Source organism: Micromonospora sp. WMMD1219 (assembly GCF_049315215.1).
Taxonomy (GTDB): domain Bacteria; phylum Actinomycetota; class Actinomycetes; order Mycobacteriales; family Micromonosporaceae; genus Micromonospora; species Micromonospora tulbaghiae.
In genome coordinates this window covers 4,726,531-4,782,082 of the sequence record NZ_CP186057.1, presented here as the reverse complement: position 1 = coordinate 4,782,082, position 55,552 = coordinate 4,726,531, and the positions used below count along the sequence as shown (strand labels likewise).

Sequence of the window (55,552 nt, the reverse complement as noted above, 5' to 3'; positions counted from 1 at the left end):
GCCCGGCCTGCTGGCCCGGTTCCGGCTGGAGATCGAGGCGTTCGACGAGGCCGCCCGGGACCGGCTGACCGAGGCGCTCGACCTGGCCGCCGACCTGCACCGCGACGACCGGCGGGTACGCGAGCCCTACCTCAACCACCTGCTACGTGTGGCGATCCGCCTGATGCACCACTACCAGGTGCGGGACGTGGACGTGATCGTCGCGGGTCTGCTGCACGACGCGGTCGAGGACCACCCCGCCGAGCTGGCCGGGCTCGATCCCGGCGCAGGGGCGGAGGCGACCCCGGCGGCGCTCGCCACGCTGTCCGACCGGTTCGGCGCGCGGGTCGCCCGGCTCGTCGCGGCGGTCACCAACCCGGCGTACGACCCGGGCCGGAACCGCGACGAGCAGTACCGGGAGCACGTGGCGACGAGCCTCGAACGGGAGCCGTGGGCGCGGGTGATCAAGGTGTCCGACTTCACCGACAACGGTGTGGGCGTGATCCACACGGTCGGGCCGAAGGTGACCCGCGCCGCCACCAAGTACCGCCCGATGGTGCCGATCTTCCGCGACCTGGTGGCCCGCCCGGACACACCGCTGTCCCCACCGGTCAAGCAGCACATCCTCGCCCAGCTGGACCTGGCCGAGGAACGCTTCAGCGCCATCCTCGACCACCCCGCCTAACGCCCCTCCCTCCCTCCCCTCCCTACCTCGCCCCCGCCCCGCCTCGCCCCGCCTCGCCCCGTCGATCATGAAGTTGACCGCCCGGAGAGCGCTCCCCAATGCCGCCAACTTCATGATCACCCCCTCCCCGGCCCTTGGCGGCCCTCCCCCTGGCGGTGATCAAGGAGTTTGTGTCGCTGCGGCGGCCTGATCCGAACGCAAACTCCTTGATCACTCGCCCGTTTTAGGAGGCCTGGCAGGGCAACGGAGGGGGTGCACCGCCTGTGCGGGCCTGGTCGACGGCACGCCTGAGCGCGGCGCGGGTGGCGGGGTCAGCCGGCGGAGGGTGGGGTGCCGACCCCTCGGCCGAGCACCGCGGCTACCCGGTCACGCAGGGCTCGCAGTCGGTCTGGGGCGTCGCGCAGCACCACCCGCAGCGTCTCGTGACCACCGGCGGCGACCGCGCCGAGCACGTCGAGCAGCGTGCCGAGATGGGCGGGCGGCTCGTCGGCGAGCAGGTCCGCCGCGTCGGCCACGACCACCGTCAGCGGGCCGGCGTCGAGGCGGTCGGCGAGCGCGTCGGCGAGGGCGTCCCAGTTGCGGCCGTACCAGCCGGGCAGCGCCAACGCCCCGGCCAGCGCCTCGTGCAGCCCGGCCCGGGTACGCGCCCGCGTGCCGGACATCAGCACGCCACCCGGCAGCGCCCCGCCGCCCGGCAGCACCCCGCCGGCCGGCAACGTCCCGCCACTCGGCAGCACCCCGCCGCCCGGCAGCGCCCCGCCGCCCGACTGTGGGCCGCCGTCCGAGCCCGGTACGGTCGCGCCGCCGTCCGGCTCGGGCGGCGCGCCGTCGTACACGAGCCAGGCCGGTGCCTGCGAAGACGCCGCGCCCATGGATCCGTCCTTTCCCGACGGTGCCGGCCGGGCGGGGAATGCCCGGTCGGCGTCGAGGCTGCTCAGAGCCGGTAGAAGTTGGCGTAGTGATCGGGTGAGAACCAGGTCGCGCCGGTGCTCTTGTTGACCACGATCCGGTACGCGTCCCGGGAGGCGTTGCAGGCGCGCGGGTAGACGTCGTACTCGTAGTAGGTCGCGCCGGAGGGCAACTGGCCCTCGTAGTTGTAGAACCGGCCGCCGGCGAAGTTGCACTGGCCGCCGCTCCACGAGTACCAGCCGCGGCTCGTCGGGAAGCTCTTGGCGGACCAGCCGGAACGGGCGGTGCGCGCGTCGGCGCAGCGGGACTGCGTGCAGGAGCCGTAGACGGCGGCCGCGGCGGGCTCGGCGAGCCGGGTGGAGACCGTGGACGGGGCGACGAGCGCGGCGGCGGCCACGGCGGTGACCAGGGCGGACGCGGCGAGGGCGCGGCGTACGCGGGTGACGGCGGCGCGGAACGGGGTCAAGGGATCCTCCTTGAGCGAGCCGGCAGGACATCGACCAGCATCATTTCCTGGTCACCGCTCAGTCTGTCGAGGATCCTGCCCGCCGTACAGCCCCGATCCGGCGACGGCGCCCCGAACCCCGCGTGAACACACGATGGCGGGTGCGGACGGGCGACCCGAGCCGCCTGTCCGCACCCGCCGTGTGGATCAGTGCGTGAACGCCTGGAACTCGGCGATCCGCACGTTCTGCGCCTGCGGGCTGGCGGTGGCGCAGTCGGTCGCCGCCCGCGGGTCGTCGTCCTGCTCACCGGCGTAGTCCGGCGCGCCGGTGCACTGGTTGGTCAGCACCTCGACGCGCAGGTGCGTGGCCTTGGTGCGCGGGATGTCGAACGACCGCATGATCAGCTCGGGCGCCCGGGGACGCGGCGCCACAGCCGGGAACGCGTCCGGCCGGCTGGTGTAGACCGGCCGGAAGTCCGCCGCGTCGGCGCAGGTCACCGGCCCCGTCGCGGTGCACGCCAGGATCCGGAACTGCCGCACCGCGGAGTACCGGCTCTGGGTGCCGGCATCGGCGTCACCGGTGACCGGCGGGCGCAGCATGGCGCTCACCTGCACCCGGCGTACCTGCTGGACGTCACCGGCCAGGTCGACTGTGACCTGCCGGCCGGCGACCGGCGCACCGAGCGAGGCCCAGTTGGTGGCCTCGTCGTCGTCGGCGATCTGCGGCAGGTTGATCCCGTCGCCGCTGACCGCCGCGCCCGCGGTGGCCGAGGCCAGGTTGGGCCGCAACGTCACCGGCAGCGTCCGGTTCTGGCCCGCCTTGACCTTCACCGGGCCGATGCGGGTGTGGCCGTAGCCGGGCGTCCGCACCACGAACTCGTACGTGCCGGGCACCAGGTCCACCCGGTCGGTCAGCGGGGTCGCCGCGTCGGTGTCCGCGACCGGCACGGCCCGCGCCTGGTAGCGCCCGACGAACAGCTGCGCGCCGGCGACCGGCCCGCGCTCACCGATCGGCAGGAGCCGCAGCGAGCCCTCCCGCGCGTACGGGGAGGTGAAGCCCGGGGTGGGGTCGGGGTCGGTGTGGCCGACGCTGGCCGCGGTCTCGCCGAGGCCGCGCCCGGCGAACGCGTTCCAGAGCAGCTCCTGGTTGGCCCCGCCGAAGCGGATCCGGTCGGCGGCGAGCATCGCGTCCCGGGCGTCGACCATGCTGACCTGGCTGACCGACATGAGCAGGAACGAGTCGAAGACCAGCTGGATCCAGCGCCGGTTACCCGGGCAGGCGGTCACGTCGCGGGCGCCGGTGGCGCACGCCTTCTGCACGGCCGGGGTGCCGCTGCCCCAGCGGCGCATCATGGCCGCGCGGATGTCGGCGTTGGTGGCGCTCCACAGCTCACCGGAGGCGTGCACCTGGAGGCCGACGAAGTCGTAGTCGACCGAGCTGTAGTTCAGCGGGCTGTCGCTCATGTTGTAGTTGCGGATGCCCGCGTTCGGGTCCCCGGTGGTGTACTCGCCGATGGTGAAGCCGCGCCGGCCGGGTGCGGCGTACCCGTGCTCGAACAGGTACTCCATGGCGAGCTGGTCCGACCAGCTCTCGCTCATGCCCTGCGGCGAGCTGACCCCGGCGCTCGGGCCGGCGATCATGCGGTTGGTGACCGCGTGGCCGTACTCGTGGGCGATCACCGACATGTCGAAGTCGCCGTCCACGCAGGGCGCGTAGAACGAGCCCGCCATCGGCTGCCACAGGTACATGTTGGTGGTCGGCGCGACGCCGTCCGGCGGGGTGATCTGGTTGGCGTTGTTACGCGCCGCGAACGCGGGCGGACCGCCGCTGATGCCGCCGGCCTGCGCGTTGCCCTGCTCGGGGTCGTTACCGAGGCCACCACGGCCGAGGTTGTCCTGCTGCATGTTCCAGGTCTCCTCGGTGAACCCGAGGTGGTAGGTCCAGTCGTGCATCCGGTTGTGCATGGCGAACAGGTTCGCCCGCGCCGCGTCGATGTCGTTCGCCTGCGGCGAGGTGAACACCTCCGGGTTGCAGCGCTGCTCCTGCCACTGGTTCGTCCACGGGTAGTCGTACCTGCGGTCCGGGCGGGGCGTCGCGGTCTCGGTGCCGACGCTGAACGGGTCGTTGCTGTTCCAGTTCTGCACCGCGATCGCGTTGTTGCCCTTGGTCGTGGTGGTGGACTGGCCGGTGGCCGGGTCCACGTCCCACGCCGGGTGCCCGGGCACGCCCACCACCTCGGCGCAGCCGCGCGCCGGCACGGCGCACCACCGCTTGCGGGTGTCGGCCGAGGACCCGTCGACACGCGGCGAGTTCGGGAAGACCTCCCACGAGGGGTGGTCGGCGTCGTGGTCGATCAGGTCCTCGCGAACGAGCACCGCGCCGTCGCGGGCGTCCACGTAGGTGGAGTAGGCGGCCGGGTCCGCGCCTGTGGTGTCCGCGCCGAGGACCACCTCCCACGCCGCGCGCGGCCCACGGTCCGCGGTCGGCACCGCGACCAATGAGGTACGCACGACCTGCGCGTCGGCACGGCCGGCGTCGGCGATCGCGGCCTTGCGGGCCTGCTCGGCGCTGATCGTGGCGGGGGCCGGCGTACCGACGTCACGGGCCAGCGAGGAGCTGACGTGCCACACCGCTCCGTCGCGTACGCCGACCGAGAGCATGCCGTCGACGGCGGCCGGCAGGTCGCCGAAGCGCTGCCGGAACAGCACCGTCGCGCCCTGCCCCATCGGCGCCACGGTCAGCAGTTCCAGCGCGGCCGCGCCCTCGGCGGTCAGGCCCAGCACGTCCCGGTTGGCTGCCACGTACGCGCGCGCGGCGGCGGCCGGGTCGGCGGGCAGGCCGGTGGCGAGCGGCTTGCCGGTCGAGGTGAGCGTGGCAGGCGTACCGAAATCGGTCCAGCGCACCCGCGCGCCGAGCGCGGCGGCCCGGTCCCGCTGCCGCTCGCTGGCGAGAACGCGGCCCTTGCGGTTGTCAGTGGCCTTGGTGTCGTGCCGGTCGCCCGGCAGGTGGTCGGGTGGCGCCTGGGTACGGGTCTGTTCCCGGGGTGCCGCCTGGCCGCCGCCAGCGGCGGTCAGGACCAGACCGGCTGCCAGCAGCAGCGCGGTGGTCCCCGTCAACGCACGGGATGGTGTGCGCACGGTCCCTCCTGTCATCGTCGAACGGCGATGTCCGTTCCGCCATCCGACCAGGACGATCAACCGTCCGACACCATCCGAACATCCATAAATGTTGCTGCGTCGATTTCTCGGCGGCGCTGTCCCACCAGACGAGACACGAAGAGATCTTGGTACGAAACGGCCCCCATGAGGGCCCTTTCGTACCAAGATCTCCACAACGTCAGCAGCGGAGGCGACTCAGCAGTCAGGCTGCTTTGAACACTGACTCCAGGTGCCACTCCAGGAACTCGGCTCTGGGCCGGTCTCCACGTCGCTCCGGGATCGCGATGAGGGACCCGGCCTTCGCGTAGAACTGGTCGCCGTTGCCGAACTCGCTTCGCAGGCGCGGACTCACCATCAGGCGATACCTCGGGTCCACACCCAGGTAGCCCTGATCGAAAAGGATGTGGACATCGGACCTGAGCAGCATGCCGTTGTCGATCCGATGCTCGCCACCCGCAGGCAGTGGCCGGATGTGCGCCGCCTGGAGCACCGGTTGCAACTTGTTGCCCGTGATTGCGCAGCGGCGGCCGTACGCACCGAGCACCACCGCCTTGAACGACTTCTGGCCGAGACGCTGGGGCACGAGCCGTGGATCTCCGTAGACCGGACCGGGGCGATGCCATGGCTCACGAAGGTCCACTTCGACCTCTCCACCCAGAAGGCGGTGAAGGGCAAGACTGAAATAGTCCGCAGCGACTGGATCTGCGAGATCGTACGTCTTGCCCTGTACGACGTTGGGTGCGAAGCCAGGGGGCGGATCGACCGTAGAGCCGTCGGGGAAGAAGACACTGTCACGAACGAAGATGCATCCGATCACCGGATCCTCTCCCGGCCCGATTGGCTGCTTCCGGTACCGCCCGACGCTACGCCTCATCTCGTCGAGGCTCGCGACGCCGTTGCCCTCACCGAAGAGGTTCCACGCCTCCGAGATCTTCAGCTGTGTGAAGCCGCTGAAGAAGCCACCGCCGACGACGCGGTTGAACGGATAGTGGGCTTTGAAGAGAAACGGCTCGCCAGGTGTGAGCGCACGAAATGCACCACCCGAGGGACGCCAGAAGTTCACCTCGTTCAGATCAGGGCGCGCCGCCAGGAACCGGTACCACTTCTCGTCCGTGACTCCGACGAAGGCCTTCACACCGCCAGCCTGCACCAGAACGGATCTTGTCGCTACCCCGACCGGCGTCACGAACCCGACCAGTCAGGATTCGCGTGTCCACGTCGTCAAGTCCCGTCACGAGGACGCAAACCGGGTCCCGGTCAGTCCTCCACCACGCCAGACGCGACAGGTCGCGATTTTCAGGTCGCGTTCTCTCTCCTGATCAAACGTCGCCGCCCTTCTTCTCCGTGAGTTCGTCGTCGTCCCCTCGCCGGCGCAACGACCACCCGCCGACCCGGCCGGAGAGCTTGCCGGTCGCCCATTTGGCCCGGTCGAAGGTGTCGGTGCCGAGGCGCACGGCGGCACCGACGCCCTCTGCCCCTGTCTCGAGTGCCTTGTCCCGCACCTCGATGGCCGCGTCCGTCCATCGTCTCGCCTCCGACGACTGCCGATCACCCTCGATCCCGAGCCGCCCGTGGAAGCCGACAATGGCCGCCGACACGTGGTTGCTCGACTTCACCACCGCCGGTGAGTCCATCGGGTTCAGCAGCACCTTGGCGTTCGCCCTGCCCGCGGCCGCTTCCATGCGAGCCAGCAGACGCTCGGTGCACCGGGAGATGAGTTCGAGCCGCTTCTGCCGGGCGTTCCTCAGCCCGACGCGATGCCCGTCCAACTCGTCCGGCGACGCATCCAGCACCCGGTCGAGTTCGAGCACGGCAATCGCGTCCTGCAGCTGGAAGCAGCGAGCCAAGACGACGAGCCACTCCTGTGCCTTGGATTCCGCTTCCCTGGCCGCCTTGGCGAGATCACCGATAGCGGCCTTACGCTCCAACTTCTCCGCGAGCGCGTCGAGTTGACGCAACGCGTACGCCTGGGTTTCTGCGATCGTCGCCGGTGCGCCCTGCACCTTCGACCACGTGACCTCGTCGACCCGACCTCGCTGCTCGCGGATGGTCATGGACTCCTCGATGACGAAGCCCACGCCGATCATCCGCGCCAGCACCGCGTCCTTCTGGGCGCGGAGCACATCGTCGACCTTCTCGTCGATCGTGGCGAGATAGTCGGTGATCTCCTTCATGCTCTGCTGCATCGCAAGCTGCGCCATGAGTCCCGCAGCACCGGCCAGCAGCGCCGGGTTGGCGGTGATCACCCCAGGCCCCTTCGAGATCTGGAGCCATTTCTGGATCGAGCCTGGATCTCCCACCATCGCGTGGCTGACACCCGGCGTCTTGCTCGGCATCAGACCGTACTTGTGGACGGCCTGCGCTGACTCCTTCGTCAGCTGCACCCATCGACCCGAGTGGGCGGCGATCTCGGAACCAGCCTGTGCCGCTGTCGCCCCGACCTTGAGGACAGATCCGAGCCGAGGCAGCCCGAGGTCTCTGGACGGGAGGCCCTCGGAGACGAGGAAGCGCTCGACAGCCGTCGGTTCTCCGATGACCGCCAGCCCGTCACCGTCGCTGACCAGCTGAATCTCGTTACCCATTCTCGGCTCCTGACAGGTGGGGAGGGTGGAGAGCGATGCTGTGCACCCTGTTCACAGCTTGAGGTGCAGACGGTCAGTGGTCTCGGTGAGGAGTTGGGTGCTCGTCGGCGATCAGGTCGGCGATCACCTGGCCGAGATCCTGGCCGGGGGCGTGGATGCCCGCGACGGCCAGCACGTCGGCGTCGCGGCGCAGCTCGTCGGCGAGCTGGGCGGTGGTCAGCGCACGCGGCTGTTCGGGGCCGTCGACGTGGTGACACGACAGTTCCCGTGCCTCGCACCGGTCGAGCAGCCAGTCCCGCAGCGCCTTGCGCTGCATCGCGTCCCAGCCCTCGGTGGCCCACCGCCGCTTGTACTCCGGCCGCTCGATCAGCCCGACGGTGCGGTTGCCCTCGATGAGCGCGATCCGCCGTTCCACGATCGCCCGGTACTCAGGCCTCCAGTACGCCGGCAGCTCGGTGATCGGCTTCGACCGGTGCCGCTCGAACCACTGCGTCTCCAGGCCCTCGTCACGCATCTTGCGCGCGAGCACGATCTCGAACGCCCGCTCCCCCGGCGCTTGCATCGGAGGCCGGACGCTCTCCGGCGCGGTCAGGTCGTCGTCCAGCAGCCCGTAGAGCGAGTAGACCTGCCAGTCCAGCTCCTCCTGCAGTCCGATCATCACGCCACGAACGCAGTGCCACTCGTAGCCGGCGGCATCCAGCCGCTTGCGGGTCGGCACCCCGGAGGCGGCAACCGCCGCCGGGGTCACCCTGTCGAGCCGCCGCGCCAGATCGTCGATCTCCCGGCTCAATTCCACCGGGTACGCCGCTGAACGGTCGAAGGCCGTCTCTTCCGGATCGGGCAGGCAGTGGTGACGCGTCGCCACGAACGCAGCGGCCAGCGACCAGGAATGCGCACACTCGTCCTTCGGCAGCGGATGGTGGAGGCGCATCTCATCGACCGGATCGGCCCGCTCCCGCAGGTCCTTCTCCCGCTTCTCGGCCTGCTTCTGCAGGTCGGACAGGAGCAGTTTCCGGTCGATCACGCGACGACTCTAGCGGTCCCGTCGCCGGGACCGCGGCAGCCGTAAGTACCGATCTCCGCGACAGACCGCTACCGATGGCTTCCGCCAACGGGTTCCGGACGTCGGCTCACACGGTCGCATCGAGGAAGGTGGCCACGACCCGACGGAAGCCGTGTGGATTCTCGACCCACGGCAGGTGACCGGATCCGGGTAGGCTGACCCGCTCGCAGTTCGGCAGCGCCTTTTCCAGCGAGTCGACGCCCCAGCGGGGGCGGATGTCCTCGGGGCCGTCGATGATCAGCACGGGGACGTCGAGTGACCGGCACCGCGTGGCGATCGGGGAGGCGCGGAGTTCCTGCTTGACCTCGGCGTTGACGGCCCGGTTGCAGTCGTGGTTGATGCCCAGCCACGGCGTGGCCATGGCCTCGGCGTGCGTCATGGCGGCGTCAGGGTCGGCGAAGTCGGCCGACCATTGCAGGACCGCCCGTTCGCGTTCCTCCGCAGGCGTGAGGGTGCGCGCACCCAGTGCCTTCCACCGGTTCAGATGGGGCCCGAGCCGCCGCTTGAGATTCCGCTCGTAGTGTGGATGCCAGCCGCGTCCGGGGTCGATCCCCGTGCCGGACACGTAGATCAGGTGACTGACCCGCTCCGGGTGCTCGATCGCGTACCGCAGCGCCAGGTGCGCGCCCCACGAGTGGCCCAGCACTGCCGTTCGCGGTCCGGCCAGGTGTTCGCGTACCGCGTCGAGGTCGGCGACGAAGCGGTCGATCGTGTACGGACCGCCCCGCTGGGAACGCCCGCAGCCGCGCTGGTCCCACCGAACGACACGGGCGTGCCCGTCGAGCAGCCGGGCGACCGGGCCGAGGTAGTCCCAGATGCCCGGGCCGCCGTGGCAGAGCACCAGCGGCGCGCCGGCGCCGACCCGGTCGGCCCACAGGCGACAACCGTCTTCGGTACGCACGTCCGCAGTCATCGACGACAGTATGGCGAGTCGCAGAGCGGCGGGTCGGGGGTCGAGCCCTGGGCGACCCGCTGCGGCACTTCTGGACCGACGCCGGTTACGGCTCGCGCATCCAGGTCTTCGGGTCCGTCACGAAGACGCCCTTGCCCTGCTGTCGCCGGATCACCCGCAACGCTTCGAGACGCGCATACGCCATCTGGACGGTCCCATGACTCACGCGGTAGCGCTCGCGCAGCTCAGCGATTGAGGGCAGCTTTTCCCCCGGCTTCAGCTTCTTCCCTCTGACATCGGCGATCACATCGTCGGCGATGCGCCAGTAATCCGGCACTTCTCGCATGGCACTCCTCGCGTGGCGACCCCGATTCGATCACAACGCGACGCGCCCAACAAGTAACGTTGACTCATCTGACATGTCTATATAAGTTGGCTCCGAGCCGGTCCTCGCGTGGCAACGAGTTCGGCTCATCCCCCGGTCGGGGCGGGTGCGCGTACCCGTCCCGACCCTCCGGACTGCCCCGCCTCCGTACCGCCGATCCGGGCTGCGGGGGCGCAGCGGGCGGGCCGTCCGCGGCCGGCGTGCGGACGGCCCGCCCTCCAGACCCACCGCACCTGTCCCCCGCTCCTGGAAGGACCGACATGACGCCGCATCGATCCGGCCGGCCTTACCTGACCGCCCTACCTGCCCGGCTGACCCCGCACGAGGTGCGCACCCACGCCTTCGACCCGCATCGGCGAGGTGTCGACCCCGCTCAGGTGCGCGAGTTCCAGGCCCGGGTCGCCGACGAGCTTTCCGAGCTGCACCGGCGGGTACGCCCGGTCGCGCAGGAGAACGACAGGCTGAAGCGCGCCCTGCGTGACTGGCAGGCCATGCACGCCCGCGAGTGCCGCCCGCCGAACGACGGCCACTGGTAGAGCCGTGCGTTCCCCGCAACCCGGTGACCTGCTGCGAGTCGACGGCCGCGCGTCGGTGCAGTTCGGCGGCGACCGGGCGCTGACGTTCCGGGTCGTGTCGGTCGGCGCCGAGGTGACGCACATGGGCTGGATCTGGCTGACCGGCTACGTGCTCAACCGCCGGGGCACCGCGACCGCGAAGCGGGACATCTTCGTGCAGGTCGCGGGGCTGCGCCGGGCCGTCGAGCCGCCACCGTCCGGTCAGTCCTGGGTGCCGGCGAACAGCGTCCAGGCGTCGATCTCGGTCGGCGCCAGCGGCCGCGCCGGCAGGTAGGACGCGAGGTCGCGGAAGTCCGCCACGGCGTTGTGGACGCACACCGCGAGCGAGAAGTGCAGCAGTTCCCGCACCGCCTGCGCGTCGGGCGCCGTGACGTCGTCGAGCAGCGGGCTGCGGACGTCGAGCGCGAACACCACGTGGCAGGCGCTCTGGTCGGACTTGACCACGCAGTAGTAGCGCCCGGCCTCGGCCAGCCGGTTACGGATGTTCGCCCAGGCCATCGCCCCGGAGATGTCGGGCACGTCGGCGCCGGCCACGCAGGCCATCCGGAAGACCCAGCGGGCCGGGTCCTCCGGTGACACCGCGCCGTAGACCAGCACCAGGCCGCCGCGGTGGAACACGGCGAAGCCCTGCACGTCCGGGGTCAGATGCAGGAAGTCCGGGATCCAGACCCGGTCGTACTGCCGCTCGGCGAGGGACCGCAGGAACTGCACGGTACGGCCGGCGGCGTGGTGAGCGTCAACACCCATGCGTTCTGGTCCTCCCCGAAGGATCACGGAAGCTCACGCTATGAAGCGGTACGGACACGGATCAAGGCGTGCCGATCGACTCTGGATGGTCGGTCCCGTGAACGGGACCGAACCCGCTTCGAGTCCCACGGATAGGACTACGGGGCGGCTCGTCCGATCGGTCAACACCCGACGCGCGGCTGCGCGCGTACACCGGTCGGGGTTGTTAGCGTGGATCGCGGACCGCACGGCGGTCCGGCCACCCCTCACCCGACGGCCCGCGCGTCCCGGTGACGCCGCGGGACGCGGTGCTGCGATCCGGCATGGAGGGGGTGCGATGACCGCGGTGCCGGAGGACCCGGGGCCGGGTGATCGGCGGCCCGCGCCCGGCGCGCCGGTCGACGGCTGGCGGCGGCGCTTGAGTGTACGGACACGGGCGCTCGGCGAGGCGGCGCGCGTGCGGACCCGGCGCTTCTGGGACGGTGCACAGCCGACGCTGCGGCAGCTCTGGTGGACCGAGGAACCGGTGACGCCGGTGACCACAGTCGACCGGCGCGTACCGGAGCCGCTCGCGGTGCCCGCGCAGGGCCAGGTGTACGTGTTCCTGGTCCGCGCCACCTACACCTGGTCGTCGGAGACCGCCCGGCCGGAGCTGTTCGGCTGGTACGTGGACTACTTCCAGCAGCAGGCCGCGCAGCGCCTGCACCGCCTGGCGGTCCGCTGCGCGGCGGAGGTGCCGCCGCACCGCCCGCGCGACCTGCACGCCGCGTTGACCGCCGCGCTGGCCGAGGACGACCCGTCGCCCTGGACGTACGCGCGCGGCGAGGTGACGTTCGCCTGCGAGCCGGACGTCACGGTGCACCTGGACGAGCGGGTGCGCAAGCTGCTCCAGCCGTACTGGGAGCAGCGCATCGCGCTGGAGTGCGAACGCGACCTGGCCCGGCGTCGCGCCGAGTACGCGCAGGAACGCGACCGGCGCGACCACCCGCCGGAGCAGCCGAGGACGGCGGGCGAGGCGGGGCGGGCACGGCGCGGATCACGGCCGGACGGACCGGTGGAGTCGTTCACCCCGTTGGAGCCGCTGCTCCCTCCGCCCGCACCGCGCCCGGCCCCGGGGCAGCGGCCCCGGCCCGGCGAACCGGAGCCGCCCCAGGTCTGAGCCCGACGGCGTCAGCCCGGGACGGCGGCCGTCTCGGGGCGGGCCTGCCGGGCGGCCAGGTAGGCGGCGATGCCGGTGCTGTCCTCGGTGGCCAGGAACGCGCCGCGCGCGTTGACGAGCGCCTCGTCGGCATGGGTCAGGCAGCCCCACACCGTGTCGCCCCACGAGTCGGCGAGCTTGACCTCGGCCGGCTCGGCGCAGGGCTCGCCTCGTGGTCCGCCGATCTGGCAGTGGCCGGGGGCGCCGTCGCGCCGGGCGGCGACCTGGGCGGCCCGGCGGACCGGGGCGGGTCGCCCGTCCGGATCGACCTGCGGAGCAGGCACACCCGGTGAGCGGGCGAACAGGATCGTGTTGCCGTCGGGGTCGACTGTGCGGCACTCGCCGCCGGGAGCGTTCTCGACCCGGTGACCCGCCGCGACGAGGCGTTCGGCGGTCGCGGCGTCGTCGTCGACGTGGAGGTGGAGCGTGGCCGGGGCCGGGGCGGCCTGGACGACGAGCAGCAGGGTCAGGTCGCCGCAGCGCAGGCGCGACCGGCCGTCCTCGCCGGGCTGCCCGGTGTAGCCGAACAGCGCGTAGAACCGGCCGGCCGCGTCGGCGTCACCGACGTTCAGGACCGGGACCTGAGCCTGCACTCCGCTGCGCACCGCGCCACTCTACCCATTGGCGCTCCGTAAATCACGTCTTGCAGATCGGGTTTTCATCCCGGCCGGCGGGTGTCCCGGGGTCAGCAGCCGTTGGTGCTGGTCTGGTTGCGCTTCAGCCCGTCGGACCAGGTGACGCCCTGGACGACCGCCACCACCACGCTGCCGTCGTGGATCTGCTCGTAGTGCAGGTGCGGGCTGAGGTCGTACTTCGTCGACGTCGCGCCGACCCGGCCGATGACATCGCCGCGCTTCACGGTGTCGCCAGTGGCCACCGCGCGCGAGTTCAGGTGGGCGTACCGGGTGCGCCAGCCGTCGCCGTGCCCGATGACGATGGTGTTCCCGTAGCCGGAGGTGGTGGAGTAGTACGACTCCAGGACGGTCCCGGCGGCGCTGGCGACGGTCCGGCGGTTGAGGTCGTCGGGGCTGCCGTTGGCGTCGTAGTGGTTCCAGTCGATGGCGTGGGCGGGGCTGTGCCCGTTCCAGTTGTTGCCCTGCCAGGTCTGGCCGCACAGGAACGGCATCCGGAAGCCCGGCCGGGCGGCATGCGCGGGCTGCACGCCGAGCATCGCCCCGGCGACGACAGCGGTCGTGAGCAGCGCCGGCACGCGCCACCGGGCGGCGGTGGTCGTCAGCGACATCGTTCCCCTCCTCGCATCGAGTGATCCGGGTCGATGCTATGGGCCGCGCGGACGTCGGGTAAATAGCTACACGGATGAATGCCCGGCCAAAACTTTCCTACGGTCAGCCGACCAGGGCGGCGTACCGGCCGCGCCGGTCCAGCAACGCGTCGTGGGTGCCGGACTCGACGATCCGGCCGTGGTCGAGCACCGCGATGCGGTCGGCGTCGCGGACGGTGGAGAGCCGGTGCGCGATGGTCACCACGGTGCGGCCCCGGGCCAGCTCGTCCAGCGCCCGCTGGACCGCGCGCTCGGTCTCGGTGTCCAGCGCGCTCGTCGCCTCGTCCAGCACCAGGATCCGCGGGTCGCGCAGCAGGGTCCGGGCGATCGCCAGGCGCTGCTGCTCGCCGCCGGAGAACCGGTGGCCGCGCGAGCCGACCATGGTGTCGTACCCGTCGGGCAGCGCGGCGACGAGGTCGTGGATGCGGGCGGCGCGGGCGGCGGCCTCGATGTCGGCGTCGGTGGCGTCCGGGCGCGCGTACCGGAGGTTGTCCCGCACGGTGCCGTGCAGCAGGTACGTCTCCTGGCTGACCACGCCCACGACGGCGGCCAGGTCGGCCGGGCGCAGGTCGCGCAGGTCGATCCCGTCGATGGTGATGCGGCCGGCGTCCGGGTCGTGCAGCCGGCTGATCAGCGCGGCGAGCGTGCTCTTGCCGGAGCCGGTCTCCCCCACCAGGGCGAGGCTGGTGCCGGCCGGGACGTCCAGGCTGACGCCCGCGAGGGCGGCGGTGTCGCTGCCCGGATAGCTGAAGGTGACGTCCTCGACGCGCAGGTGGCCGCGGGCGGTGGCCGGGTCCAGCGGGACCGGGCGGGCCGGCTCGGCGACCTCGACGGGCAGGTCGAGGTATTCGAAGATCCGGGCGAACAGCGCCAGCGACGCGGTGAGCGTGACGCCGACGTTGAGCAGGCCCATCAGCGGCCGGAACAGGTTGCCCTGCAGGGCGGTGAACGCGACGAGCGTGCCGATGGTGAGCGTGCCGGCGGTGCCGGGCAGGCCGGCGCCCAGGTAGATCACCGCGGGGATGGCGGCGAAGACGATGCTCATGGCGGCCATCCGCCAGCGTCCGGCCAGTTCCGAGCGCAGTTCCAGGTCGACCAGGCGGGCCGAGGAGGCGGTGAACCGGTCGACCAGGGCCGGGCCGGTGCCGAGCGTCTTGGCCAGCCGTACGCCGCTGACCGACAGCCCTTCCTCGATGGTCACGGTGAGGTCGGCCAGTTCGCGCTGCCGCTGGGCGGTGATCTCCCGGCGCAGCCGGGCGACCCGGCGGGTGAGCCAGAGCGCGGGCGGCAGCACGACCGCCGAGACGAGGGTGAGGCGCCAGCTCAGCGCCAGCATGGCGATGGTGGTGGCGACCACTGTGGTGAGGTTGGCGGCGATCGAGGTGGCGGTGGAGGTGACCACCGCCTGCATGCCGCCGATGTCGTTGGTGATGCGCGACTGGACCTCGCCGGTGCGGGTGCGCACGAAGAAGCCGATCGACTGCCGCTGGAGGTGGGCGAAGACGTCGGCGCGCAGCCGGTGCATGACCTCCTGGCCGACGCGGGTGGAGATCCAGGTCTGTGCGACGCCGAGCACGGCGGTGACCGCCGCCACCGCGACCATGCCCGCGACCAGCCAGGCAAGCAGCGTCAGGTCACGCTCGGGCAGGGCCCGGTCGATCACGGCACGCAGCAGGAACGGTGTGGCCATCGCGATGTTCGAGGACGCCACGATGATCGCCACGACGGTGGCGAGCGGGCCCCGGTGGGCGGTGAACAGGCCGCCGATCCGGCGCAGGGACACCTCACGGGCCTGGGCCTTCTCGGCGGGGGAAACGGTCCGGCCGTCACGGCGGCCGTCGGGGATGCGGTCCAATGGTGCTCCTAGTGTCTCGGGGGAAACATGCTGAGGTTACCTCAACATGAGGGAACAACACGAAAGCCTGTTACCGTATTCCCGTGAGCGGCAGCGACGAGAGCCTGGCCGAGACGTTCTGGGCGGTGACCCGCCGACTGCGGCACCAGACCAAACGCGCGCTGGAGCCGTGGGAGATCAGCCCCGGGCAGGCGCGGGCGCTCGGCGTGCTGATGCGTCACGGCGCGCTGCGTCCCGGTGCGCTCGCCGAGCACCTGCGCATCGCGCCGCGCTCGGCCACCGAGGTGGTCGACGGGTTGCAGGAACGTGGCCTCGTCGAGCGCCGGCCCGACCCGGGCGACCGGCGGGCCACGCTTGTCGCCCCCACCGCCGAGGGCGAGCGGGTGGGCACCGCCATCCGGCAGGCGCGGGCCACCGAGGCGGAACGGTTCTTCGGCGCGCTCGCACCGGAGGACCGGACCGAGCTGGCCAGGATCCTGCGCCTGCTGCGCGAGGACTAGGTCTCCGGCTTCCCCGGTTTCACCCGTTCCGGGTGAGGCGACAAGCCCCCTGGCGGGGAATAGCGCCATCGGGAGGAGGGCCGATGGTCGACGCCACCGAAGAGTTCTTCCGGAGCCTGGGGCAGCGCAGGCAGCGCGGGCTGACAGCGCTCCACGAGGGCACCGTCCGGTTCGACATCGCCGGCGACGGCTCGGTCGACCACTGGCTGGTCTCCATCGCCCGCGGCGAGGTCACCGCGGCGCGGCAGGCCACCGGCGGGGACGCGGTCGTCCGGGCGGACCGGGCCGTCTTCGACCGGATCGCGCAGGGCGAGGCGTACTTCCTGACCACCGTCCTGCGCGGCGAGGCCGAGGTGGAGGGCAGCCCGCGGCTGTTCGCGACAGTACGCCGACTGTTCCCCTCCCCGCCCGGTTCGCGCCCGGAACGACATCGGGGAGACGACGATGGGTGACGACCACGTCGGCATCTTCGACGGGACGATCTTCCTGGTCTGTGACCGGGCGGGCGACGTCGTCCCGGCGGCCGACGCCACCCACGGCCTGTTCGCCCACGACACCCGTCTGCTGTCCCGCTGGCAGCTCACCATCGACGGCGAGCGGCTCAGCACGCTATCCATCGACGACATCCACTACTTCGAGAACCGGTTCTACCTGGTCCCGGGCAGTCAGGACGTCTACGTCAACAGCACACTCGCGGTGCGCCGGACCCACAGGCTGGACGCCGGACTCCAGGAGGACCTGCTCCTGGTCAACAACGACCGGCGGCCCGTCGACCTGACCGTGCGGATCGAGGTGGACGCCGACTTTGCGGACCTCTTCGCGGTTAAGGAGGGCACGACGAACCGCCGGGGGCGGCACTACCGGCGGGTCGACGGCCCGCGACTCGTCCTGGGGTACCAGCGCGAACGCTACCGCCGCGAGACGATCGTGTCGGCCACCGCCCCGGCGGAGGTGGACGAGAACGGCCTGACGCTGCGCGTGCACATCGAACCGCACGGCCGGTGGCAGACCCGGCTGACCGCCGAGCCGGACCTCCCCCTGCCCCGAGGGCTGGAGCGGCTCAGCCTGCCCGGGCGGGTCGAGGGCCACGCCCGGGACAAGCCCGCCGAGCTGCGGGAGTGGCTGGACCGGGCGCCGCGCCTGGAGACCAGCTGGGGACCGCTGCAGAACACGTACCGGCAGAGCCTCATCGACCTGGCCGCGCTGCGGTTCAGCCCGTTCCTCGCCGGAGCCGGGTGCGTGCTGGCCGCCGGGCTGCCGTGGTTCATGTGCCTGTTCGGCCGCGACAGCATCCTCACCAGCCTCCAGGCGCTGCCGTTCGCACCCGAACTCGCCGCCACCACGCTCACCGTGCTCGCCTTCCGGCAGGGCAGCCGGATCGACGACTTCCGGGAGGAGGAGCCGGGCCGGATCCTGCACGAGATGCGCTATGGCGAGCTGACCGTCTTCGACGAGACACCGCACAGCCCCTACTTCGGCAGCGCGGACGCCACTCCCCTGTTCCTCGTGCTGCTCGACGAGTACGAGCGGTGGACCGGCGACGCCGCCCTCGTCCGCGCGGTGGAGCAGGAGGCGCGGGCGGCCGTCGACTGGATCGACCACTACGCCGACCGGGCCGGCAACGGTTACGTCTCCTACGAGCGGCGCAACGCGGTGAACGGCCTGGAGAACCAGTGCTGGAAGGACTCCTGGGACAGCATCTGCTACCGCGACGGCCGGCTGCCGGGCTTCCCGCGCGCCACCTGCGAGCTCCAGGGGTACGCGTACGACGCGAAGGTGCGCACCGCCCGGCTGGCCCGCGAGATCTGGCACGACCCGGCGTACGCGGACCGGCTGGAGCGGGACGCCGCCGACCTCAAGCGCCGCTTCAACCACGACTTCTGGATCGACGACGGCGAGTACATGGCGCTGGCGCTGGACGGCGACGGCCGCCGGGTGGACGCCCTGTCGTCGAACATCGGCCACCTGCTGTGGAGCGGCATCGTCGAGGAGCCGAAGGCCGAGGCCCTGGTGCGGCACCTGATGTCACCGGCGATGTTCAGCGGCTGGGGTGTCCGCACGCTGGCCGAGGGCGAGGCCCGCTACAACCCGGTCGGCTACCACGTCGGGACCATCTGGCCGTTCGACAACTCGTTCATCGCCTGGGGTCTGCGGCGCTACGGGTACGCCGAGGAGGCGGCCCGTATCGCGGCGGGCATCCTGGACGCGGCGGCGTTCTACGACGGCCGGCTGCCGGAGGCGTTCGCCGGGCATGCCCGGTCCGAGACCCGCTACCCGATCCGGTATCCGACCGCGTGCAGCCCGCAGGCCTGGTCGGCCGGCGCGCCGCTGCTGCTCCTGCGGACGATGCTCGGCCTGCGGCCGGTCGGCGACGATCTCGTGGCCCGGCCCGCCCTGCCTGCTAGCCTCGACTACGTGGCGTTGCTCGACGTCCCCGGCCGCTGGGGGCGCCTGGACGCCTTCGGCAGGAGCACCGCCGCCGGCGGCCTGAGCCGGTACGAGCTGGCTCCGCAGCAGCTCTCCGCACCGTGACGGGATCGACATGCAGCGCATCGACTGGGCGCACACCGCGGTCGTGGGCGTCCACTGGCAACACGAGGTGGTCAGCCCGGACGGCGTCTTCGGCCCGTTCTTCGCCGACCAGGTGGCCCGGCACGGCGTGGCGGCGAACGCGGCCCGGGTCGCCGCCGCCGCGCGGGCCGCGGGCGGCCTCGTGATCTTCACCCGGGTCGCCTACCGGCCCGGCTATCCGGACCTGATCGCCAACACGCCGAGCTTCGCGATGATCGCCGAGCGCGGGGCGTTCCTGGAGGGCGACCCGAAGACCCGGATCGTCGAGGACGTCGCGCGACAGCCGGGCGACGTCGTCGTCACCTCCACCCGGCTCGGCGGGTTCTCCGGCACCGACCTGGACCTGATCCTGCGCGGCCGTGGCGTGCTGACCGTCGTGTTCACCGGCGTCGCGACGAACCTGGCCGTCACCGCCACCGCCTACCAGGCGGTCGACAACGGGTACCGCATCGTCACCGTCTCCGACGCGTGCACGGCGGCCACCGACGAGCTGCACGACACCTACCTGAGCACGCTGGGCCAACTCGGCGAGGTCGTCGCCACCGGCGAGATCGCCTGACCGGCCGCCGGGACCGCTCAGCGCAGGCCGGCGGCGATCGCGTCGACCAGCAGCGCGCCGAGCGTGCGGGCCATCACGGCGCGGGCGGCGTCGACGTCGAGCCCCATCGAGTCGCGCATCATCGACCAGGCCGACCAGGTGCCGGCCACCGTGAGCGCGTCGAGCAACTGTTCCCGGCCCGGCCCGGCCTGCGCCAGCTCCGGGGCGAACACCGCCTCGATCTCCTGCCGGACCCGGGCGACCGCCGCCTCCCGGTTACGGCGCAACTGCGGGGAGAACGGCTCCCGCAGCGCCGACGCGCGGGCCGAGGGCGCCAGCACCTCCAGCAGCCGGGCACGCTGGTCGCAGAACGCGGCGATCCGGGCGGTCAGCGGCAGCTCCGGCGGCACCGGCCGCCAGAGCGCCGCCTGCCGCTCGCCGACCCGCCGCCCGGTCGCGGCGAACAGCGTCTCCATGTCCTTGAAGTTGGTCCAGAGCGTACGCAGCGACACCCCGGCCCGCTCGGCGATCCGTTCCCCGGTGGGCCGCAGGTCACCGGAGTCGATCAGGGCGAGGTGCGCCTCCACGATCGCGGCCCGGGTCCGCTCGGCCCGCGCCGCCCGGCCGTCCACCCGCTCCGGCGGGTCGGTCTCCAGCTCGATCATGGGTACGGGCTCTCCTGTTGCTCGTCTGCCGGCGGCCACTCTACGTGCGTGCCGCCGGGCGACCGGCACCCGGCCACCCGGCCACCCGGCGACAGCACCGTGGTCAGGACGTCGGCACGGCGTCCGCCGGCGGGTTCGTCGGCGGCTCGGTGAACTCGGTGACCGCGCCGTCACCGTCGTCGGTGGTGTACGCGGGACCGAAGTACTCCTGCGCGCCGTTGCTCACCTTGGTCAGCCGGACGCCGCCGTAGCCGGCGTGCACGCCGTCGGCGTACCGGAAGGGGACCAGGCCCGGGCCGCGGAAGCCGCCCTTGCGCACGGCCTCGACCAGCTTCTCCCGGGTGGGGTCGGGCCCGGCGGCGAGCATCGCCTGGACGAACGTGTACGCCATCGAGTAGCCGTAGATCGCGTTGCCGTCGACCGGGTTGCCCGCGTTGTACTTCTGGTGGATCTTGGTGAACTCCTGGATCCACGGGTTCGCGGTGTCGGCCACGTTCGGCAGGTAGTTGTCGGCCACCATGCCCTCGAGGATCACCTTCTTGTCGCCGAGCTGCGCGGACAGCGTGGTGTAGTCGGCGCCCACGTTGGACACCACCCACTGCGCCTTGAAGCCCTGCCCGGCGGCCTGGCCCATGGCGAGCGCGGTGAAGCCGGGGATGGTCGCCGAGATGACCACCTGGCAGCCGGCCGCGCGCAGCGCGCCGATGGCCGGGCCGACCTGCTGGTTGGTGGTGGTGTACGTCTGCTTCGCCGCGACCGGGCCGAGGACCTGCTCGACGCCGGCCAGCGAGTCCCGCCCGAAGTCGTCGTTCTGCCCGAAGTGGCAGACCTTCGCGCCGGGGAACTCCCGCTTGACGTAGCCGGCCAGGATCTTGCCCTCGACGGTGTAGTCGGGCTGCCAGCCGAACGTGGTCGGGTACTTGTCCGGCTGGTTCCAGTTGCGGCTGCCGGAGGCGACGAACAGGTCCGGCACCTTCTGCGTCTTGACGAACTCCAGCACGTTCGTGTGCGTGGGCGTGCCCAGGCCGCCGAGCAGCGCGAAGACCTTGTCGTCGAGCACCAGCTTGCGGACCACGTTCTCGGTGTTGGCGGGGTTGTAGCCGTCGTCCATGACCTTGTAGACGATCTTCCGGCCGTGCACGCCGCCCTTGCTGTTGACGTGCTCGAAGTACGCCTTCGTGGCGGCGGAGATCTTCGAGTAGCCGGGCGCGGCCGGTCCGGTGAGCGGTTGGTGGGTGCCGATGACGACCTCGGAGTCGCTGACGCCGGGGACGTTCTCGGCGGCTTGCTTCTCGTCGTCGGCGCAGGCGGGCAACGCGGCCAGCAGGGCCAGGCCGGCGGCGGCCGCGAGAACGCGGCGGGTGGTGGGGCGCATGGTTCTCCAATCCGGTGCGACGGTGCGAACGGTGGGTGGAACCGGTGGGGTCAGCGGTCCGGCGACCGGAGGGGCGCGCGCCGGCTGCGGACGGCCGCGCGCAGCCGGGCGCCGACGGCGCGCACGCCGCCCTGGAGGCCGCCCGGGGCGGCGAGCATGACGACGATGAGGATCAGGCCGAACACGGCGAGCGCGAGGTTGCCCTCCAGCCGCTGGGCCAGCCCGGCGGAGAGGTCGAGGTGTTCGGTGAGCAGGCCGGGCAGGTCCTGGAGCGCCACCAGCAGCACCGCTCCCCAGACCGCGCCGGCCAGGCTGCCCAGGCCGCCGATCACGATCGCCATGAGCAGGAACAGCGACAGGTCCAGCGGGAACTTGCCGGGCGCGACGGTGGCGGTGAGCATGGCGTACACGCCGCCGCCCAGGCCGGCGCAGGCGGCGCTGACCACGAACGCGAGCACCTGCGTGCGGGCCACCGGGATGCCGGCGAGCCGGGCCGCGACCTCGTCGTCGCGGACCGCCCGCAGGGACCGGCCGAAGCGGCTGCGCACCAGGTTGGCCAGCAGCAGCATGGTGAGCAGCGCGGCGGCCAGCGCGATCCAGGCCAGCCAGCGTTCCGGCTGGAAGTAGGCGCCGAGCGTCGCCGGTGGCGTCTGCGCCGGGAACGGCAGTCCCTGCTCGCCGTTGAACACGCCGGTGAAGATCGTGGTGACCGCCGGGACGAGCGTCGCCACGGCCAGTGTCACGCCGGCCAGATAGGGCCCGCGCAGCCGGGCCGCCGCCAGCCCGACCACGAGCCCGCCGAGCGCGGTCACCGCTACGGCGGCGAGCAGCGACGCGGGCAGCGTCCACCAGCCGCGTAGCGCCCGCTCGTCGAGGGCCTGCTGGGTCAGGGCCATCGTGTAGGCGCCGGTGGCCATCAGCGCGCCGTGCCCGAGGGAGAGCTGGCCGTTGAGCCCGACCAGCACGGTGTGCCCGGCGGTGACGCAGAGGAACGCGCAGACGCGCGCCACCTGGAGGTTCTGGTACGGCGCGAGCTGGTTGGTGACCAGCACGACGAGCGTGCCGAAGAACACGGCCACCGCCAGGTGACGCAGCAGTGTGGAGCCGCGCGCCTCGCGTCCGGCCGGTGCGCCGGGGAGCAGCCGCCGCAGCGCCGACGGTGCGGCGGGGGCGACCTCGGTGGGGGTGCTCGTCACACGTGCCTCGCTCTCGCCGCGGAGAAGAGCCCGCCGGGGCGGACCAGCAGGACGGCCAGCAGCAGCACCAGGACGGCCAGCGGGGTGGTGTCCGGTCCCAGGTAGCCGGTGACGTAGGACAGGATCAGCCCGACCAGCAGGCCGCCGACGACGGCGCCGACCGGGCTGTCCAGGCCGCCGACCACGGCGGCGGTGAACGCGACCACGAAGACCAGGTCCATGGCGTGCGAGTGCAGGCCGAGTCCGGTGGGGACGACCAGCATCCCGGCCAGCGCACCGACCCCGGCGGCGAGCGCCCAGCCCAGCGTGAGCATCCGGCCGACGCTGACGCCGAGCAGCCGGGACACCTCGGGGGCGAACGCGGCGGCCCGCATCCGCAGGCCGACCGGGGTACGGGTGAACAGCAGCGCGAGCAGCGCCACCACCGTGAGCGCCGAGCCGAGCACCCACAGGTCGTACGGGGACAGCGCGGCCACCCCGGCGATGGTGAGCGCGTCGGTGTCGAACGGTGCCGGGGCGGGCCGGTAGTCGTTGCCGAAGACCATGCCGAGCACCGCCTGGATGACGAGCACCAGGCCGAGCGCGACGATCACCTGGTTGAGCGGCCCGCCGGGGCCGGCGAACCGCATCAGCACCCGCTCCACCAGCGCGCCCAGGGCCAGTCCGGACAGGATCGCGGCGGCCAGGCCCAGCCAGTACGAGCCGGTGGCGGAGACGACCGCGTACCCGACGTAGGCGGTGGCCACGGCCATCGCGCCCTGGGCGAAGTTGACCACCCGGGCGGCCCGCCAGATGAGCACCAGCGCGAGCGCGAACGCCGCGTACACCGCCCCGGCGGCGAGCCCGTCGAAGGTGAGGAACCAGAACCGCTCCATCGGCGACCCCTTCCTAGAATCCGAGGTACGCGTGCCGGAGCTGGTCGTCGTCGCGCAGCCGGGCGGCCGGCGCGGCCGTCACGACCTGCCCGAGCGACATGACGATGCCTTGGTCGGCGACGGACAGCGCGGTGCGCACGTTCTGCTCGACGAGCAGCACGGTGAGCCCTCGTTCGTCGCGCAGCCGCCGCAGCAGCGCCATGATCTGCGCGGCCACCTTGGGGGCCAGCCCGAGCGACGGCTCGTCGAGCAGCAGCAGCCGGGGCCGGGCGATCAGCGCGCGGCCGATCGCGAGCATCTGCCGTTCCCCGCCGGAGAGCTGGTGTCCGGCGTGGTCGCGGCGGCGGGCCAGCGCGGGGAACAGCTCGTACACCTCGTCCTGTGCGCGCCGGGCGTCGGCCCGGTCACGCCGCCACAGCCCGCCCAGGCGCAGGTTCTCCGCCACCGTCAGCTCGGTCACCACGCCGCGGCCCTCCGGCACGTGCGCGAGGCCGCGCCGGACCAGGTGTTCCACCCGGACGCCGCGCAGGTCCTCGCCCGCGTACCGGACCCGGCCGCCGGTGGGCCGGAGCAGACCCGAGAGGGTACGCAGCAGCGTGGTCTTGCCCGCGCCGTTGGCGCCGAGCACGGCGGTGACGGTGCCGGCCGCGACGGTGAACGCGACGTCGCGCAGCACCGGCACGGGTCCGTAGCCGCAGCTGAGCGCCTCGACCTCCAGCACGGCGGTCACGACGTGCTCCCCTCGGCCGGCACGTCGGCGCCCAGGTACGCCTCGGTGACCCGGGGGTCGTCGCGGATGCGTTCCGGCGGGCCGGCCGCGATCACCTTGCCGAAGTCGAGCACCACCAGGTCGTGGCAGACGGACATGACCAGGTCCATGTGGTGCTCGACGAGCAGCACGGCGCAGCCGTCGTCGCGTTCGGGCAGCGCGCGGACCAGGTCGGCCAGCTCGGCCACGTCGTCGGCGCCGAGACCGCCGGCCGGTTCGTCGAGCAGCAGCAGCCGGGGACGGGCGATCAGCGCGCGGGCCAGCGCGACCCGCTTGCGGACCGGGTACGGCAGGGTGGCCGGCGTCGCGTCGGCGTACTTCCCGATGCCCAGCTCGGCGAGCAGGTCCAGCGCCGCCGCGCGCAGCCGCCGCTCGTCGTTGTCGCTGCGGGGCAGACCGAACAGCGCGGCGGCGAAGCCGGCGCGGGCGGTGTGACTCGCGCCGGCGACCACGTTCTCCAGCACGGTCAGCCCCGCGAACAGCCCGACGCCCTGGAGCGTGCGGGTGATCCCGAGCCGGGTGAGGGCGTGCGGGCGGGGCCGGAACGGCCGGCCGTCCAGGGTGAGCGAACCCTCGGTCGGCCGGACGAAGCCGCAGACCACGTTGAACAGGGTGGTCTTGCCGGCGCCGTTGGGCCCGATCACGCCGACGACCCGGCCCGGCGGCACCCGCAGCGAGACGTCGTCGAGGGCGACCAGGCCGCCGAAACGTACGCCGACGTGGTGCAGTGCCAGGCCGTCGGCGGCTGTGGCCGGTGGGCTCATCGTCACCTCGTGCCGGTCGACGGAGCGGGAAAACTAATTACACCGGGAGTGTACTTTTCTCTGCCGCCGCGTCAATGCCCCGACGATCACGGTTCATCTGCCGGGGTTACCGGCCTCCAACGTGCACTGTCGGTGTGATCATCTCGGCATGCGGTCGCGGGCGCGGCGCAGGAACGTCTGCTCCGCCGCGTTGCCCGTACCGGCGATCGCCGCGTCGTACGCCGCCCGGGCCTGCGCCGGGCGGTCCAGGCGGCGCAGCAGGTCGGCCCGGATCGCGTGCCACACGTGGTAGCCGCCCAGGTCCAGACCGTCCACAGCGGCCAGTCCGGCCGCCGGCCCGCGCACCTCGGCCAGCGCGACGGCCCGGTTCAGCGCCACCACCGGCCCGGGCGCGACGGCCGTCAGCTGGTCGTAGAGCGCGAGGATCTGTCCCCAGTCGGTGGCGGCGGCGGTGGGCGCGTCCGCGTGCACCGCGCCGATCGCGGCCTGGATCTGGTACGGGCCGGGCCGGCCCCTCCGCAGGCACCGGCGGACCAGGTCCTGCCCCTCGGCGATCAGCTCCCGGTCCCACCGGCCGCGGTCCTGCTCGGACAGCGACACCGGCACCCCGTCCGGGCCGGTCCGGGCGGCGCGGCGCGCCTCGGTGAGCAGCATCAGCGCGAGCAGGCCGAGCGCCTCCGGCTCGTCCGGCATCAACGTCACCAGCAGCCGGCCCAGCCGGATCGCCTCGGCGCCCAGCTCGGCGCGGCCCAGCCGCTCCCCCGCGCTCGCCGTGTGCCCCTCGTTGAAGATCAGGTACACCACGGCGAGCACCCCGCGCAGCCGGTCCGGCAGGTCCGCGTCGCGCGGCACCCGGTACGGGATACCGGCGTCGCGGATCTTCGCCTTGGCCCGGACCAGGCGCTGGGCCATGGTCGTCTCCGGCACCAGGAAGGCCCGCGCGATCTCGGCGGTGCTCAGGCCGCCGAGCAGGCGCAGCGTCAACGCCACCCGGGCGGGAGCGGCGAGCGCCGGGTGGCAGCAGGTGAAGATCAGGCGCAGGCGGTCGTCGGGCACGGGCCCCTCCTCGGCGGGCGGGTCGGCGGCGTGCAGCAGGGCGGCCTCGGCGTGCCGCGCCTCCCGGGTCGCCTCGCGCCGCAACCTGTCGATCGCCCGGTTCCGGGCGGTGGTGATGATCCAGCCGGCCGGACTGGGCGGCGGTCCGTCGGCGGCCCAGCGCGTCACGGCGATCGCGAACGCCTCCTGGACCGCCTCCTCGGCGAGGTCGATGTCGCCGAGGAGACGGACCAGGACGGCTACCGCGCGGCCGTACTCGGCCCGGAAGACGCGTTCGACGTCGGTCATCCCTCGCCCTGGAACGGGCGGACCTCGATCGGCAGCGTGGTGGCCAGGGCGTAGCGGCGGCCCCAGTCCAGCGCGGCGTCCAGGTCCGGCGCCCGGATGACGGTGACGCCACCCAGGTACTCCTTGCCCTCGGCGAACGGCCCGTCGGTGACCAGCACCTCGTCACCGGCCGGGCGCAGCACGGTGGCGGTCTGCGGGTCGTGCAGGCCGTTGCCGAACACCCAGCACCCGGCCTCCCGCAGGTCCCGGCCGATGGCCTCGACCTCGCGCATCACCCCGGCCAGGAACTCCGGGTCCGGACTACCCTGGCCGGCCGGCTGGTACATGCTGATCAGGTACTGCTTCATCGGCTTCTCCTCTTCACCGCCGGACGGCCCCGCGCCGTCCCTTCACCCTCCACACGAACGGTGGACGCCCGTTTCGACACGCCGGGCCGGGTGAATCCGGCCGGGAGCGGGGTACGCCGACGCGTGCGCCGCCACCGGGTCGTCGTCGTGGGCGCCGGGTTCTCCGGCCTGGCCTGCGCGCTCGCGCTGGACGCGGCCGGCGCGCAGGTGCGGGTGCTGGAGGCGCGGGACCGCGTGGGCGGCCGGACACTGAGCCGCCCGCTGCCCGGCGGCGGCTGGCTGGATCTGGGCGCGCAGTGGATCGGCCCGACCCAGGACCGGATGTACGCGCTCGTCGCCGCGTACGGCCTGACCACGTTTCCCTCCCCCGCGCACGGCGCGGCGACGCTGCTGCTCGGCGGGCGCCCGGCCACCGGCGAACCGCCCGGGCTGTCCGGGCTGCTCGGGACGCTCGACGAGATGGCGGCCGGGCTCGACCCGGCCGCGCCGTGGCGGGCGGACGACGCGGTCCGGTGGGACCGGATCACGCTGGGCGGCTGGCTCGGCGCGAGCGCGGCCGACCCGGTCACCGCCCGGTACGCGGGCCGGCTGCTCGCCGGTGGGCTGCTGGCCGCCTCACCGGACGAGGTCTCGCTGCTGCACATGCTGTTCTACCTGCGCAGCGGCGGCGGCACCCGGTCGCTGCTCGGCATGGCCGGTGGCGCCCAGCAGGACCGGCTGGTCGGCGGCCCGGCCGTGCTGGCCGAGCGGATGGCCGCCGCGCTGCCGCCGGGGAGCCTGTGCCTGCGCGCGCCGGTGGACGGCGTCGCACAGGACGGCGACGGCGTGCGGGTGCGCGCCGGCGGCGAGACGTACCGCGGCGACGCGGTGGTGGTCGCGCTGGCGCCGGCGCTGGCCGGGCGCATCCGGTACGACCCGCCGCTGCCGCCGCTGCGCGACGGGCTGACCCAGCGGATGCCGATGGGTGTGGCGCTGAAGGTGCACGCGCTCTACCCGGAGCCGTTCTGGCGCGCCGACGGCCGTTCCGGCGTGTCCAGCGCCGACACGGGGCCGCTCACCGAGACGGTGGACAACTCGTTGCCGTACGTGCCGGGCGGGGTGCTCACCGCGTTCAGCTACGGGGCGCAGGCCCGGGCGTTGCGCCGGCTGCCGGACGACGCGCGCCGGGACGCGCTGCGCGAGGCGCTCGCCGCGATCTTCGGCCCGGCCGCCGCGCGCCCCGACGACCTCGTCGAGTACGACTGGTCGGCCGACGAGTGGACGCGCGGCTGTTTCTGCGGCGTCCTGCCGCCCGGTGCGTGGTGTGCGTACGGCCCCGAGCTGCGGACGCCGGTGGGCCGGGTGCACTGGGCCGGCACCGAGACCGCGACCCGCTGGAGCGGCTACCTGGAGGGCGCGGTGACCGCCGGCGAGCGCGCCGCCGCCGAGGCGCTCGCCCAGCTCGGCTGAGCGCCCTATTAAGTGAGATTCTTCGATGCACTCTATTGAAAAGTTTCTCCGCCCTGTGACCTAATGACGACAGTTCCTTTCGTCATACTCCCGCCGCCGGAGCGCGGCAACCCCCAGGGAGGACAGATGCACAGCTCGATCCGATCGGCGCTGCGCGCGGCCGGAGCCGCGCTGCTCGCCACCGCCACCGTCGCCGCGGCGACCCTGTCCGGGGCGGCCCCCGCCGGCGCCGCCCCGGCCGGGCTGCCCGGCATGGACGTGTCCAGCTACCAGGGCAACGTGAACTGGTCCGGGGCGTGGGCCAACGGCGCCCGGTTCGCGTACATCAAGGCGACCGAGGGCACGTACTACACCAATCCGTACTTCGCCCAGCAGTACAACGGCTCGTACAACGTCGGGATGATCCGCGGCTCGTACCACTTCGCCCGCCCGGACACCACGAGCGGCGCCACCCAGGCCAACTACTTCGTCGACCACGGCGGCGGCTGGTCGAAGGACGGGCGGACGCTGCCCGGCGCGCTGGACATCGAGTACAACCCGTACGGCGCCACCTGCTACGGGCTGAGCCAGGCGTCGATGCGCAGCTGGATCGCCTCGTTCGTCAACCAGTACTACGCCCGCACCGGCCGATGGGCCACCATCTACACCACCACCGACTGGTGGAGCACCTGCACCGGCAACACCTCGCAGTTCGCCGCCAACAACCCGCTGTGGATCGCCAGGTACTCCAGCAGCGTCGGCACGCTGCCGGCCGGCTGGGGCACGTACTCGTTCTGGCAGTGGTCCTCCTCCGGCGTCTTCCCCGGTGACCAGAACGTGTGGAACGGCTCGCTCGACCGGCTGCGCGTCCTGGCCTGCAACGGACCCTGCTGACCCCGGCCCGGGCGTGGCGGGCGGTGCCGGTCCCGCCACGCCCGGCCGCCTCTCTTCCCCAGGAGGCTGCGATGCCTGCCCATGTCCCCCGGCGGACCGTGCTGCGCGGCGCGGTCCTGCTCGGCGCCGCCGCCGGCGTCGGCGCGCTGACCCAGATCGGCTCCGGCCCCGACGCGCGGGCCGCCGCCACCCGGGTCGACCAGCCGACCATCGCCAACTGCGCGACCTGGGGCGCCCGCCCGCCCTCGTCGCCGGTGAGCGTGGTGTCCAGCCGGCCCAACAAGATCATCGTCCACCACACGGCGTTCCCGAACACCACCGACTACAGCCTCGCCCAGGCGTACCGCAACTCCCGCGACATCCAGAACCTGCACATGGACAGCAACGGCTGGCTCGACTCCGGGCAGCACTTCACCAACAGCCGGGGCGGCTACCTGACCGAGGGCCGGCACGGCAGCCTCTACGCGCTGCTGCACGGCCAGACCATGGTGCAGGGCGCGCACTGCGTCGGGCAGAACAGCCAGGCCATCGGCATCGAGAACGACGGCATCTACGTGGACGTGCAGCCGCCCCAGGCGCTCTGGAACAGCCTGGTCACGTTCTGCGCGTTCACCTGCCAGCAGTACGGCATCGCGCCCACCGAGATCTACGGGCACAAGGACTTCAACGACACGCAGTGCCCGGGCCTGCTGCACGGCCGCCTGCCGGAGCTGCGCCGTACCGTCGCCGCCCGTCTCGGCGGCTGACCACGGGGGTACGCGGGGCGCCCGGGTGCGACGGGCGCCCCGCGTCGCGTCAGCGTTATTCCTCGCTTATATAAGCGTCACCTGATATATATGGGTCGTGCACGCCTTCGACGTCCTCGGCGACCCGGTCCGCCGCCGGATCCTGGAACTGCTCGCCCACGGCGAGCAACCCGCCGGCGCGCTCGGCGAGACCGTGCGGCGCGAGTTCGGCATCAGCCAGCCCGCCGTCTCGCAGCACCTCAAGGTGCTGCGCGAGCACGGCTTCGCCACTGTGCGCGCCGACGGCACCCGCCGGCTCTACGCCGTGGACCCCGGCCCGCTGCGCGAGATCGACGCGTGGCTGGACGGGTTCCGCCGCTTCTGGACGCCGCCACTGGCGGCGCTCGCCACCGAGCTGGCCCGGGGCCGCCGCGAACGACGGCTGCGCGAGGACACCACCGACGACGAGAGGACCGACCCATGATCGACGTGACCGGACAGATCAGCGCCGTCGAGCGCCACATCGGCGCCCGTACGCTCCCCGCCGGGCAGGCGCGGGTGCTCACCATCGCCCAGACGTACGACGCGCCGGTCGCCGACGTCTTCGACGCCTGCACGAACCCGGAACGCATACCCCGCTGGTTCCTGCCGGTCTCCGGTGACCTGAGCCTCGGCGGCCGCTACCAGCTGGAGGGCAACGCCGGCGGCACCGTCGAACGCTGCGACCCGCCGCACGGCTTCGCCGCAACGTGGGAGTTCGGCGGCGAGGTGAGCTGGATCGAGGTGCGGTTGCGCGAGGCGGGACCGGGGCGTACCCGCTTCGAGCTGGAACACGTCGCGCACGTCGACGACCAGCGGTGGGCCGAGTACGGTCCGGGCGCGGTCGGCATCGGCTGGGACCTGGCGCTGGTCGGCCTGGCCTCCCACTTCGCCGCCGACGGCACGGGCGTCGACCCGGCCGCCGCAGCCGAGTGGATGGCCTCACCCGAGGGCCTGCGCTTCGTCACCGAGTCCAGCAACAGTTGGACGGCAGCAAGCATCGAGGCCGGCACCCCCACCGAGCAGGCACAAACCGCAGGCACCCGAGTAACCGCGTTCTACACGGGCGCCCCCACCCCCTAACCCCCTAACCCCCTCCCCCGCCCTCCCCTCCCCCTCTCCCGCTCCCGCTCCCTCTCCCCGTCGATCTTGCAGTTTGAGCCCGCAGAATGTCCGGTAGGCGCGTTATGCGGGCCACCAAAGTGCAAGATCGACGGGGAGGGAGGGCGGCGCGTGGAGATCTTGGTAGAAAATGGCCCTCATGGGGGCCTGTTCGCTCCAAGATCTCTTGGGATCTCGTGATGCGGGACGGCTTTCTCTGCGGTCGAGACGCGCGATCGGCTCGGGTTGGCGAGATGCGCCTCGACGTCGTGCGGCGCGTGTGGTCGGCCTGTCGGCGCGAGCGGACGGGTCGAGGCAGTGGGCGGGGAGGGGTGGAGGTGTCCGTGGTGGACGGTGATGTCGGTGCGCCATTGCGAAAGTGCGGGGGTGGGATGTCGGTGGGGTGGGGCAGACTGCGGGCATGCCGATCCGTTCCGTCGCCGACCTGACCGCCGCGCTCGGCACCGGCGAGACGTTCAAATACCTGCACTTCTGGGGGCACCGGCCACGGCCTGACGGCAGCATCGGCGCGAGCTGCCTGAGCCAGTGGTGGCCGGCGGCGTTCACAGTGGACGGGCGCGAGTTCGCGACGGCCGAGCACTGGATGATGTGGCACAAGGCCACCCTCTTCGGTGATCACGCGATCGCCGAGCGCGTGCTGGCCGCCGGGCATCCGCACCGGGCCAAGGCGCTCGGGCGGCAGGTCCGCGACTTCGACGAGGCGACCTGGACGGCCGCCCGCCACGAGATCGTGGTGGCCGGCAGCGTCGCCAAGTTCGCCCAGCACGAGCCGCTGCGGCGGTTCCTGCTCGGCACCGGCGACCGGGTGCTCGTCGAGGCCAGCCCGACCGACCGGGTCTGGGGCATCGGCCTGACCGCCGACGACCCGCGCGCCGCCGACCCGGCGACGTGGCGGGGCGACAACCTGCTCGGGTTCGCCCTGATGGAGGCGCGCGCCACGCTCGCCGGCCGGAGGGGGTGACGCCTGATCCGGGGCCGGGGGTGCGGGTAACGTGCTGCGTCGTGACCGCGTACTCGCACTGCTCGTTCTGCGGCGCGGCCTACCCGGCGGGCGCCGGGTGGCCGCGTGTCTGTTCCTCCTGCGGCGAGACGGTGTGGCGCAATCCGCTGCCGGTGGCGGTGGCGGTGCTGCCGGTCCGCACGCCGGAAGGACTCGGCGTGGTGGTGGTGCGCCGCGACATCGAACCGGCGCGTGGGCAGCTCGCGCTGCCGGGCGGCTTCGTCGAGTACGGCGAGGAGTGGTCCGACGCGCTCGTCCGCGAGCTGCGCGAGGAGACCGGGCTGCTGGCCGAGGCGGGCGAGGCGCGGCTGTTCGCGGTGCACGGCGCCCCGGCGGGCGGCACCATGATGGTCTTCGGCGTGCTGCCCGAACGGCCGGTGGGTGACCTACCGCCGTCGGCGCCGACCGAGGAGGCCACCGAGTGGCTGGTGCTCACCGATCCGGTCGAGCTGGCCTTCTCCACGCACACCCGGGTGCTGGCCGACTTCCTCGCCGGCCAACGCCCGCTCTGACCGGAAGCGGGCGCGGCGCGGTCAGCCGCCCGCCGGGACGGGCTGGGGCGAGAACGGCACGGCGGCCGGCGCCTCGATCTCCGGCTCACCGGCCGGGTGCCGCCACAGCCCGCGCCGCCGCAGGATCGGCAGCACGCCCTCGCCGAACCAGTAAGCCTCCTCCAGGTGCGGGTGGCCCGAGAGGATGAACTCGTCCAGGCCGAGCGCGTGGTACTCGGCGATCCGGTCGGCGACCTCGGTGTGGCTGCCGACCAGCGCGGTGCCCGCGCCGCCGCGTACCAGGCCGAATCCGGCCCACAGGTTCGGCGAGACCTCCAGCCCGTCGCGGGAGCCGCCGTGCAGGTCGAGCATCCGCCGCTGCCCCTCGGACTCGCTGCGCCGCAGCCCTTCCTGCACCGCGCGCACGTCGGCCTCGGGGATGCCGTCGAGCAGCTTGCGCGCCTGGGCCCACGCCTCCTCGGCGGTGTCCCGGCTGATCACGTGCAGCCGGATGCCGTACCGCAGCTCGCGACCGGCCTCGGCGGCGAGCCCGCGGATCCAGTCCAGCTTGCCGGCCACCTGCGCGGGCGGCTCGCCCCAGGTCAGGTAGACGTCGCTGTGCCGGACCGCCACCGGCCCGGCCGCGCCGGAGGACCCGCCGAAGTAGACCGGCGGCACCGGGTCGGGCACCCGGCCGAGCCGGGCGCCCTCGACCCGCAGGTGGGCGCCGTCGTGGTCGACCGTCTCGCCGCGCCACAGCGCCCGCACCACGTGCAGGAACTCGTCGGTACGCGCGTAGCGGGCGTCCTTGTCCAGGAAGTCGCCGTATGCGCGCTGCTCGGCGGACTCGCCGCCGGTGACCACGTTGAGCAGCAGCCGCCCGCCGGACAGGCGCTGGAACGTGGACGCCATCTGCGCGGCGAGGGTGGGTGAGAGCAGGCCGGGCCGGAACGCGACGAGGAACTTCAGCCGCTCGGTCACCTCGGTGAGCATCGCGGTGGTCAGCCAGGCGTCCTCGCACCACGCGCCGGTCGGGGTGAGCGCCCCGGCGAAGCCGAGCTGTTCGGCGGTGCGGGCGATCTGCCCCAGGTACGCCACACTGGCCGGTCGCGCGCCACCGGCCGTGCCGACCGGTACGCCGTGACCGCCGCCCACGATGTCCCGGCTGTCGCCGTAGGTCGGCAGGAACCAGTGGAAGGTGAGCGACATGGTGTACCTCCGGTGCGCGGTCGGGCGGGCCGCCTCCTGAGGGGTGGGACGACCACGCCGACACCCTACCCATAAAACCTATCGGGTTGGTAGGTTGCTGTCGCCCGCCGACGCCGGGCCCTTCCCCTCCCCGAGGAGTCGTCATGCGTACCCCCAGATCCCGCCGCCGGCCGCTGGCCGCGCTGCTCACCACCCTCGCGCTGCTCGCCGCGACGGCGTTGACGGCCTGCGGCGGCGAGGCGGCCGACGCCAGCGGCGGCGGCGACGGCCCGCTGCGGATCGGCTACCAGCGCTTCGGCGGGCTCAGCCTGGTCAAGGCGCGCGGCGACGCGAAGAACGTCACCTGGTCGCTGTTCGAGAGCGGACCGGCCCTGACCGAGGCGCTGAAGGCCGGCTCGATCGACATCGGCCAGGTCGGCGAGGCGCCGCCGGTGTTCGCCGCCGCCGGGAAGATCCCGTTCTCCGTGGTCGGCACCTCTCAGCCGATCCCGCAGGGCGAGGCGGTGCTGGTCAAGGCGGACAGCCCGTATCGTGGATTCGCCGACCTACGCGGGCGCACCGTCGCGCTGAACAAGGGCTCCAACGTGCACTGGCTGCTGGTGAAGCTGCTGGAGGCGAACAAGATGACGCTCTCCGACATCAAGGTGAAGTACCTCAAGCCCGCCGAGGGACGGCCCGCGTTCGACAACGGGCAGGTCGACGCGTGGATCATCTGGGACCCCTACTTCGCGCTGGCCGAACAGCCGGGCGTCCGGGTGCTCGCCGACGCCACCGGCCTGGCCGGCAACCGCGAGTACGTGCTGGCCGCGCCGGACGCGGTGAAGAACCGCACCGCTGACGTGCAGGCGTTCCTGAACACGTACCGGCAGACCACCGACTGGGGCATCGCCCACCCGAGCGAGCGGGCCGCCATCCTCGCCCCGGAGCTGAAGATCCCGCTCGACGTGACCACCCGGGCGCTGGCCCGAAGCGCCAAGCCGCTCGCCCCGGTCACCCCGGAGATCGGCGCGGAGTTGCAGGCCATCGCGGACAGCTTCGTGGAGCTGAAGCTGGTGCCCGGACCGGTCGACATCGCCGGTCGGGTGGACGGCCGGTTCAACGAGGCGTTCCAGTGAGCGGTCCGGCGCTGGCCGAGGCGACCGCTCCGGTCGTACCCGATCGGGCGACGCCGCGGCGGTCGCGGGCCCGCGTCTCGCGGCGGTGGCGGCGTGCGGTGAGCCCGGTCGTGCTGGCGCTCGGCTGGGAGGTCGCCGCGCGGACCGGGCTGCTCGCCCCCGAGAAGCTGCCCGCGCCCAGCGCGGTGCTCGCGACCGGGTGGCGGCTGGCGAGCGACGGGACGCTCGGCGTGCACCTGCTCGACTCGCTCACCCGCGCCGCGCTCGGCCTGCTCATCGGCGGCGGCCTGGCGCTGGTGCTCGGCGCGGCGGCCGGGCTGCTGCGCCTCGGCGACGATCTGGTCGACCCGCCGGTGCAGATGGCCCGGATGCTGCCGCACCTGGGCCTGGTCCCGCTGCTGATCATCTGGGTGGGCATCGGCGAGTCGCTGAAGGTCACGCTGGTCGCGCTCGGCGCGTTCTTCCCGATCTACTTCAACACGTACGCCGGCATCCGCGACATCGACGAGCGGCTGGTGGAGGCGGCGCGCACCTGCGGCCTCGGCGCGGCGGCCCGGCTGCGGCACGTGGTGCTGCCCGGCGCGCTGCCGGCGCTGTTCCTCGGGCTGCGGCTGGCCATCGGCGCGGCCTGGCTCAGCCTGGTCGTCGGTGAGCAGGTGAACGCGCAGACCGGCGTCGGGTTCCTGATGATGGAGGCGCGCGAGTTCAGCCAGACCGACGTGGTGGTGCTCGGCCTGCTCATCTACGCGCTGCTGGGGCTCGCCTCCGACCTGCTCATCCGGTACGCGGAGAGGAGGACGCTGGCGTGGCGACGCGGACTGCGCGCGACCTGACCGGGCCGGTGCTCACCGCACGGGCGGTGACCCGGTCCTTCGGCCCGGCCGTGGTGCTGGCCGGGGTGGACCTGACCATCGCCGCCGGCCAGACGGTGGCGCTGCTCGGCGGCAGCGGCTCCGGCAAGAGCACGCTGCTGCGCGTGCTCGCCGGGCTCGACGGCGACGCGGGCGGCGAGCACGCGGTGCACGGCACCGCCGCCGTGGTGTTCCAGGAACACCGGCTGCTGCCGTGGAAGCGGGTGGCCGACAACGTGGCGCTCGGCCTGACCGGGCCGGACGTGGGCGGGCGGGTCGGCCGCGCGCTGGCCGAGGTCGGGCTCGCCGACCGGGGCCGGGCCTGGCCGGCGGAGCTGTCCGGCGGGCAGGCGCAGCGGGTCGCGGTGGCCCGCGCGCTGGTCCGCGAACCGGACCTGCTGCTGCTCGACGAGCCGTTCGGCGCACTCGACGCGCTGACCCGGCTGCGCATGCAGGGGCTGCTGCGGCGGCTGCGCGCCCAGCACGGCTTCGCCGCGCTGCTGGTCACCCACGACGTGGAGGAGGCGCTGCTGCTCGCCGACCGCGTCCTGCTCCTCGACGACGGCGTCATCGCCGAGGAGGTGCCGGTACGCCTCGGCCCGTCCCCGAGCCCCGACGACCCGGCCCTCGGCGCGCTGCGCCGCCACCTGCTCGACCGCCTCGGCGTACCCGCCGGCTGACCGCGAGGGAGACCCGATGACCCGCTGGACACCCGACCCGACCTTCTACCCCTCCCCCGCACTCGCCGCGACCGCGCCGGCCGAGAAACTCGCCTACGTCGCCGCGTTCGACCGCGCCGGGCAGCGCCCCGACGCCATCGCGGTGCTCGACACCGACCCGGACTCCGGCTCGTACGGCCGGGTGGTGGGCTGGACGGAGCTGCCGAACACCGGCGACGAACTGCACCACTTCGGCTGGAACGCGTGCAGCAGCGCGCTCTGCCCGACCGCGCCGCACCCGCACGTGGAGCGCCGCTACCTGATCGTGCCGGGCCTGCGCTCGTCCCGGATCCACGTTCTGGACACCAAGACCGACCCGCGCGCCCCCGAACTGGTCAAGGTGATCGGGCCGGAGGAACTCGGCAAGCGCGCCGGGTACTCCCGTCCGCACACCGTGCACTGCGGGCCGGACGGCATCTACGTCTCCGCGCTCGGCGGCGCGGACGGGCAGGAGGGGCCGGGCGGCATCGCCGTGCTCGACCACACCACGTTCGAGGTACGCGGCGCGTGGGAGGCCGACCGGGGGCCGCAGTTCCTGGCGTACGACTTCTGGTGGCACTACACGCAGGACGTGCTGGTCACCAGCGAGTGGGGCACGCCGTCGATGATCGAGGACGGCATCGTCGGTGAGCTGCTGCTGGGCCGCGGGTACGGGCACGCCATCCACTTCTGGGACCTGGCGAAGCGCCGGCACGTGCAGCGCGTCGACCTCGGCGACCAGTACCAGATGCCGCTGGAGTTGCGCCCCGCGCACGACCCGACGAAGTCGTACGGCTTCGTCGGCGTGGTGATCAGCGTCGAGGACCTGTCCGCCTCGATCTGGCTGTGGCACCGCGACGGCGACGCCTGGGCGGTGACCAAGGTGATCGACATCCCGGCCGAGCCGGCCGACCCGGCCGACCTGCCGGACCTGCTCAAGCCGTTCGGGGCGGTCCCGCCGCTGGTCACCGACATCGACCTGTCGGTGGACGACCGGTTCCTGCACGTCTCCTGCTGGGGCACCGGCGAACTGATCCGCTACGACGTCAGCGACCCGTTCCACCCGGTACGCGTCGGCTCGGTGCGCCTGGGCGGCATCGTCAACCGCACCCCGCACCCGGCGTTCCCGGACGAGCCGCTGGCCGGCGGGCCGCAGATGGTGGAGATCAGCCGGGACGGCCGCCGCGTCTACGTGAGCAACTCGCTCTACGGCGCCTGGGACGACCAGTTCTACCCCGACGGGGTGGGTGCCTGGGTGGCGAAGCTCGACGTCGACCCGGAGCACGGGGGCCTGGTGCCGGACCCGCGGTTCTTCCCGCGCGGGGAGGAGTTCCGCGGCCTGCGCGTGCACCAGACCCGGTTGCAGGGCGGCGACGCCTCGTCCGACTCGTACTGCTTCCCGTGACCGGCGCGACCTGGGCGGCGCTGGCCGGCCTCGGCGCGTTCCACGGCCTGAACCCGGCGATGGGCTGGCTGTTCGCGGTGGCCCGGGGCCTCCAGGAGCGCCGCCGGGCCGCGCTGCTGGCGGCCCTGCCGCCCATCGCCGCCGGTCACCTGGCCTCGGTGGCGGTGGTCGCCGCCCTGGTGAGCGCCACCCGGTCGGTGACGACGAGCACGGCGGTCGCGGTGGCCGGCGGGGTGCTGCTGGTCGGGTTCGGGCTGTGGCGGCTGCTGTCCGACCGGCACTTCCGGTGGGCCGGGATGCGGCTGTCGGCGGCGCAGCTCACCGCCTGGTCGTTCCTGATGTCGGCGGCGCACGGCGCGGGCCTGATGCTGCTGCCGGTGCTGCTCGCCGAACCGGCGGCCGACGCCGGCCCGCACGCCGGGCACCTCGCCGCCGCGCCGGCCGGCGCCCTGACCGGCCTGCTTGCCGCCACCGTGCACACCGCCGCCATGCTCGCCGTCGCGCTGGCCGTGGCCCTGCTGGTGTACGAGGTGCTCGGCGTCGGTGTGCTGCGCCGCGCCTGGTTCAACGTCGACCGGCTCTGGGCCGGTGTGCTCGTGGCGGCCGGGGTGGTGACACTGCTCGGCGCGGCGTGAGTCGTCGCCCGCCACCTGCGACGGATCGACGAAAAGTCCTACTGATTGAATAGGAAAGGCAGCGTCGCCCACCCTGGAGGTCAGTCGTGAGTCAGTCCCCGTCCTCAGCCGAAGCCGTCCACGACGCCGACCGGAGCCGGCAGTGGCTCGCCGGGCAGGCGCACGGGCCGGGCGTCGACCGCGACCGGCTGCTGGAGGTGGGCGCGGCGATGGCCGCGGTGACCGCCGCCGCCGCGGAGCGCGAGCCGGTCGCGGTGGCGTCCGCGCCGGTCGGCGTCGACCCCGGCGCGCCGATCGTCAAGCCGCTGCCGCCGGAGCTGCTGCGCCCGCTGGACACCAACGCCGAGATGCGCTGGCCGTCGATGGCCGGCCAGGGGTACGTGGTCCCGACCGACCGCTTCTTCGTCCGCAACCACACGGTCACCCCGCACCTGGACGCGGCCATCTGGCGACTGCGCCTGTTCGGCGACGGCCTGCGCGGCGCGCCCACCCGCGAGAACCCGGTCGAGTTCGACCTCGACGAGCTGCGCCGGCTGCCCGCCGAGGAGCACGCGGCGCTGCTGGAGTGCGCCGGAAACGGACGGCGCTACTTCGCCGAGCAGCAGGACGAGCCCGCCCCGGGCGTGGCGTGGGGACTGGGCAGCGTCGGCGTAGCCCGCTGGCGGGGCGTGCGGCTCGGCACGGTGCTGCGCCTGGCCGGGCTGCGCGACGAGGCGGTCGACGTGATGCCCGAGGGCCTCGACCCGGACTACGTCAGCGGCGGGGTCAACCTCGGCCGGGTACGCCGCCCGATGCCCGTCGCCAAGGCGCTCGACGACGTGCTGCTGGCGTACGAGATGAACGGCGAGCCGCTGCCCCCCGACCACGGCTTCCCGGTGCGCGTCGTGGTGCCCGGCTGGGTCGGCATCTCCTCGATCAAGTGGGTGGGCGCGATCGAGGTCTCCACCAGCCCTCTGTTCTCGCCGTGGAACACGCAGTTCTACCGGATGTTCGGTCCCGGCCACCCGGCCGACGGCACGATGCTCACCGCTCAGCCGGTACGCAGCGCGTTCGAGCTGCCCTGGGACGCCCGGGTGCCGGCCGGGGAGGAGATGCTGCTGACCGGCCGCTCCTGGTCCGGCAACGGCCCGATCGAGCACGTCGAGGTGGACACCGGCGACGGGTGGCGCCCCGCCGACCTGGTCGCCGCCGACCGTGGCGGGGCCTGGCAGCGCTGGACCGCCCGCTGGCGCCCTGAGGCCGCCGGACGGCACGTCCTGCGTGCCCGCGCCACGGACTGCACCGGCGCGGTCCAGCCCGACCGGGCCGCGCCGAACGACCTCGCGTACCTCTTCGACGCCGTGGTGGCCCACCCCGTGACCGCCTGCTGACCGCCGCTCAGGTGGTGCCGAGGTAGGGCGGCGGCACGGTGTCGGTGAGCCACACCCCGTTCGCCGAGCGGTAGAACAGGTACCCGGCCTCGGCCATCGCCGCCGCGTCCACGGTCAGCACCACCACCGCGCCGCCCCGGCGCGCACCGACGCGCCGGGCTGTCGCCACATCCGGCGACAGGTGTACGTGGTGCCGCCCGCCCCGGCGCAGCCCCTGCGCCCGGATCGCGTCCAGCACGGCCTCGGCGGTGCCGTGGAACAGCCGGGGCGGCGGCGCGGCCGGAGTCAGGCCGAGGTCGACCGGAACGGAGTGCCCCTGGTTGGCGCGGATCCGGTCGCCCCCGTCCGGGCCTGCCTCGACCGCGAAGCGCTGCTTGTCGTTGCCAGCGACCACGGCGTCCAGCTGGGCGCGGCTGATCCGCAGCCCGGCGAGCACGTCGGCGACCGGCACCCACCCGGCCCGGTCGAGTCGCAGTCCGAACGCGTCGGGCCGGTGCCGCAACGCCAGCGACAGCCGCTTGCTCACCCGAACGAGATCCCGGTGTTCCACCCGCCCAGTGTGATTCCGCAGCCGTCCCCTGTCGACGCAGTTCCCCTGCCCGCCCTCCCCCTCACCCCTGGCCCTCCGGCCCCACCTCCCCCGCCGCTCCCGCGTCGCCCCCCGCCCCGCCCCGCCCCGCCCCGCCCCGTCGATCTTGCGGTTTCGGCCCCTCGGATGCCCGGTTCGCGCTCTTTGCCGGGGCAGGAAGCCCATGATCGACGAGCCGGGGAGCCGAGGGTCGGGACGGAGGCGGGACGTGCCGAAGGGCGGGTGAGCGGGCGGGACCGGGCGGGCGGGCGGGAAGGGCGTGGGTCAGGCGGCGGCTCGCTCGGGGAGGGGGCGGCGGCGGTGGGACGGGTCGGTCAGGGTGGGCGGGGACCAGGCGCCGTCGGGCTGGTAGAGGTTCGTGCCGGGCGGGACGATCTCGTCGATGCGGTCCAGCACCGCGTCGTCGAGCGTCAGCTCCGCGCCGGCCAGCAGCGCGTCCAGCTGGTCCATGGTGCGCGGTCCGATGATGGTCGAGGTGACAGCCGGATGCGCGGCGGTGAACGCCACGGCGAGCTGCGGCAGCGTGCAGCCCACCTCGCCGGCGAGCGCGACCAGTTCCTCCACGGCGGCGTACTTCGCGGCGTTGCCCGGCAGCGTCGGGTCGAACCGAGCCGGGGTGAGTGCCGGGCGGCCGGCGCCGAGGTCGACGGGCTTCCCCTGCCGGTAGCGGCCGGACAGGAACCCGGAGGCCAGCGGGCTCCACACCAGCACGCCCATCCGGTAGCGGCGGCACACCGGCAGCACCGACGTCTCGATGCCGCGGGCCAGGATCGAGTACGGCGGCTGCTCGGTGCGGAACCGGCCGAGCGCCCGCCGTTCGGCGACGTGGTGCGCCTCCACGATCTCCTCGGCCGGGAAGGTCGAGCAGCCGAACGCGCGGATCTTCCCGGCCCGGACCAGGTCGGTGAGCACGCCGAGTGTCTCCTCGACGTCGGTGGTGTGGTCCGGGCGGTGCACCTGGTAGAGGTCGATCCAGTCGGTGCCCAGCCGGCGCAGGCTGTCCTCGACCTCCCGGATGATCCAGCGCCGCGAGTTGCCGCCCCGGTTGGGCCCCTCCCCCATCGGGAAGTGGACCTTCGTGGCGAGCACCACGTCGTCGCGCCGGCCGCGCAGGGCCTTGCCGACGATCTCCTCCGACTCGCCGGCCGAGTACATGTCGGCGGTGTCCACGAAATTGACTCCGCGGTCGAGTGCCGCGTGGACGATCCGGGCGCAGTCGTCGTGGTCGGGGTTGCCGACCGCGCCGAACATCATGGTGCCGAGGCAGTGGACGCTGACCTCGATGCCGGTGCCGCCGAGGACGCGATAGCGCATGTGAACTCCCTGGGTTGCACCGCGCCGGCCGGTTGGCGCGCGGTCCGGTCACGGTAGGAGTTCGAGTGCGCTGGAGGTCAACCGTCGGCGGACTCGGCGCTGCCGGCGAGGTAGCCGGCCGCCTGCAGCTCGAACAGCTCGCGGTAGAGCCCGCCCTGCGCCATCAGCGTGTCGTGGTCGCCGGACTGCACGAGCCGGCCGTGGTCCATCACGAAGATCCGGTCGGCGTGCCGGACGTTCGCGAGCCGGTGGGTGATCAGGACGACGGCCCGGTCCGGGTGCCGCCGCAGGTGCTGGAAGAGGGCGTGCTCGGCACGGGCGTCCAGCGCGGCGGACGGCTCGTCGCAGATCAGCAGCCGGGCGTCGCGGTAGAGGCCGCGTGCGGCCACCAGCCGCTGCCACTGCCCGCCGGACAGGTCCTGCCCGTCCTTGAACTGCCGGTCCAGCAGCGTGTCGTACCCGAACGGCAGCTCGCTGATCATGTCGTGGGCGGCGGCGTCGCGGGCGGCGGTCTCCACGCTGGGGCCCTGCGCGCCGGCGCGGTCGTGGCGGCCGACGCGGATGTTCTGCCGGGCGGTGAACGGGAACCTCCACCAGTCCTGGCTCATCACCGCCACCTGGGCGGCGGTCTGGCGTGGGTCCAGTTCGGCGGCGTCCACGCCGTCCCACCGGATCGTGCCGCCGGTGGGCCGGTAGAGGCCCGCGATCAGCTTGGCGAGCGTGGTCTTGCCGGAGCCGTTCTCTCCCACCAGCGCGATCACCTCACCGCGCCGGAACGTGAGGCTGACCTCGTCGACAGCCGCGCTGTCGGTGTCCGGGTAGCGCAGGCTGACCCGGTCGACGTCGATGCGCGTGAACCCGTCGACCGGCAGGTGCCCGCCGGCCGGGATCCGCCTGGTCGCCCGGTCGAGGAAGTCGCGGTAGTCCTGGTAGTAGAGGGCGTCCTCGTAGAGCGAGTTGGTGGCGAAGATCGCGGTGCGCAGGCTCGTACGCGCGGACTGGAGCGCGAGCAGCGCGGTGGCCGCCGCCGCGAGCGCCACCACGCCCCCGACGAGCAACGCACCCAGCACCACGTAGAGCCCGAACGTGGCGATGCCCGTGATGGACAGGCCGATCGCCCGGGTGACCGTCTGCGCCCGGGCGAGGCGCAGCTCGGCGCGGGTCTCCAGGCGCGTCATGAGGTGGTATTCCGAGAGCAGGAAGTCGCGCATCTGGTAGGCGCGGATCTCGGCCGCGGTGTGCCGGTTGGCCATCAGGTCGCCCAGCATCCACTTGCGTCGCCGCCGGGTGATGCGGGCGAGCCAGTCGACGTGCTGGCGGCGGGCCATCCGCACCGCCGTCACCGCCTCCGGCGCGGCGGCGACGACCAGGCAGGGCAGCAGCAGCGGGTGGATGATCGTCACGGCGGTAGCCGTGGCGATCACGCCGACCACGCCGGTGACGAGGTTGACCGTGTCGTTGACCAGGGAGCCCGCCTCGGCCAGTCCACGGTCGCGGGCGCGGTCCATCTCCTCGGCGAAGCCGGCGTCGTCGAAGGCCGCCAGTTCCACAGCGGACGTCGTCTCGAACAGCCGCCGCTCCACCGTGAAGTTGATCTGCGGGACGAGCCGGGCCTGCGCCCATCCGGCGGCGATGGTCAGCGCGCCGCGCCCGGCGACGGCGGCAGCCGCCAGCGCCAGGGCGGGCAGCGCCGCCCGGATCCGGTCCGGTGTCGGACCTGCCGCGAACAGCTGGTGGAGCACTCCGGTGGTGGCGAGCAGGCCCAGCGTGGTGAGGACACCGGCGGCGACGTTGAGGCCCAGCGAGGCGGCGGTGTCCCGGCGGCTGGTCGCCCAGGCGAGGCTGATCGCCTCGCGGATCAGCGCGGGCAACCGGCGCGCCACCGACCAGAAGCCGGTGTGGGCCAGTTCGGTGGCCCGGTGCATCCAGTGCGGATCGACGAGCTCGGGCAGGGTCGTCTCCCCGGCCGGCTCCTCCGGGTCGGACGCCCGACGAGGACGGATCACCCCGGCCATGGCACCTCCTCGACGCGTTCGGACAGCAACGCTGGATACTACGGTCCGCTATCAAATGCTGTCATTCCGTGACCGGCGTGTCGTACAGCTGTCCCAACGGCGTGTCCCGCAGCGGTGGCCGGAAACACCCGCCCGCACGGTGATCGCCGCCGGGTCGCGTCGCGCGCGACCGGTCCGGGTGGCAGGCTTGTGGGGTTCGCCGGCGCAGGCCGGCCGACCGCCCGTCGTGAAGGAGAAGATCGACCCGATGGCTGTGGACGTCACCACCACCGACGAATGGCAGGCGCTGCGCAAGCACGCCGAGGCGATGCGCGCCACGCACCTGCGCGACCTGTTCGCCGCCGACGGGCAGCGGGGTGAGCGGCTCACCGGTGAGGTCGCCGACCTGCACGTGGACTACAGCAAGAACCTGGTCACCGACGAGACGATCGCGCTGCTCGGCGCGCTCGCCGAGCGGGTCGGGCTGGCCGACCGGATCGCGGCCATGTTCGCCGGACGGCACATCAACACCACCGAGGACCGGGCGGTGCTGCACACCGCGCTGCGCCTGCCCCCGGACGCGTCGCTCACCGTGGACGGCCAGGACGTGGTCGCCGACGTGCACGCCGTGCTGGACCGCATGACGGCGTTCGCGCAGCGGGTGCGTTCCGGCTCGTGGCGGGGCCACACCGGCGAGCGGATCACCACAGTGGTCAACATCGGCATCGGCGGCTCCGACCTCGGGCCGGTGATGGCGTACGAGGCGCTGAAGGCGTACCGGGACGCGGGCATCAGCTGCCGGTTCGTGTCGAACATCGACCCGACCGACATCCACGACAAGACCGCCGACCTGGACCCGGCGAGCACGCTGTTCGTGGTGGTGTCCAAGACGTTCTCCACCCAGGAGACGCTCGCCAACGCCGACCAGGCGCGCCGCTGGCTGCTCGCCGGGCTGGACGCGGACGACGACGCGGTCGCCCGGCACTTCGTCGCCGTCAGCACCAACGAGCAGCGGGTCCGGGACTTCGGCATCGACCCGGAGAACATGTTCGGCTTCTGGGACTGGGTGGGCGGACGCTACTCGCTGCCGTCGGCGGTCGGCCTGTCGGTCATGCTGGCGATCGGGCCGGACCGCTTCCGCGAGATGCTGGCCGGCTACCACGCTGTCGACGAGCACTTCCGGTCCGCGCCGGTGGAGCGCAACGTGCCGGCGCTGCTCGGCCTGCTCAACGTCTGGTACACCGACTTCCTCGGCGCGGAGACCCACGCGGTGCTGCCCTACTCGCAGTACCTGCACCGGTTCCCCGCCTACCTCCAGCAGCTCACCATGGAGAGCAACGGCAAGTCGGTACGCCTCGACGGCTCGCCCGTGACGTACCCGACCGGGGAGATCTTCTGGGGCGAGCCGGGCACCAACGGTCAGCACGCGTTCTACCAGCTCATCCACCAGGGCACCCGGCTGGTCCCGGCGGACTTCATCGCGTTCAGCCGGCCCAACCACGACCTGGGCGACATGCACGACCTGTTCATGTCGAACTTCTTCGCCCAGACCGCCGCGCTGGCGTTCGGGCGGACCCGGGAGCAGGTGGAGGCCGAGGGCACCGCGCCCGAGGTGGTGCCGCACCGGGTGATGGCGGGCAACCACCCGACCACGTCGATCCTGGCGCCGAAGCTCACCCCGGCGACGCTGGGCCAGCTGATCGCGCTCTACGAGCACATCGTGTTCACCGAGGCCGCGATCTGGGACATCAACGCCTTCGACCAGTGGGGCGTGGAACTGGGCAAGGTGATGGCCAACCAGCTCGCGCCGAAGCTCACCGGGCCGGACCCGGACCTGGCCGACGTGGACACCTCGACCGCCGAGCTGATCCGCCGCTACCGGGCCGAGCGCGGCCGGAGCTGACCGCACGCCCGTGGCGTCCCGCGTACACCCGCCGGGACGCCACTGGTCAGCGGCGCAGCAGATCGGCGTGCGCGGCGCGCAGCCGGGTCAGCGCCGCGTCGCCGGCCGGGGCGCGGCGGTCGAGTTCGGCCCACGCCTCGGCGAGCGCGTCGGCCAGCGCCCGCAGCTCGGCGGCGTGCCGCCGGCTGGACTGCCGGTGCAGCTCCTCCAGGCGGCGGGCCCAGCCGGCGCTGATCGCGGCGACGCGTTCGGCGTCGGCGCGCGCCTGGGCGCCGGTGCGGGCGGCGGACGCGGGCACGATCGCGGCCACCGGCCGGGGATCGCCGTCGCGGGTGACGAGCGTGACGGTGTCGGTCAGCTCGGCCAGGGAGACGAGCTGGGTGAGCCGGGTGCGGACCTCGCGCAGCGGCAGGGCGCGCGGCTGGGGGGACCGGTCGGCCAGTGCGGGGACAGCCATGGACACATGTTCACGTCCGGGTACGACAAATTCGGCGGTCAGGCGGTCCACTCGGGTGCCAGCACGGACCAGACCTCCAGGTCGGCGCGGCCGTCGGGCGTCGGTGCGGCTCCGCGCATGACGCCGTCGCGGCTCATGCCGAGCCGCCGCGCGACCGCGACGCTGCGCTCGTTGCCGGCCTTCGTGACCCACTCGACGCGGTGGATTCCGCGCTCCCGCACCGCCCAGTCGATGACGAAGCGGGCGGCGCGGGTGACCAGGCCCTGCCCCTCGGCGCCGGGTTCCAGCCAGCAGCCGGCCTCGCACACCCCGCGGTCGGTGCTCAGCGACACGAACAGCACGCCGCCGACGAGCGTGCCGCGCTGCCAGATGCCCCAGATGCCGCCGTCGTCGCGGGCCCACCGGTCGGCGTACGCCTGGAGGACCTTGCGGGCCGACTCGGCGTCGGTGGCGACGAAGGATGCGCCGACCCAGGGTGCGATGTGGTCGCGGCAGCGGTCGAGGTTGGCCAGGAACTCGTCGGCGTGCCAGGGCGACAGTGGACGCAGCTCGGCGTCGTCGGTGAGGGCGTGGGCGAACATCCGAGGAAGCTAGCAGGACCGTCGCGGTTTTGTCGGTCGGTCCCTCTACGGTCTGCGCCGTGAACGCCGTCCAGACGTACCGATATCTTCAGCCGTCCACGCTGCGCGCCGCCGGTCTCGACCTGCAGACCTGCGGCGGCCCGGCGGCCAACCCGCGCTTCTTCGCCGGGTTCCTCACCGCCCCGGCCGCGGCGGCGGCCGGCCTGCTCGCCGTCGCCGAGGTGGCCCGCACCCGCTACCACCAGCCGGTCAGCCCGGCCAGCCTGGACCCGGTGGTCACCGGCAGCCGCGGTCGCCTGCGGTTCGAGTCGTTCTCCGGCTGCTGCGGGGTGTACGCGCGGATGGACGTCCTGCCGGCCGGGCTCGACGGCGAGATCAGCGGCCACGGCACCACGAACGTGGACGTGAACCCGCCGCTGCGCGAGGCGCTGGCTCGGGTGGGCGGCATCGAGCCGCTGCACGTGGCGGTCGGCCCGGACGACCTGACCGTATCCACCATGGACGGCGCGGTGGTCGAGCGGAAGGTGCCGCTGCCCGGCCGCTGGCTGCGCGGCTTCGCCGAGGTGCACGTGCTCACCGCCGGCTTCGAGCCGCGCGCCGAGATCGCGGCGGCGGAGGCGGCGGCGTTCCTGCGGAGGCTGCCGGCCGCCGGCGACCGGAGCGTGCTGTGGGCGGTGCCCGCCGGGCGGACGCTGCGGCTGACCTCCCGCCCGGCGCCGGGCGCGGTCTGCCTGGCCGGCGCGGGCCGGCTCGCGGCGCTGCGCGGCGTGCTGCGGCACGCGCGCACCCTGCGGGCGTACGGTCCGGCGGTGCGGGCCGGCTCCCCCGCCGTGCCGAGCACGTGGGAGCTGGACACCGGGGCGTTGCGGCTGTCGCTGACGCTGTCCCCCGAGCCGTACCGCGGCTTCTCCGGTGAGGGCGCGGCCCTGGCGGCGCTGGCGGGCGACGACGTGGTCGACGACGCGGAGCTGGTCGGCGCGCTGCTCAACTGGGATCCGACGATCGACGTGGCCGCGCTGGCCGACGCCGCCGCGCTGCCCGACGAGCGGGTGCGTGCCGCGCTCGCCCAGCTGGGCACCGCCGGCCGGGTCGGGTACGACGTGGCGGACGGGGCGTACTTCCACCGGGTGATGCCCTACGACGCGGGCCGCGCGGAGCGGGACAACCCCCGGCTGGTCGGCGCGCGTGCGCTCGTCGAGCGCGGCGCGGTCGAGCGCGACGGCGAGAACGCGACGGTACGCACCGACGCCGAGACCTACCGGGTACGACGGCACCCGGACGGCGCGTACTCCTGTTCCTGCCGCTGGTGGGCGCGGCACCGCGGGCAGCGGGGGCCGTGCCGGCACGCGCTGGCCGTGTCGATGGTCGCGGCGCCGGTGGGGGCACTGTCGTGACCGGCTTCGCCGAGGCGGCGGTGCGCGGCCGGATGTCCGAGGTCCGGTCGGTGCTGGCCGGGTTGGACGAGCCGGCCCGGCGGGCGCTGGGCGACGAACTGGTCGCCGTCGTCCGTCGCAGGCGGGACGACTGGTGGTGGCGGGGCGAGGCGGCGACGCTGGCGGTGGCCGCGGTGGGCACGCTGAGCACCCCGACCAAGGTGGCCGCGCTGCTCGGCCGCCGCTCGGTCTGGCTGGCGGGCGTCGACGCGGCGCCGGTGGTCGACACCGCCCGGGAACGCGGGGTGACCTGGCTGGCCGACGTGGCACACAAGCTGGCCGACCGGCTGCCCCGGGACCGGATGGTCGCGGGCTGGCCGTTCGTCGCCGGTCTCCTGCTGGCGGAGAAGGCGCCGCCGCCGACCGGGGACGACTTCGTGCGTGGCTGGGCCACCGCGCAGGGTTCGCCCGGCCCGCGCGGAAACCGTCCGCCGACAGTGGACCGGCTGCGCGCGGACCCGTTCCTGGACCCGCTGCTGCCGCGCCTGTTCGAGGTGGACGGCGTGGGTGCCGAGCTGGCCCGCGGCGACGGCACCGGCACGGAGGCGCTGCCACGGGCACTGGCGGCGCTGGCCGCGGAGGGCCGGCTCGACCGGGCGGTGCTGCTCAACGGCGTCCTCGGCCGGCTGCTGCGGGGCGACCGGCCGGGCGCGCTGCGCCCGTTCCTGATCCTGCACGACCTGCTGGCGCCGACCCCGGACGAGGTGGCGGTCCGGTCGAGCGCGTACCTGCGGCTGCTCGCCGACGGCCCGGGGCCGGTGGCCCGCACCGCCCAGCGGACGCTGCGGGACGCCGGTGACGCCGCCGAGCCGGAGGCGCTGTGGGAGGCCGCCCGGACGGTGCTGGCCCGGCCGGAGAAGGCGCTGGTCCGGGCCCAGGTGTCGTGGCTCGACCGGCTGGCCCGGCAGCACCCCGACCAGGCCCCGGAGATCGGCGCGGTGCTCGCCGTGGCGGCCGACCACCCGGACGCCGGCCTGCGCGAACGCGCGCTGACGCTGGCCCGGCGGCACGGCCACCGGCCGGTTGCCGTAGCCACGGTGGCCGAGGCTCGCGACGACCTGCCGCCGCCGCTGCCGGCAGCGGCCGCCCCGCCGCCGATCGCCGGGGTGGACGAACTGGTCGAGGAGATCGCGGCGTCGCTCGGCCGGCGCTGGCCCGCGCTGACGACGGAACGCGTCATGGACGGCCTGGTCCGGCTCGGCACCGCCGACCGCGAGCGGCTCGCGGCGGCGCTGCTGCCGGTGGTACGCCGCGAGCAGGTCGGCGCGTACGACCATCCCTGGGCGGTGTTCAACCAGTCGGTGCAGATGCACGGTCTCCTGCTGGCCGTCTGCGGTGCGCCCGAGGCGGCGACCCGCCGCGACCAGTGGAGCACCCTGCTGGCCGATTCCCGCCCACGCGCGCCGCTGCCGTTGCGGGGTGGCCCACCGGTTCCGGCCACGCGTCGACCCGCGCCCGTCCAGCTCGCCTGCACCCGGCTGGCCGAGATCGGGCAGCGGCTGGACGGACGCGACGACCCGGGCCTGCTGTCCGCGCCGACCTCGGTCACCGGGGCGATCGAGCCGGTGGTGCTCTACGAACGGCTGGCCGCGCTGGGTGACCGTCCGGCGTGGCGCTGGGATCTCGCACAGGCCCTGCTGCGCCTGCCGGCCGGCGTGGACGAGCCGCTGGCCGAACGCGCCGCGGCGCTGCGCACGCCGGCCGGTGACGAGCTGGCCCGCTGGCTGCGCGGCGACGCCGTACCGACCCCGGCCCAGCAGGTGGTGACAGTGGGCCGGCGGGCGCGGTCGGCCGGGTACGACTGGGGCTACGACCAGCTGCCCGAGGGGCGGACGCTGGTCGCGCTCACCCCGCCGGACGGCGTCGAGGACCGGCTCGGCCTGCTCACCCTGAAGCCCACGCCGATCGGCCGGTGGACCGACGGCTGGGGCGACGTCTGGCCGGCCGTCCTGCCCGGGCACCGGGGCGTGGTCGCCGCCCACGTGCTGCCCGAGGTGGCCGGCGCGGCGCAGGAGGACACCCTCGGGCACGGCGCGGTCCTGCCGGTGCTGGCCGAGTGCACGGGCGCTGGCGGCCCGGCCCTCGATCTGGCGCTGGCCTACGGGCTGTGCGCCCGCCACGAGGCGGACCGGGTGGCCGCGCTCGACGCGGTGCTGATCCTCGCCGCCGCCGGTGACCTGGACGCGCCCGCGACCGGCGGGCATCTCGGCGCGCTGGCGGCCGACGGGCAGGTGACGCTGACCCGGGCGGTCACCCCGCTGCGCGACGCGGTCGCGGCGGGTGCCCGGTTGAGCGTGTGGCGGCTGCTCGCCGCGGCGTTGCCGCCGCTGCTGGCCGCCCCGACGCCACCCCGGGGCACGCCGGACCTGCTCGCGCTGGCGGCGGAGACGGCGACGGCGACGGGCGTCCGGATCGAGGTTCCCGGCCTGGCCGACGTGGTGGCCCGGGGCGGCGGCAGCCGGCTGGTCGCCGAGGCCCGGCGACTCGCCGTCGCCCTAACCGCCTGAACGTGCGCGTCGTCACCCGAGCGGGCGGCGGGCCGGTACGCGGAGCGCGCCGGGCGGGCTGTCAGGCACGGCGCGTCGGGGCGGGTCGTCAGGCGCGGCGCTTGGGCGGGTGGTCAGGCGCGCCGCCCCGGGCGGCGGGTGAGCGCCACCCCGAGGGCGATCATGCCGACGCCGAGGAACAGGTGCAGCCAGTTGTCGGCGCCGTTGAGCGGCACGAAGTTGGCGCCGCTGTCGTGGTCGATCACCAGGCCGTAGAGCCAGAGCACCAGGTAGATGGCGCCGCCGCCGATCAGGTACGCGCGGGCGCCGGAGACCGTCCGGGACAGCGCCAGCCCGGCGACGCCGAAGAGCAGGTGCACGATGTTGTGCAGGACCGACACCTGGAACAGGCCCAGCAGCTTCGCCCGGGACTCGTGCCCGGCGAACATCATCGTGTCGTAGTTCGTGGTGATGCCGGGGATGAACCCCAGCACGCCCACCACCAGGAAGACGATGCCGACCACCTGGGCGGCCCGGCGTACCGGGGACGCGGGCGCGTTGCGGGCGACGCGGGAAGAACCGGCCATGAGTGACACCTCCGTTGGCGAAGTCTTGCGCGCCCACGGCGGCCGGGAAGCCGAACCCGTCCGGATCCCCGGATCGAGATCAGCAACTCGGCCGGACGGGCAGGTGGCCGCGCAGCGCCTCGAACTGGGCCACGGTCAGGTAGGACGGGTTCGCCGCCTGCGGCTGCCGGAACACCTCCGCGCCGGCCAGCCGCGGGTCGGCGCGCAGCAGGTCGCGGCGTACCCGCAGCGGCTCGTCCAGGATCGTCAGGTCCAGCGGCGCGGTCCACGGCCGGCCCGGCGCACCCGGCTCGGGAGCGGCGGCGATCCGGCCCACATCCCAGACGCCGTACGGCGCCCGGCCGCGGCTGCCGCTGGCCCAGAACACCACCGGCTGGCCGGGGCGCATCAGGCGTACCCGGTAGCCGGGGCGGACGCACCAGCCGGTCACGCGCGGGTCGGCGGCGAAGCGGGCCGTCAGGTCCACCGCGTCCGCGTTGCCCTTGATCAACCAGGCGCCGAGGTCGTCCAGGGTCACCCGCCGGTCGGTCATCAGCCCATTCTGCGGCCCTTCCGGCCGTCCCGCCGGACGGCGCCCACGGCGACGGCGACAGCAACCGCGACGGCGGCGGCAACTGCGGCGGCGACAGCAACCGCGGCGGCGGTCAGATGATCAGGTGGGTCCAGTAGGTGAGCCACACCGCGAACAACGCGCCCTGGAGCAGCGCCAGCGCGGCGGTGAGCCAGCCGTCGAGGCCGGGCCGCCGCGCCCAGCGGGCCAGCACGAACGCGACCGGGAAGGCGGCCAGCAGGTAGCGCAGCAGGCTCTTGTACACCGGCGTCCCCATCGACAGCGGCACCAGCACCACGACCAGCGTGTAGACCAGGTACGGCCAGTCGGCCCGGCGGCGCAGCCCGACGGCCGCGACCGCCACCATCGCCACGGCGATCCAAACCCGCAGCGCGTCGGCGGAGTTGCCGCCGAACAGCGCGGAACCGGCCACTCCCAGGGGGTTCTGCAGCCGGATCCCCCAGCCGGTCTCCTGGGCGTGCTGGTAGGCGAACCAGTCGCCGCTCTGCCAGCGGCAGAACGCCATGAACGTGAGCCAGCCCGCCGGGACAAGCAGCAGCGGCCAGCCCTGGCGCAGCAGGCGCGGCCACGCCCGGGGTCCGGCCCGCCAGCCGTGCTCGCGCAGCAGCACCAGCGCCAGCGGCACCACCACGAGGAAGCCGACCGAGCGGCTCATCGCCAGGAAGTAGCCGATCACGCCGACGAGCAGCCAGCGGTTCCGCTCGGCGTACCAGAAGGCGGCCAGCGCGAGGCAGACGAACAGCGACTCGGTGAGGGCCGCCTGGAACAGGAACGCCGTCGGCAGGAGCATCAGGTACCGGACCGCTCGCCGGCCGTCGTCCGGTCCGGCGCCGCCGAGCAGCCGGCCCCCCAGCCGGTACGCGAAGTAGAGCTGGAACACCAGCGCCACGTTGCTGATCAGCAGCAGCGCCCAGGCGGTGTGCCCGCCCAGCAGCGGCGCGATCGGCCGGGCCAGGAACGGGTAGAGCAGCGGGAAGCCGAAGTCGGTCCAGGGCCGGTCCAGCGGCAGCCGGGCCAGGTGGTCGTAGAGGAACGAGTCCCAGGCGAACCAGAGCGAGATCCAGCGGTGCGACGAGATCGCGTCCTGCTGCTCCCGCATGCCGGTCTCGTCGGCCGGCGGTGCGCCCGGCACCCCGTCCCAGGCGGTGAGCACCAGCACGCCGACCAGGGTGAGCACGAGCTTCGAGCCGACGAAGACGGCGAACACGAATCCCCAGGGCTCGGGCACCCGGCGGACAACCTGGGCCCCGCGCGCCCACCACCGGGTACGCCCGGAGCGCGCAACGTCGCGGGGGCCGCCCGCGCGGCCGGCCCCGGCCGTGCCGCCGGCGTCGGCCCGCCGCTCGTCCGCCATCACGCTCCCACCGGTCGGCCCCTGGCCGACATGCCCGGCCGGAAACCCGGCCCGCATTCCCCATCCGGCCCCGCCCACACCCACCCCTCCGGCCCGCCCAGGCCACGGCCACGGCCACGGCCACGGCGATCATGAGGTTGGCGGCGACAAATCGGACGCCAGACACCGTCAACTTCATGATCGACGGGGCCGGGCCGGGCGGGGCGGTGAGCGGGCGGGGCGGTGAGTGGGCTGAGCGGCCGGCGGATCGGTGCGGGCCGGCAGGTGAAGTTGCCGGCAGGACGGGTAAGGGCGGTGCCGCATCGGCAGGTTGGCGGCGGGGGGCGCGGACGGCATGGGTGACGGCGACGGAACCGTGATCATCGGGGCGGGACCGGCCGGGTTGACCGCCGCCTACGAGTTGCTGCGGCACGGCGAGCCGGTCCGGGTCTACGAGGCCGACGACGTGGTCGGCGGGATCAGCCGGACCGTGGAGCGCGACGGCTGGCGGTTCGACATCGGGGGGCACCGCTTCTTCACGAAGGTGGCCCGGGTCGAGGACTTCTGGCACGAGATCCTGCCGGACGAGGACTTCCTGCTCCGGCCGCGGATGAGCCGGATCTACTACCGGGGCGCGCTGTTCGACTACCCGCTCAACGCCGGCAACGCGCTGCGCAACCTCGGGCTGCTGGAGGCGGCGCGCTGCCTCGGCTCGTACGGCCGGGCCCGGCTGCGCCCGCCGAAGGACCAGTCGCACTTCGAGGGGTGGGTGTCGGCGCGGTTCGGCTGGCGGCTCTACTCGATCTTCTTCAAGACATACACGGAGAAGGTCTGGGGGATGCCGGCGGACCAGTTGCAGGCCGACTGGGCCGCCCAGCGGATCAAGAACCTGTCGCTGGCGACGGCGATGCGCAACGCACTGCTGCCCCGGCGCAACCGCACGGACGTGACCAGCCTGATCGAGGAGTTCCAGTACCCGAAGCACGGCCCGGGGATGATGTGGGAGCGCTGCGCCGAGGAGGTCGCCATGCGCGGCGGCACGGTGCGTACCGGCGCCTGGGTGAGCGAGGTGCACCGGGATCCGGCCGCGCGGCGGGCGACCGCCGTGACGGTCGCCGACGCCGGCGGGGAGCGCACCGAGCCGGCCGCGCACGTGATCTCCTCGATGCCGATCTCCGCGCTGGTGCGGGCGATGCGCCCGGAGGCGCCGCCCGAGGTGCGGGCCGCCGCCGACGACCTGCGGTACCGGGACTTCCTGACCGTGGCGCTCGTGGTGCCGGAGGAGTTCTCGTTCCCGGACAACTGGATCTACGTGCACGACCCGGCGGCCCGGGTGGGCCGGATCCAGAACTTCGGCTCGTGGTCGCCGAACCTGGTCAAGGACGGGCGGACCTGCCTGGGGCTGGAGTACTTCGTGTTCGAGGGCGACGAGATGTGGCGGACGCCGGACGCCGAGCTGGTCGCGTTCGCCACCGCCGAGCTGGAGCGGCTGGGCCTGGTCAAGCCCGGGTGCGTGGAGGCGGGCTACGTGGTCCGGATGCCGAAGGCGTACCCGGTCTACGACGAGCGGTACCAGCGCAACGTCGACGTGATCCGGGGCTGGCTGGCAGCGAACGTGCCGAACGTGCACCCGGTCGGCCGCAACGGCATGCACCGGTACAACAACGCCGACCACTCGATGCTCACCGCGATGCTGACCGCGGAGAACATCGCGCACGGCGCGGAGCACGACGTCTGGACCGTCAACGTGGAGCAGGACTACCACGAGCAGCGCAGCCCGTCGCGGCACGGCACCGGCCGGGACGCGCCGGTCGTCCCGGCCCGGCGGTGAGGCGCCGCGCGTGAGGGTGGTCATAACGGCTGGACGGCAGCCACGGCGGTGCTGCTAGCCTTCTGGGCAGGTCATGAGCGCCAGCGCGAAGCCCCGGCTCGCTGGCCGGCAACCCTCCTCCGCGGTGGGGTGCCCCGGGTGAAGACCAGGCACCGGCAGCCGCCGGTGCAAGCGTGGCCTGGCACCCAGGTCAGCAACAGACCAGGGAGACCGATGTCCGCACCACCCTCCACCCCTTCCGGCGACGTCGCCGCGTACCCGGCCCGCTTCGCGCTGGTCAAGCGCCGTCACGTCGACCTGATGCGGGTGTGCAGCGACGCCTGTCGCCTCGCGCGCTGAGCGAACGCCACCCTCCTTTCCCCGATCCACCCTTCTCCGGCCCGGCCGTCCGTCCGGCAGGCCGGCGTCGACGCGCGCCGCGCGTCCATCCACTCTGGAGAGACATCGTGCGTTTCCGTACCGTCCTGACCCGTGCCGCCGCCGTCGGCGCGGCCGCCCTGCTCGCCGTCACCGCGCTCACCGCCTGCGGCAACGACGACACCGCAGCGGCCGACAACCCGTACGGCCTGCTCCAGCCCGGCGTGATCCGCGCCGGCACGCTCACCGACGCCCCGCCGAACGTCTTCCTGAAGGACGGGAAGTTCACCGGCTTCGACAACGAGCTGCTGCGTGCCGTGGCCGACAAGATCGGCCTGAAGGTGGAGTTCGTCGGCACCGACTTCTCCGGCCTGCTCGCCCAGGTCAACAGCGGCAAGTTCGACGTGGGCAGCTCCTCGATCACGATCACCGAGGCCCGCAAGAAGACTGTGGAC

Annotated in this window: 56 protein-coding genes and 1 riboswitch (2 of these 57 running past the window's edge); of the genes, 27 read left to right on the top strand and 29 right to left on the bottom strand. The window is 73.4% G+C overall.

Annotated features, from left to right (window positions below; translation table 11 throughout):
• Positions 1–664, top strand: the 3' portion of a protein-coding gene (locus tag ACN27C_RS22265; RefSeq protein ID WP_422747885.1) for an HD domain-containing protein. 62 nt of this gene lie to the left of the window's left edge; the window shows 664 of its 726 coding nt (coding positions 63–726); its start codon lies beyond the left edge, outside the window; the stop codon is at positions 662–664.
• Between the two features lie 311 nt (positions 665–975).
• Here ACN27C_RS22265 and ACN27C_RS22260 read toward each other — a convergent pair whose 3' ends face one another.
• The 8 genes from ACN27C_RS22260 to ACN27C_RS22225 form a co-directional block, all read right to left on the bottom strand.
• Entirely contained in the window at positions 976–1,536 is a 561-nt protein-coding gene (locus ACN27C_RS22260) for a barstar family protein (protein WP_422747883.1), read from the bottom strand.
• A 62-nt stretch (positions 1,537–1,598) separates the two neighbouring features.
• On the bottom strand, positions 1,599–2,039 hold the full coding sequence (locus ACN27C_RS22255; protein ID WP_071094732.1) for a ribonuclease domain-containing protein: 441 nt from the start codon (positions 2,037–2,039) through the stop codon (positions 1,599–1,601).
• A gap of 186 nt (positions 2,040–2,225) precedes the next feature.
• Positions 2,226–5,135: a M36 family metallopeptidase gene (locus ACN27C_RS22250; RefSeq protein ID WP_422747880.1), complete on the bottom strand. Its 2,910-nt coding sequence runs from the start codon at positions 5,133–5,135 to the stop codon at positions 2,226–2,228.
• Positions 5,136–5,379: 244 nt separating this feature from the next.
• The gene (locus tag ACN27C_RS22245) at positions 5,380–6,312 is read right to left on the bottom strand and encodes an HNH endonuclease (protein ID WP_422747877.1); all 933 of its coding nucleotides are present in this window, start codon (positions 6,310–6,312) and stop codon (positions 5,380–5,382) included.
• Between the two features lie 184 nt (positions 6,313–6,496).
• Complete coding sequence (locus tag ACN27C_RS22240; RefSeq protein WP_422747875.1) at positions 6,497–7,759, bottom strand: hypothetical protein; 1,263 nt, start codon at positions 7,757–7,759, stop codon at positions 6,497–6,499.
• A 73-nt stretch (positions 7,760–7,832) separates the two neighbouring features.
• Entirely contained in the window at positions 7,833–8,783 is a 951-nt protein-coding gene (locus ACN27C_RS22235; protein WP_422747873.1) for a DUF7008 domain-containing protein, read from the bottom strand.
• A 106-nt stretch (positions 8,784–8,889) separates the two neighbouring features.
• Entirely contained in the window at positions 8,890–9,735 is an 846-nt protein-coding gene (locus ACN27C_RS22230) for an alpha/beta fold hydrolase (RefSeq protein ID WP_422747871.1), read from the bottom strand.
• A gap of 85 nt (positions 9,736–9,820) precedes the next feature.
• Positions 9,821–10,060, bottom strand: a complete 240-nt coding sequence (locus ACN27C_RS22225; protein WP_422747869.1) for a winged helix-turn-helix domain-containing protein — start codon at positions 10,058–10,060, stop codon at positions 9,821–9,823.
• Positions 10,061–10,359: 299 nt separating this feature from the next.
• Here ACN27C_RS22225 and ACN27C_RS22220 point away from each other — a divergent pair, with 299 nt between their 5' ends.
• On the top strand, positions 10,360–10,635 hold the full coding sequence (locus tag ACN27C_RS22220) for a DivIVA domain-containing protein (RefSeq protein WP_422747867.1): 276 nt from the start codon (positions 10,360–10,362) through the stop codon (positions 10,633–10,635).
• 4 nt (positions 10,636–10,639) lie between these two features.
• Positions 10,640–10,948 (top strand): hypothetical protein, encoded by a 309-nt coding sequence (locus tag ACN27C_RS22215; RefSeq protein ID WP_422747865.1) that lies wholly within the window; start codon positions 10,640–10,642, stop codon positions 10,946–10,948.
• Here the strand turns inward: ACN27C_RS22215 and ACN27C_RS22210 are convergent.
• Positions 10,876–11,421 carry a hypothetical protein gene (locus ACN27C_RS22210; protein ID WP_422747863.1) on the bottom strand — a complete coding sequence of 182 codons (546 nt, stop codon included), beginning with the start codon at positions 11,419–11,421 and terminating at the stop codon, positions 10,876–10,878. The two genes, ACN27C_RS22215 and ACN27C_RS22210, sit on opposite strands and share 73 nt — an antisense overlap.
• A 316-nt stretch (positions 11,422–11,737) precedes the next feature.
• On the opposite strand from ACN27C_RS22210, the gene ACN27C_RS22205 reads away from it, so the two are divergent.
• A complete protein-coding gene (locus ACN27C_RS22205) occupies positions 11,738–12,559 on the top strand; it encodes a hypothetical protein (protein WP_422747861.1) in 822 nt (273 codons plus the stop codon).
• 11 nt (positions 12,560–12,570) lie between these two features.
• Here ACN27C_RS22205 and ACN27C_RS22200 read toward each other — a convergent pair whose 3' ends face one another.
• From ACN27C_RS22200 to ACN27C_RS22190, 3 genes are all read right to left on the bottom strand, one after another.
• Positions 12,571–13,203, bottom strand: coding sequence for a VOC family protein (locus tag ACN27C_RS22200; RefSeq protein ID WP_422747859.1), 633 nt, complete (start codon positions 13,201–13,203; stop codon positions 12,571–12,573).
• An 80-nt stretch (positions 13,204–13,283) separates the two neighbouring features.
• Complete coding sequence (locus ACN27C_RS22195; RefSeq protein WP_422747857.1) at positions 13,284–13,841, bottom strand: M23 family metallopeptidase; 558 nt, start codon at positions 13,839–13,841, stop codon at positions 13,284–13,286.
• A 103-nt stretch (positions 13,842–13,944) separates the two neighbouring features.
• Positions 13,945–15,735, bottom strand: coding sequence for an ABC transporter ATP-binding protein (locus ACN27C_RS22190; RefSeq protein ID WP_422747855.1), 1,791 nt, complete (start codon positions 15,733–15,735; stop codon positions 13,945–13,947).
• Positions 15,736–15,818: 83 nt separating this feature from the next.
• On the opposite strand from ACN27C_RS22190, the gene ACN27C_RS22185 reads away from it, so the two are divergent.
• The 4 genes from ACN27C_RS22185 to ACN27C_RS22170 all read left to right on the top strand — a co-directional run bounded on the left by ACN27C_RS22185 (position 15,819) and on the right by ACN27C_RS22170 (position 19,365).
• Positions 15,819–16,235 (top strand): MarR family winged helix-turn-helix transcriptional regulator, encoded by a 417-nt coding sequence (locus ACN27C_RS22185; RefSeq protein WP_422747853.1) that lies wholly within the window; start codon positions 15,819–15,821, stop codon positions 16,233–16,235.
• A gap of 83 nt (positions 16,236–16,318) precedes the next feature.
• Positions 16,319–16,687: an SCP2 sterol-binding domain-containing protein gene (locus tag ACN27C_RS22180; RefSeq protein ID WP_422747851.1), complete on the top strand. Its 369-nt coding sequence runs from the start codon at positions 16,319–16,321 to the stop codon at positions 16,685–16,687.
• A complete protein-coding gene (locus ACN27C_RS22175; RefSeq protein WP_422747849.1) occupies positions 16,680–18,767 on the top strand; it encodes a glycogen debranching N-terminal domain-containing protein in 2,088 nt (695 codons plus the stop codon). Before ACN27C_RS22180 ends, ACN27C_RS22175 begins: the two co-directional genes overlap by 8 nt.
• 10 nt (positions 18,768–18,777) lie before the next feature.
• Positions 18,778–19,365: a cysteine hydrolase gene (locus ACN27C_RS22170; protein WP_422747847.1), complete on the top strand. Its 588-nt coding sequence runs from the start codon at positions 18,778–18,780 to the stop codon at positions 19,363–19,365.
• Positions 19,366–19,382: 17 nt separating this feature from the next.
• On the opposite strand, the gene ACN27C_RS22165 is transcribed toward ACN27C_RS22170, so the two are convergent.
• The 8 genes from ACN27C_RS22165 to ACN27C_RS22130 form a co-directional block, all read right to left on the bottom strand.
• Positions 19,383–20,009 (bottom strand): TetR/AcrR family transcriptional regulator, encoded by a 627-nt coding sequence (locus ACN27C_RS22165; RefSeq protein WP_071094679.1) that lies wholly within the window; start codon positions 20,007–20,009, stop codon positions 19,383–19,385.
• 103 nt (positions 20,010–20,112) lie between these two features.
• Positions 20,113–21,384: an ABC transporter substrate-binding protein gene (locus ACN27C_RS22160; RefSeq protein ID WP_422747845.1), complete on the bottom strand. Its 1,272-nt coding sequence runs from the start codon at positions 21,382–21,384 to the stop codon at positions 20,113–20,115.
• A gap of 50 nt (positions 21,385–21,434) precedes the next feature.
• Positions 21,435–22,580 carry a branched-chain amino acid ABC transporter permease gene (locus tag ACN27C_RS22155; RefSeq protein WP_121685057.1) on the bottom strand — a complete coding sequence of 382 codons (1,146 nt, stop codon included), beginning with the start codon at positions 22,578–22,580 and terminating at the stop codon, positions 21,435–21,437.
• Entirely contained in the window at positions 22,577–23,455 is an 879-nt protein-coding gene (locus ACN27C_RS22150; RefSeq protein ID WP_071094675.1) for a branched-chain amino acid ABC transporter permease, read from the bottom strand. Before ACN27C_RS22150 ends, ACN27C_RS22155 begins: the two co-directional genes overlap by 4 nt.
• A gap of 13 nt (positions 23,456–23,468) precedes the next feature.
• Positions 23,469–24,185 carry an ABC transporter ATP-binding protein gene (locus tag ACN27C_RS22145; RefSeq protein ID WP_422747843.1) on the bottom strand — a complete coding sequence of 239 codons (717 nt, stop codon included), beginning with the start codon at positions 24,183–24,185 and terminating at the stop codon, positions 23,469–23,471.
• Positions 24,182–24,988, bottom strand: coding sequence for an ABC transporter ATP-binding protein (locus ACN27C_RS22140; protein WP_422747840.1), 807 nt, complete (start codon positions 24,986–24,988; stop codon positions 24,182–24,184). The genes ACN27C_RS22145 and ACN27C_RS22140 overlap by 4 nt, the downstream gene beginning before the upstream one ends.
• Positions 24,989–25,126: 138 nt before the next feature.
• Complete coding sequence (locus ACN27C_RS22135; protein WP_421500983.1) at positions 25,127–26,332, bottom strand: RNA polymerase sigma factor; 1,206 nt, start codon at positions 26,330–26,332, stop codon at positions 25,127–25,129.
• The gene (locus ACN27C_RS22130; protein WP_120573748.1) at positions 26,329–26,679 is read right to left on the bottom strand and encodes a YciI family protein; all 351 of its coding nucleotides are present in this window, start codon (positions 26,677–26,679) and stop codon (positions 26,329–26,331) included. The genes ACN27C_RS22135 and ACN27C_RS22130 overlap by 4 nt, the downstream gene beginning before the upstream one ends.
• Positions 26,680–26,739: 60 nt before the next feature.
• Here ACN27C_RS22130 and ACN27C_RS22125 point away from each other — a divergent pair, with 60 nt between their 5' ends.
• The 7 genes from ACN27C_RS22125 to ACN27C_RS22095 all read left to right on the top strand — a co-directional run bounded on the left by ACN27C_RS22125 (position 26,740) and on the right by ACN27C_RS22095 (position 32,399).
• On the top strand, positions 26,740–28,128 hold the full coding sequence (locus tag ACN27C_RS22125; RefSeq protein WP_422747837.1) for a flavin monoamine oxidase family protein: 1,389 nt from the start codon (positions 26,740–26,742) through the stop codon (positions 28,126–28,128).
• A 126-nt stretch (positions 28,129–28,254) separates the two neighbouring features.
• Positions 28,255–29,001, top strand: a complete 747-nt coding sequence (locus ACN27C_RS22120; protein ID WP_422747834.1) for a lysozyme — start codon at positions 28,255–28,257, stop codon at positions 28,999–29,001.
• A 71-nt stretch (positions 29,002–29,072) separates the two neighbouring features.
• Positions 29,073–29,747, top strand: a complete 675-nt coding sequence (locus tag ACN27C_RS22115) for a peptidoglycan recognition protein family protein (protein ID WP_120569559.1) — start codon at positions 29,073–29,075, stop codon at positions 29,745–29,747.
• A gap of 97 nt (positions 29,748–29,844) precedes the next feature.
• Positions 29,845–30,210 carry an ArsR/SmtB family transcription factor gene (locus ACN27C_RS22110; protein ID WP_120569558.1) on the top strand — a complete coding sequence of 122 codons (366 nt, stop codon included), beginning with the start codon at positions 29,845–29,847 and terminating at the stop codon, positions 30,208–30,210.
• On the top strand, positions 30,207–30,848 hold the full coding sequence (locus ACN27C_RS22105) for an SRPBCC family protein (RefSeq protein ID WP_364805196.1): 642 nt from the start codon (positions 30,207–30,209) through the stop codon (positions 30,846–30,848). The genes ACN27C_RS22110 and ACN27C_RS22105 overlap by 4 nt, the downstream gene beginning before the upstream one ends.
• Positions 30,849–31,287: 439 nt before the next feature.
• Positions 31,288–31,848, top strand: coding sequence for an NADAR family protein (locus ACN27C_RS22100; RefSeq protein WP_422747831.1), 561 nt, complete (start codon positions 31,288–31,290; stop codon positions 31,846–31,848).
• Positions 31,849–31,889: 41 nt separating this feature from the next.
• Positions 31,890–32,399, top strand: coding sequence for an NUDIX domain-containing protein (locus ACN27C_RS22095; RefSeq protein WP_350815805.1), 510 nt, complete (start codon positions 31,890–31,892; stop codon positions 32,397–32,399).
• Positions 32,400–32,420: 21 nt separating this feature from the next.
• On the opposite strand, the gene ACN27C_RS22090 is transcribed toward ACN27C_RS22095, so the two are convergent.
• Complete coding sequence (locus ACN27C_RS22090) at positions 32,421–33,587, bottom strand: LLM class flavin-dependent oxidoreductase (protein ID WP_350815804.1); 1,167 nt, start codon at positions 33,585–33,587, stop codon at positions 32,421–32,423.
• Between the two features lie 143 nt (positions 33,588–33,730).
• Here ACN27C_RS22090 and ACN27C_RS22085 point away from each other — a divergent pair, with 143 nt between their 5' ends.
• The 6 genes from ACN27C_RS22085 (at position 33,731) to ACN27C_RS22060 (ending at position 39,661) form a co-directional block, all read left to right on the top strand.
• Entirely contained in the window at positions 33,731–34,702 is a 972-nt protein-coding gene (locus ACN27C_RS22085; RefSeq protein ID WP_121686582.1) for a sulfonate ABC transporter substrate-binding protein, read from the top strand.
• A complete protein-coding gene (locus ACN27C_RS22080) occupies positions 34,699–35,535 on the top strand; it encodes an ABC transporter permease (protein WP_071094658.1) in 837 nt (278 codons plus the stop codon). The genes ACN27C_RS22085 and ACN27C_RS22080 overlap by 4 nt, the downstream gene beginning before the upstream one ends.
• Positions 35,508–36,233, top strand: a complete 726-nt coding sequence (locus ACN27C_RS22075; protein ID WP_071094656.1) for an ABC transporter ATP-binding protein — start codon at positions 35,508–35,510, stop codon at positions 36,231–36,233. The genes ACN27C_RS22080 and ACN27C_RS22075 overlap by 28 nt, the downstream gene beginning before the upstream one ends.
• A 16-nt stretch (positions 36,234–36,249) precedes the next feature.
• Positions 36,250–37,656 carry a selenium-binding family protein gene (locus ACN27C_RS22070; RefSeq protein ID WP_358171701.1) on the top strand — a complete coding sequence of 469 codons (1,407 nt, stop codon included), beginning with the start codon at positions 36,250–36,252 and terminating at the stop codon, positions 37,654–37,656.
• Positions 37,653–38,291: a hypothetical protein gene (locus ACN27C_RS22065; RefSeq protein WP_422747827.1), complete on the top strand. Its 639-nt coding sequence runs from the start codon at positions 37,653–37,655 to the stop codon at positions 38,289–38,291. Before ACN27C_RS22070 ends, ACN27C_RS22065 begins: the two co-directional genes overlap by 4 nt.
• An 86-nt stretch (positions 38,292–38,377) precedes the next feature.
• Positions 38,378–39,661, top strand: a complete 1,284-nt coding sequence (locus ACN27C_RS22060) for a sulfite oxidase (protein WP_422747825.1) — start codon at positions 38,378–38,380, stop codon at positions 39,659–39,661.
• A gap of 7 nt (positions 39,662–39,668) precedes the next feature.
• On the opposite strand, the gene ACN27C_RS22055 is transcribed toward ACN27C_RS22060, so the two are convergent.
• The 3 genes from ACN27C_RS22055 to ACN27C_RS22045 all read right to left on the bottom strand — a co-directional run bounded on the left by ACN27C_RS22055 (position 39,669) and on the right by ACN27C_RS22045 (position 43,579).
• On the bottom strand, positions 39,669–40,211 hold the full coding sequence (locus tag ACN27C_RS22055) for an RNA 2'-phosphotransferase (protein ID WP_358171697.1): 543 nt from the start codon (positions 40,209–40,211) through the stop codon (positions 39,669–39,671).
• 303 nt (positions 40,212–40,514) lie between these two features.
• A complete protein-coding gene (locus ACN27C_RS22050) occupies positions 40,515–41,564 on the bottom strand; it encodes an aldo/keto reductase (RefSeq protein ID WP_422747823.1) in 1,050 nt (349 codons plus the stop codon).
• A 77-nt stretch (positions 41,565–41,641) separates the two neighbouring features.
• The gene (locus ACN27C_RS22045) at positions 41,642–43,579 is read right to left on the bottom strand and encodes an ABC transporter ATP-binding protein (protein WP_422747821.1); all 1,938 of its coding nucleotides are present in this window, start codon (positions 43,577–43,579) and stop codon (positions 41,642–41,644) included.
• 247 nt (positions 43,580–43,826) lie between these two features.
• Here ACN27C_RS22045 and pgi point away from each other — a divergent pair, with 247 nt between their 5' ends.
• Positions 43,827–45,461, top strand: a complete 1,635-nt coding sequence (gene pgi, locus ACN27C_RS22040) for a glucose-6-phosphate isomerase (RefSeq protein WP_120573747.1) — start codon at positions 43,827–43,829, stop codon at positions 45,459–45,461.
• A 46-nt stretch (positions 45,462–45,507) separates the two neighbouring features.
• Here pgi and ACN27C_RS22035 read toward each other — a convergent pair whose 3' ends face one another.
• Both ACN27C_RS22035 and ACN27C_RS22030 read right to left on the bottom strand, forming a co-directional pair.
• Entirely contained in the window at positions 45,508–45,918 is a 411-nt protein-coding gene (locus tag ACN27C_RS22035) for a type II toxin-antitoxin system Phd/YefM family antitoxin (protein ID WP_120569545.1), read from the bottom strand.
• 38 nt (positions 45,919–45,956) lie between these two features.
• On the bottom strand, positions 45,957–46,499 hold the full coding sequence (locus ACN27C_RS22030) for a GNAT family N-acetyltransferase (RefSeq protein WP_121686266.1): 543 nt from the start codon (positions 46,497–46,499) through the stop codon (positions 45,957–45,959).
• A gap of 59 nt (positions 46,500–46,558) precedes the next feature.
• Between ACN27C_RS22030 and ACN27C_RS22025 the strand changes: the two genes are divergently transcribed.
• Both ACN27C_RS22025 and ACN27C_RS22020 read left to right on the top strand, forming a co-directional pair.
• Positions 46,559–47,893 carry an SWIM zinc finger family protein gene (locus ACN27C_RS22025; RefSeq protein ID WP_358194193.1) on the top strand — a complete coding sequence of 445 codons (1,335 nt, stop codon included), beginning with the start codon at positions 46,559–46,561 and terminating at the stop codon, positions 47,891–47,893.
• Positions 47,890–50,439, top strand: coding sequence for a hypothetical protein (locus ACN27C_RS22020; protein ID WP_422747817.1), 2,550 nt, complete (start codon positions 47,890–47,892; stop codon positions 50,437–50,439). Before ACN27C_RS22025 ends, ACN27C_RS22020 begins: the two co-directional genes overlap by 4 nt.
• A gap of 113 nt (positions 50,440–50,552) precedes the next feature.
• Here the strand turns inward: ACN27C_RS22020 and ACN27C_RS22015 are convergent, their stop codons facing one another.
• The 3 genes from ACN27C_RS22015 to ACN27C_RS22005 form a co-directional block, all read right to left on the bottom strand.
• Entirely contained in the window at positions 50,553–51,005 is a 453-nt protein-coding gene (locus ACN27C_RS22015; RefSeq protein WP_120569541.1) for a DUF4383 domain-containing protein, read from the bottom strand.
• 79 nt (positions 51,006–51,084) lie between these two features.
• On the bottom strand, positions 51,085–51,537 hold the full coding sequence (locus ACN27C_RS22010) for a hypothetical protein (protein ID WP_422747815.1): 453 nt from the start codon (positions 51,535–51,537) through the stop codon (positions 51,085–51,087).
• A gap of 112 nt (positions 51,538–51,649) precedes the next feature.
• Complete coding sequence (locus tag ACN27C_RS22005) at positions 51,650–52,930, bottom strand: hypothetical protein (protein WP_422747813.1); 1,281 nt, start codon at positions 52,928–52,930, stop codon at positions 51,650–51,652.
• Between the two features lie 334 nt (positions 52,931–53,264).
• On the opposite strand from ACN27C_RS22005, the gene ACN27C_RS22000 reads away from it, so the two are divergent.
• The 3 genes from ACN27C_RS22000 to ACN27C_RS21990 form a co-directional block, all read left to right on the top strand.
• The gene (locus tag ACN27C_RS22000; RefSeq protein WP_422747811.1) at positions 53,265–54,740 is read left to right on the top strand and encodes an NAD(P)/FAD-dependent oxidoreductase; all 1,476 of its coding nucleotides are present in this window, start codon (positions 53,265–53,267) and stop codon (positions 54,738–54,740) included.
• 69 nt (positions 54,741–54,809) lie between these two features.
• Positions 54,810–54,920, top strand: a riboswitch (SAM riboswitch).
• Between the two features lie 33 nt (positions 54,921–54,953).
• Positions 54,954–55,079, top strand: a complete 126-nt coding sequence (locus ACN27C_RS21995; protein ID WP_013286752.1) for a hypothetical protein — start codon at positions 54,954–54,956, stop codon at positions 55,077–55,079.
• A 107-nt stretch (positions 55,080–55,186) separates the two neighbouring features.
• Positions 55,187–55,552: the 5' portion of an ABC transporter substrate-binding protein gene (locus ACN27C_RS21990; protein WP_121682949.1), read on the top strand. 489 nt of this gene lie beyond the right edge of the window; only the first 366 of its 855 coding nucleotides appear in the window; it begins with the start codon at positions 55,187–55,189; its stop codon lies beyond the right edge, outside the window.

Coding starts and splice junctions, on each gene's coding strand:
- ACN27C_RS22165 (WP_071094679.1), bottom strand. CDS start 20,009: ATGATCGAGCTGGAGACCGACCCGCCGGAGCGGGTGGACGGCCGGGCG.
- pgi (WP_120573747.1), top strand. CDS start 43,827: ATGGCTGTGGACGTCACCACCACCGACGAATGGCAGGCGCTGCGCAAG.
- ACN27C_RS22140 (WP_422747840.1), bottom strand. CDS start 24,988: ATGAGCCCACCGGCCACAGCCGCCGACGGCCTGGCACTGCACCACGTC.
- ACN27C_RS22210 (WP_422747863.1), bottom strand. CDS start 11,421: ATGGGTGTTGACGCTCACCACGCCGCCGGCCGTACCGTGCAGTTCCTG.
- ACN27C_RS22180 (WP_422747851.1), top strand. CDS start 16,319: ATGGTCGACGCCACCGAAGAGTTCTTCCGGAGCCTGGGGCAGCGCAGG.
- ACN27C_RS22000 (WP_422747811.1), top strand. CDS start 53,265: ATGGGTGACGGCGACGGAACCGTGATCATCGGGGCGGGACCGGCCGGG.
- ACN27C_RS22120 (WP_422747834.1), top strand. CDS start 28,255: ATGCACAGCTCGATCCGATCGGCGCTGCGCGCGGCCGGAGCCGCGCTG.
- ACN27C_RS22205 (WP_422747861.1), top strand. CDS start 11,738: ATGACCGCGGTGCCGGAGGACCCGGGGCCGGGTGATCGGCGGCCCGCG.
- ACN27C_RS22010 (WP_422747815.1), bottom strand. CDS start 51,537: ATGACCGACCGGCGGGTGACCCTGGACGACCTCGGCGCCTGGTTGATC.
- ACN27C_RS22220 (WP_422747867.1), top strand. CDS start 10,360: ATGACGCCGCATCGATCCGGCCGGCCTTACCTGACCGCCCTACCTGCC.
- ACN27C_RS22170 (WP_422747847.1), top strand. CDS start 18,778: ATGCAGCGCATCGACTGGGCGCACACCGCGGTCGTGGGCGTCCACTGG.
- ACN27C_RS22115 (WP_120569559.1), top strand. CDS start 29,073: ATGCCTGCCCATGTCCCCCGGCGGACCGTGCTGCGCGGCGCGGTCCTG.
- ACN27C_RS22195 (WP_422747857.1), bottom strand. CDS start 13,841: ATGTCGCTGACGACCACCGCCGCCCGGTGGCGCGTGCCGGCGCTGCTC.
- ACN27C_RS22175 (WP_422747849.1), top strand. CDS start 16,680: ATGGGTGACGACCACGTCGGCATCTTCGACGGGACGATCTTCCTGGTC.
- ACN27C_RS22230 (WP_422747871.1), bottom strand. CDS start 9,735: ATGACTGCGGACGTGCGTACCGAAGACGGTTGTCGCCTGTGGGCCGAC.
- ACN27C_RS22015 (WP_120569541.1), bottom strand. CDS start 51,005: ATGGCCGGTTCTTCCCGCGTCGCCCGCAACGCGCCCGCGTCCCCGGTA.
- ACN27C_RS22130 (WP_120573748.1), bottom strand. CDS start 26,679: ATGAAGCAGTACCTGATCAGCATGTACCAGCCGGCCGGCCAGGGTAGT.
- ACN27C_RS22005 (WP_422747813.1), bottom strand. CDS start 52,930: ATGGCGGACGAGCGGCGGGCCGACGCCGGCGGCACGGCCGGGGCCGGC.
- ACN27C_RS22100 (WP_422747831.1), top strand. CDS start 31,288: ATGCCGATCCGTTCCGTCGCCGACCTGACCGCCGCGCTCGGCACCGGC.
- ACN27C_RS21995 (WP_013286752.1), top strand. CDS start 54,954: ATGTCCGCACCACCCTCCACCCCTTCCGGCGACGTCGCCGCGTACCCG.
- ACN27C_RS22105 (WP_364805196.1), top strand. CDS start 30,207: ATGATCGACGTGACCGGACAGATCAGCGCCGTCGAGCGCCACATCGGC.
- ACN27C_RS22030 (WP_121686266.1), bottom strand. CDS start 46,499: ATGTTCGCCCACGCCCTCACCGACGACGCCGAGCTGCGTCCACTGTCG.
- ACN27C_RS22260 (WP_422747883.1), bottom strand. CDS start 1,536: ATGGGCGCGGCGTCTTCGCAGGCACCGGCCTGGCTCGTGTACGACGGC.
- ACN27C_RS22045 (WP_422747821.1), bottom strand. CDS start 43,579: ATGGCCGGGGTGATCCGTCCTCGTCGGGCGTCCGACCCGGAGGAGCCG.
- ACN27C_RS22150 (WP_071094675.1), bottom strand. CDS start 23,455: ATGGAGCGGTTCTGGTTCCTCACCTTCGACGGGCTCGCCGCCGGGGCG.
- ACN27C_RS22070 (WP_358171701.1), top strand. CDS start 36,250: ATGACCCGCTGGACACCCGACCCGACCTTCTACCCCTCCCCCGCACTC.
- ACN27C_RS22160 (WP_422747845.1), bottom strand. CDS start 21,384: ATGCGCCCCACCACCCGCCGCGTTCTCGCGGCCGCCGCCGGCCTGGCC.
- ACN27C_RS22225 (WP_422747869.1), bottom strand. CDS start 10,060: ATGCGAGAAGTGCCGGATTACTGGCGCATCGCCGACGATGTGATCGCC.
- ACN27C_RS22135 (WP_421500983.1), bottom strand. CDS start 26,332: ATGACCGACGTCGAACGCGTCTTCCGGGCCGAGTACGGCCGCGCGGTA.
- ACN27C_RS22240 (WP_422747875.1), bottom strand. CDS start 7,759: ATGGGTAACGAGATTCAGCTGGTCAGCGACGGTGACGGGCTGGCGGTC.
- ACN27C_RS22090 (WP_350815804.1), bottom strand. CDS start 33,587: ATGTCGCTCACCTTCCACTGGTTCCTGCCGACCTACGGCGACAGCCGG.
- ACN27C_RS22085 (WP_121686582.1), top strand. CDS start 33,731: ATGCGTACCCCCAGATCCCGCCGCCGGCCGCTGGCCGCGCTGCTCACC.
- ACN27C_RS22050 (WP_422747823.1), bottom strand. CDS start 41,564: ATGCGCTATCGCGTCCTCGGCGGCACCGGCATCGAGGTCAGCGTCCAC.
- ACN27C_RS22035 (WP_120569545.1), bottom strand. CDS start 45,918: ATGGCTGTCCCCGCACTGGCCGACCGGTCCCCCCAGCCGCGCGCCCTG.